The organism is Candidatus Nitrosoglobus terrae (assembly GCF_002356115.1).
In the GTDB taxonomy this organism is placed as follows: Bacteria; Pseudomonadota; Gammaproteobacteria; order Nitrosococcales; family Nitrosococcaceae; genus Nitrosoglobus; species Nitrosoglobus terrae.
In genome coordinates, this window is record NZ_AP014836.1 from 1,662,843 (window position 1) to 1,720,513 (window position 57,671).

Annotated in this window: 54 protein-coding genes and 1 tRNA gene (2 of these 55 cut by a window edge); 16 read left to right on the top strand and 39 right to left on the bottom strand. The window is 42.3% G+C overall.

The genetic code is table 11. From position 1 onward, the window contains the following. From TAO_RS07865 to TAO_RS07880, 4 genes are all read right to left on the bottom strand, one after another. A protein-coding gene (locus TAO_RS07865; RefSeq protein WP_096527387.1) for a hypothetical protein crosses the window boundary here: on the bottom strand, window positions 1-107 show its start. Its footprint begins 484 nt before the window's first position; 107 of the gene's 591 nt are visible here — the first part of the coding sequence; the start codon lies at window positions 105-107; its stop codon lies off the left edge, out of view. 208 nt (window positions 108-315) lie between these two features. Further along, window positions 316-1,575, bottom strand: coding sequence for a bacterial ammonia monooxygenase, subunit AmoB (gene amoB / locus TAO_RS07870; RefSeq protein WP_096527388.1), 1,260 nt, complete (start codon window positions 1,573-1,575; stop codon window positions 316-318). A gap of 48 nt (window positions 1,576-1,623) precedes the next feature. Continuing rightward, a complete protein-coding gene (locus TAO_RS07875; RefSeq protein WP_096527389.1) occupies window positions 1,624-2,367 on the bottom strand; it encodes a methane monooxygenase/ammonia monooxygenase subunit A in 744 nt (247 codons plus the stop codon). Window positions 2,368-2,537: 170 nt separating this feature from the next. Beyond that, window positions 2,538-3,320, bottom strand: a complete 783-nt coding sequence (locus TAO_RS07880) for a methane monooxygenase/ammonia monooxygenase subunit C (RefSeq protein WP_096527390.1) — start codon at window positions 3,318-3,320, stop codon at window positions 2,538-2,540. Between the two features lie 386 nt (window positions 3,321-3,706). Here TAO_RS07880 and serB point away from each other — a divergent pair, with 386 nt between their 5' ends. Beyond that, window positions 3,707-4,558, top strand: coding sequence for a phosphoserine phosphatase SerB (gene serB / locus TAO_RS07885; protein WP_096527391.1), 852 nt, complete (start codon window positions 3,707-3,709; stop codon window positions 4,556-4,558). Between the two features lie 632 nt (window positions 4,559-5,190). On the opposite strand, the gene rimI is transcribed toward serB, so the two are convergent. The 7 genes from rimI to TAO_RS07920 all read right to left on the bottom strand — a co-directional run bounded on the left by rimI (window position 5,191) and on the right by TAO_RS07920 (window position 12,426). Further along, window positions 5,191-5,619, bottom strand: coding sequence for a ribosomal protein S18-alanine N-acetyltransferase (gene rimI / locus TAO_RS07890; protein ID WP_096527392.1), 429 nt, complete (start codon window positions 5,617-5,619; stop codon window positions 5,191-5,193). Window positions 5,620-5,709: 90 nt separating this feature from the next. After that, a complete protein-coding gene (locus tag TAO_RS07895; protein ID WP_096527393.1) occupies window positions 5,710-6,411 on the bottom strand; it encodes a uracil-DNA glycosylase in 702 nt (233 codons plus the stop codon). Window positions 6,412-6,415: 4 nt separating this feature from the next. Further along, window positions 6,416-7,951, bottom strand: coding sequence for a 2-isopropylmalate synthase (locus TAO_RS07900; RefSeq protein ID WP_096527394.1), 1,536 nt, complete (start codon window positions 7,949-7,951; stop codon window positions 6,416-6,418). Window positions 7,952-8,216: 265 nt separating this feature from the next. Continuing rightward, on the bottom strand, window positions 8,217-9,020 hold the full coding sequence (gene pssA / locus TAO_RS07905; RefSeq protein WP_096527395.1) for a CDP-diacylglycerol--serine O-phosphatidyltransferase: 804 nt from the start codon (window positions 9,018-9,020) through the stop codon (window positions 8,217-8,219). Window positions 9,021-9,025: 5 nt separating this feature from the next. After that, window positions 9,026-10,042 carry a ketol-acid reductoisomerase gene (gene ilvC, locus TAO_RS07910; protein WP_096527396.1) on the bottom strand — a complete coding sequence of 339 codons (1,017 nt, stop codon included), beginning with the start codon at window positions 10,040-10,042 and terminating at the stop codon, window positions 9,026-9,028. Between the two features lie 138 nt (window positions 10,043-10,180). Further along, window positions 10,181-10,675, bottom strand: coding sequence for an acetolactate synthase small subunit (gene ilvN / locus TAO_RS07915; RefSeq protein ID WP_096527397.1), 495 nt, complete (start codon window positions 10,673-10,675; stop codon window positions 10,181-10,183). 8 nt (window positions 10,676-10,683) lie between these two features. Continuing rightward, window positions 10,684-12,426 (bottom strand): acetolactate synthase 3 large subunit, encoded by a 1,743-nt coding sequence (locus TAO_RS07920; RefSeq protein WP_096527398.1) that lies wholly within the window; start codon window positions 12,424-12,426, stop codon window positions 10,684-10,686. 202 nt (window positions 12,427-12,628) lie between these two features. On the opposite strand from TAO_RS07920, the gene pyrC reads away from it, so the two are divergent. Then, window positions 12,629-13,666: a dihydroorotase gene (pyrC, locus tag TAO_RS07925; protein ID WP_096527399.1), complete on the top strand. Its 1,038-nt coding sequence runs from the start codon at window positions 12,629-12,631 to the stop codon at window positions 13,664-13,666. A 310-nt stretch (window positions 13,667-13,976) separates the two neighbouring features. Here the strand turns inward: pyrC and purC are convergent, their stop codons facing one another. The 3 genes from purC to dapA form a co-directional block, all read right to left on the bottom strand. Then, complete coding sequence (gene purC, locus TAO_RS07930) at window positions 13,977-14,693, bottom strand: phosphoribosylaminoimidazolesuccinocarboxamide synthase (protein WP_096527400.1); 717 nt, start codon at window positions 14,691-14,693, stop codon at window positions 13,977-13,979. Window positions 14,694-14,702: 9 nt separating this feature from the next. Continuing rightward, entirely contained in the window at window positions 14,703-15,698 is a 996-nt protein-coding gene (gene bamC / locus TAO_RS07935; RefSeq protein ID WP_096527805.1) for an outer membrane protein assembly factor BamC, read from the bottom strand. Between the two features lie 67 nt (window positions 15,699-15,765). After that, window positions 15,766-16,641, bottom strand: a complete 876-nt coding sequence (gene dapA, locus TAO_RS07940) for a 4-hydroxy-tetrahydrodipicolinate synthase (protein WP_096527401.1) — start codon at window positions 16,639-16,641, stop codon at window positions 15,766-15,768. Window positions 16,642-16,822: 181 nt separating this feature from the next. Between dapA and TAO_RS07945 the strand changes: the two genes are divergently transcribed. From TAO_RS07945 to TAO_RS07965, 5 genes are all read left to right on the top strand, one after another. After that, window positions 16,823-17,359, top strand: coding sequence for a glycine cleavage system protein R (locus TAO_RS07945; RefSeq protein ID WP_096527402.1), 537 nt, complete (start codon window positions 16,823-16,825; stop codon window positions 17,357-17,359). A gap of 20 nt (window positions 17,360-17,379) precedes the next feature. After that, window positions 17,380-17,853, top strand: a complete 474-nt coding sequence (locus TAO_RS07950; protein WP_096527403.1) for a peroxiredoxin — start codon at window positions 17,380-17,382, stop codon at window positions 17,851-17,853. A gap of 17 nt (window positions 17,854-17,870) precedes the next feature. Beyond that, window positions 17,871-20,750 (top strand): ribonucleoside-diphosphate reductase subunit alpha, encoded by a 2,880-nt coding sequence (locus TAO_RS07955; protein WP_096527404.1) that lies wholly within the window; start codon window positions 17,871-17,873, stop codon window positions 20,748-20,750. An 89-nt stretch (window positions 20,751-20,839) separates the two neighbouring features. Next, window positions 20,840-22,069, top strand: coding sequence for a ribonucleotide-diphosphate reductase subunit beta (locus TAO_RS07960; RefSeq protein ID WP_096527405.1), 1,230 nt, complete (start codon window positions 20,840-20,842; stop codon window positions 22,067-22,069). Window positions 22,070-22,218: 149 nt separating this feature from the next. After that, window positions 22,219-23,169, top strand: coding sequence for an OmpA family protein (locus TAO_RS07965; RefSeq protein ID WP_096527406.1), 951 nt, complete (start codon window positions 22,219-22,221; stop codon window positions 23,167-23,169). 243 nt (window positions 23,170-23,412) lie between these two features. On the opposite strand, the gene TAO_RS07970 is transcribed toward TAO_RS07965, so the two are convergent. From TAO_RS07970 to grxD, 7 genes are all read right to left on the bottom strand, one after another. Further along, window positions 23,413-24,243, bottom strand: coding sequence for a metal ABC transporter permease (locus TAO_RS07970; RefSeq protein ID WP_096527407.1), 831 nt, complete (start codon window positions 24,241-24,243; stop codon window positions 23,413-23,415). A gap of 2 nt (window positions 24,244-24,245) precedes the next feature. Further along, window positions 24,246-24,968: a metal ABC transporter ATP-binding protein gene (locus tag TAO_RS07975; protein ID WP_408607624.1), complete on the bottom strand. Its 723-nt coding sequence runs from the start codon at window positions 24,966-24,968 to the stop codon at window positions 24,246-24,248. Next, window positions 24,965-25,834, bottom strand: coding sequence for a metal ABC transporter solute-binding protein, Zn/Mn family (locus tag TAO_RS07980; protein WP_231910631.1), 870 nt, complete (start codon window positions 25,832-25,834; stop codon window positions 24,965-24,967). The genes TAO_RS07975 and TAO_RS07980 overlap by 4 nt, the downstream gene beginning before the upstream one ends. Window positions 25,835-25,840: 6 nt before the next feature. Next, a complete protein-coding gene (locus tag TAO_RS07985; RefSeq protein ID WP_096527410.1) occupies window positions 25,841-26,332 on the bottom strand; it encodes a Fur family transcriptional regulator in 492 nt (163 codons plus the stop codon). A gap of 132 nt (window positions 26,333-26,464) precedes the next feature. Continuing rightward, window positions 26,465-28,726, bottom strand: a complete 2,262-nt coding sequence (clpA, locus tag TAO_RS07990) for an ATP-dependent Clp protease ATP-binding subunit ClpA (RefSeq protein ID WP_096527411.1) — start codon at window positions 28,724-28,726, stop codon at window positions 26,465-26,467. Window positions 28,727-28,859: 133 nt separating this feature from the next. Then, the gene (gene clpS, locus TAO_RS07995) at window positions 28,860-29,183 is read right to left on the bottom strand and encodes an ATP-dependent Clp protease adapter ClpS (RefSeq protein WP_096527412.1); all 324 of its coding nucleotides are present in this window, start codon (window positions 29,181-29,183) and stop codon (window positions 28,860-28,862) included. Window positions 29,184-29,363: 180 nt separating this feature from the next. Further along, entirely contained in the window at window positions 29,364-29,684 is a 321-nt protein-coding gene (gene grxD, locus TAO_RS08000; RefSeq protein ID WP_096527413.1) for a Grx4 family monothiol glutaredoxin, read from the bottom strand. Between the two features lie 344 nt (window positions 29,685-30,028). Between grxD and TAO_RS08005 the strand changes: the two genes are divergently transcribed. The 3 genes from TAO_RS08005 to argF all read left to right on the top strand — a co-directional run bounded on the left by TAO_RS08005 (window position 30,029) and on the right by argF (window position 32,964). Further along, a complete protein-coding gene (locus tag TAO_RS08005) occupies window positions 30,029-30,610 on the top strand; it encodes a superoxide dismutase (protein ID WP_096527414.1) in 582 nt (193 codons plus the stop codon). 207 nt (window positions 30,611-30,817) lie between these two features. Then, a complete protein-coding gene (locus TAO_RS08010; RefSeq protein ID WP_172419087.1) occupies window positions 30,818-32,011 on the top strand; it encodes an aspartate aminotransferase family protein in 1,194 nt (397 codons plus the stop codon). 14 nt (window positions 32,012-32,025) lie between these two features. Further along, complete coding sequence (argF, locus tag TAO_RS08015; RefSeq protein ID WP_096527415.1) at window positions 32,026-32,964, top strand: ornithine carbamoyltransferase; 939 nt, start codon at window positions 32,026-32,028, stop codon at window positions 32,962-32,964. On the opposite strand, the gene murU is transcribed toward argF, so the two are convergent. Together murU and TAO_RS08025 are read right to left on the bottom strand one after the other, a co-directional pair. Continuing rightward, window positions 32,961-33,620 (bottom strand): N-acetylmuramate alpha-1-phosphate uridylyltransferase MurU, encoded by a 660-nt coding sequence (gene murU, locus TAO_RS08020; RefSeq protein ID WP_096527416.1) that lies wholly within the window; start codon window positions 33,618-33,620, stop codon window positions 32,961-32,963. The two genes, argF and murU, sit on opposite strands and share 4 nt — an antisense overlap. Further along, window positions 33,617-34,600, bottom strand: a complete 984-nt coding sequence (locus tag TAO_RS08025) for an aminoglycoside phosphotransferase family protein (protein WP_331712986.1) — start codon at window positions 34,598-34,600, stop codon at window positions 33,617-33,619. Before TAO_RS08025 ends, murU begins: the two co-directional genes overlap by 4 nt. Window positions 34,601-34,671: 71 nt before the next feature. Here TAO_RS08025 and TAO_RS08030 point away from each other — a divergent pair. Further along, a tRNA-Val gene (locus TAO_RS08030) sits at window positions 34,672-34,746 on the top strand. A 68-nt stretch (window positions 34,747-34,814) separates the two neighbouring features. Here the strand turns inward: TAO_RS08030 and TAO_RS08035 are convergent. The 6 genes from TAO_RS08035 to zwf form a co-directional block, all read right to left on the bottom strand. Further along, window positions 34,815-35,561, bottom strand: a complete 747-nt coding sequence (locus tag TAO_RS08035; protein WP_096527417.1) for a cistern family PEP-CTERM protein — start codon at window positions 35,559-35,561, stop codon at window positions 34,815-34,817. A 305-nt stretch (window positions 35,562-35,866) separates the two neighbouring features. Continuing rightward, a complete protein-coding gene (gene rfbD, locus TAO_RS08040) occupies window positions 35,867-36,745 on the bottom strand; it encodes a dTDP-4-dehydrorhamnose reductase (RefSeq protein ID WP_096527418.1) in 879 nt (292 codons plus the stop codon). Continuing rightward, a complete protein-coding gene (rfbC, locus tag TAO_RS08045) occupies window positions 36,742-37,287 on the bottom strand; it encodes a dTDP-4-dehydrorhamnose 3,5-epimerase (protein ID WP_096527419.1) in 546 nt (181 codons plus the stop codon). The genes rfbD and rfbC overlap by 4 nt, the downstream gene beginning before the upstream one ends. Continuing rightward, a complete protein-coding gene (gene rfbA, locus TAO_RS08050) occupies window positions 37,288-38,172 on the bottom strand; it encodes a glucose-1-phosphate thymidylyltransferase RfbA (protein WP_096527420.1) in 885 nt (294 codons plus the stop codon). A gap of 4 nt (window positions 38,173-38,176) precedes the next feature. Beyond that, window positions 38,177-39,241, bottom strand: coding sequence for a dTDP-glucose 4,6-dehydratase (gene rfbB / locus TAO_RS08055; protein WP_096527421.1), 1,065 nt, complete (start codon window positions 39,239-39,241; stop codon window positions 38,177-38,179). 12 nt (window positions 39,242-39,253) lie between these two features. Beyond that, window positions 39,254-40,726, bottom strand: a complete 1,473-nt coding sequence (zwf, locus tag TAO_RS08060; protein WP_096527422.1) for a glucose-6-phosphate dehydrogenase — start codon at window positions 40,724-40,726, stop codon at window positions 39,254-39,256. 372 nt (window positions 40,727-41,098) lie between these two features. Here zwf and glgA point away from each other — a divergent pair, with 372 nt between their 5' ends. Both glgA and ppc read left to right on the top strand, forming a co-directional pair. Next, window positions 41,099-42,559, top strand: coding sequence for a glycogen synthase GlgA (glgA, locus tag TAO_RS08065; protein ID WP_096527423.1), 1,461 nt, complete (start codon window positions 41,099-41,101; stop codon window positions 42,557-42,559). Window positions 42,560-42,652: 93 nt separating this feature from the next. Continuing rightward, entirely contained in the window at window positions 42,653-45,487 is a 2,835-nt protein-coding gene (gene ppc / locus TAO_RS08070; protein WP_096527424.1) for a phosphoenolpyruvate carboxylase, read from the top strand. Between the two features lie 300 nt (window positions 45,488-45,787). On the opposite strand, the gene TAO_RS09775 is transcribed toward ppc, so the two are convergent. Together TAO_RS09775 and TAO_RS09780 are read right to left on the bottom strand one after the other, a co-directional pair. Continuing rightward, on the bottom strand, window positions 45,788-46,174 hold the full coding sequence (locus TAO_RS09775; protein WP_197702533.1) for a hypothetical protein: 387 nt from the start codon (window positions 46,172-46,174) through the stop codon (window positions 45,788-45,790). 386 nt (window positions 46,175-46,560) lie between these two features. Further along, the gene (locus TAO_RS09780) at window positions 46,561-46,731 is read right to left on the bottom strand and encodes a hypothetical protein (RefSeq protein WP_197702534.1); all 171 of its coding nucleotides are present in this window, start codon (window positions 46,729-46,731) and stop codon (window positions 46,561-46,563) included. Between the two features lie 192 nt (window positions 46,732-46,923). Here TAO_RS09780 and TAO_RS08080 point away from each other — a divergent pair, with 192 nt between their 5' ends. Further along, window positions 46,924-47,808 carry a translation initiation factor eIF-2B gene (locus TAO_RS08080; RefSeq protein ID WP_096527425.1) on the top strand — a complete coding sequence of 295 codons (885 nt, stop codon included), beginning with the start codon at window positions 46,924-46,926 and terminating at the stop codon, window positions 47,806-47,808. Window positions 47,809-48,027: 219 nt separating this feature from the next. Here TAO_RS08080 and TAO_RS09990 read toward each other — a convergent pair whose 3' ends face one another. Continuing rightward, window positions 48,028-48,264 carry a cytidine/deoxycytidylate deaminase family protein gene (locus TAO_RS09990; protein ID WP_231910632.1) on the bottom strand — a complete coding sequence of 79 codons (237 nt, stop codon included), beginning with the start codon at window positions 48,262-48,264 and terminating at the stop codon, window positions 48,028-48,030. Between the two features lie 21 nt (window positions 48,265-48,285). Beyond that, window positions 48,286-49,959 (bottom strand): gamma-glutamyltransferase, encoded by a 1,674-nt coding sequence (gene ggt / locus TAO_RS08090; RefSeq protein ID WP_096527426.1) that lies wholly within the window; start codon window positions 49,957-49,959, stop codon window positions 48,286-48,288. A 141-nt stretch (window positions 49,960-50,100) separates the two neighbouring features. Between ggt and TAO_RS08095 the strand changes: the two genes are divergently transcribed. Beyond that, window positions 50,101-50,964 carry an aldo/keto reductase gene (locus tag TAO_RS08095; protein WP_172419088.1) on the top strand — a complete coding sequence of 288 codons (864 nt, stop codon included), beginning with the start codon at window positions 50,101-50,103 and terminating at the stop codon, window positions 50,962-50,964. A gap of 34 nt (window positions 50,965-50,998) precedes the next feature. Here TAO_RS08095 and TAO_RS08100 read toward each other — a convergent pair whose 3' ends face one another. The 5 genes from TAO_RS08100 to TAO_RS08120 are packed head-to-tail and all read right to left on the bottom strand — an operon-like array spanning window position 50,999 to window position 55,066. Beyond that, window positions 50,999-51,247, bottom strand: a complete 249-nt coding sequence (locus tag TAO_RS08100) for a YfhL family 4Fe-4S dicluster ferredoxin (protein WP_096527428.1) — start codon at window positions 51,245-51,247, stop codon at window positions 50,999-51,001. A gap of 26 nt (window positions 51,248-51,273) precedes the next feature. Beyond that, window positions 51,274-51,762 carry a pantetheine-phosphate adenylyltransferase gene (gene coaD / locus TAO_RS08105; RefSeq protein WP_096527429.1) on the bottom strand — a complete coding sequence of 163 codons (489 nt, stop codon included), beginning with the start codon at window positions 51,760-51,762 and terminating at the stop codon, window positions 51,274-51,276. Between the two features lie 23 nt (window positions 51,763-51,785). Beyond that, window positions 51,786-52,367, bottom strand: coding sequence for a 16S rRNA (guanine(966)-N(2))-methyltransferase RsmD (rsmD, locus tag TAO_RS08110; RefSeq protein WP_096527430.1), 582 nt, complete (start codon window positions 52,365-52,367; stop codon window positions 51,786-51,788). Window positions 52,368-52,389: 22 nt separating this feature from the next. Then, a complete protein-coding gene (locus TAO_RS08115; protein WP_096527431.1) occupies window positions 52,390-53,694 on the bottom strand; it encodes a M16 family metallopeptidase in 1,305 nt (434 codons plus the stop codon). Next, complete coding sequence (locus TAO_RS08120) at window positions 53,684-55,066, bottom strand: M16 family metallopeptidase (RefSeq protein ID WP_096527432.1); 1,383 nt, start codon at window positions 55,064-55,066, stop codon at window positions 53,684-53,686. Before TAO_RS08120 ends, TAO_RS08115 begins: the two co-directional genes overlap by 11 nt. Before the next feature lie 150 nt (window positions 55,067-55,216). Here TAO_RS08120 and ftsY point away from each other — a divergent pair, with 150 nt between their 5' ends. Further along, window positions 55,217-56,278: a signal recognition particle-docking protein FtsY gene (gene ftsY / locus TAO_RS08125; RefSeq protein WP_096527433.1), complete on the top strand. Its 1,062-nt coding sequence runs from the start codon at window positions 55,217-55,219 to the stop codon at window positions 56,276-56,278. A 28-nt stretch (window positions 56,279-56,306) separates the two neighbouring features. Here ftsY and ilvD read toward each other — a convergent pair whose 3' ends face one another. Beyond that, a protein-coding gene (ilvD, locus tag TAO_RS08130; RefSeq protein ID WP_096527434.1) for a dihydroxy-acid dehydratase crosses the window boundary here: on the bottom strand, window positions 56,307-57,671 show its 3' portion. It continues 495 nt past the right edge of the window; only the last 1,365 of its 1,860 coding nucleotides appear in the window; its start codon lies off the right edge, out of view; its stop codon occupies window positions 56,307-56,309.

The following is a 57,671-nucleotide window of genomic DNA, read 5'->3' on the forward strand; positions in this document are numbered from 1 at the left end:
GTAATCACACATTTATTCAAATCGACCGACGGGCCCCCACCATGAGCCATAGCCGGCGTCTTCACCAGTAGCAATGCCACAAAGCAGCTAAAAAGCATTCTCTTCATAAATAACATCCTTTCTAGTCTTAATGGGATTGGCATAAGAATGCACTTAGTTAAGCTATAGCGCTGTAGAAAGGAACCAACCCCTTGACCAAGAGGCTGGCCAAAGGGTTGGTGTTTATTGATACAAACAGCCTATAGTTAATATACGTTGCGCTATGTATTACATATAAAACACGCCCGTATATAGAAAATATACCATTTTAATCAATTAAGCAAACGTTGGTATTAAAGGACCACCAACCTCTATTATAGCCTCATTCCCATCAGGATCAACTAAAAACAGCAACCCACCAAAGCGGCTATCAGGATCATAGATAACATCAGCTAATCGCTGGACTTCCCAAGCCGCATCAGTACCTGTAATGTCGATTACCGCAGTTTCGCCTGGCCCTATATCCTGTTGGCTAACTTCTAAACCATCTGGTGCTAGCAATTCCTCTGGATACCCGTATTTATCTTTCGTTACTTTAGAGTTTAAGAAACGAACACCTCCAGTCTCAAATGAGCCTACAGAAAGAACCTTATCGCTATTATTCGTAATCTCAACTTTAAACTTAATGGTTCGGCCAGGTACCCGATAGCCAGCGCTGATCACACGGCCTGTTACCTTCCCTTTATAAGGCATCTCTATCGACGCAATATCACCTAGCAAACCAGCCTGTAGAGGGATAGTTATCGGAAATTCTGACTCAGAACTCTTATATCCATACATAATGATAACTAAGACACCAACTAAAACTGCCAAGCCAGCCTTCTTATCCGCCTCAGTAATTAGGCCTTCAGTATCACCTTCCTCTATTCTCATATAACGAGATAGGAATAGCGGACGACGTACCCACCAAACCATCCAGCTTAGGCCAATGATAAGCCAGAATAAATGCCAGCCAACAACAGTACCTAGATTCACATTTTCTAAATCTACAGTCTGCCCCGTTAAGGTTGTAACCTTATCTGTGAAATCTCGCTCATTACCTGTAATAGTTACCCATTTTCCAGGCCCAATTAGCGGACCACCACCCTCAACATTCATCATGGCATGAATATGCCATTCTCCCACGCGTCGCGCTTTTAAGTCTACGTGAAAAGTGTAATCGCCACCCGTTTCAATACCAACGGAGCGGGGCACAAATACATCATTAATATAGGCAGCCGTTCTAACAAATACAGGTCCTGGCTGACCAATATTCAAAAAACTTACGCGAGGAAGCGATACCGCCTCAGGCCACTCGGAAAAAACATGGAACTTACCACTTAGACTATAAGTATCATTAATGGCTACTGAATCAGCAGACCACTTAAGATCATACCAATGGATTGTCCGCATCCGTAAAAACGCCGCCTGGGATTTCTCACCATGAGCTGCGGCTGTTGGCACGTAAAAGATACTTGATGCTATTGTTGCCGTAAACCCAATAGCAAGCCATTTTTTGACCTTATTCTTTATTACCTGTACATCTGCATCTTTCATGCTCTTCATCTCCCTTCTGTTTAGAATTTTTATAATCAAAAGGTTTTTTTATATTGCGTCAGTATTATAGCTTCTAGTGAACCAACGACCTACAAAATACCAAGTGAAATATGTAACAATGCAGACGAAGCCAGAGAAGAATGCGGATACTGGGACAACATCCTTACCAAAGGATCTTAGAGTACCCTTTTCTACCATCCGAATATACTCAGGATTACCGGTTCGGACATAATGAAAGCCCATAACATCGGCAAGCGACATTACATTACCATTATATTCCACAGGAACATGCATCTGAGCAATTAATGGCCAGTTTGCTGGATATAAAAGCAGGCCGTAGAACATGCCTCCTACTATTGCAGTTACCGCATAGCTCTTGAAAACCTGCATTGTGGCATCTAGTATCAAGGCTAAAGGTAGCAATACAGTGGGGAACACGAAGGCCACTGGGAAATACGTAAATAAATGGAAATTAAAATAGCGATTAGCCCATGTACCGAATAGCAGCCCAAGGGTTACTAAAGTAGCCCCAAATGGGAGCCGGAATTTTTCCCACAGGAATGCTTGCATGGCTGCTGGATAACAAATTGATACAATAGGCATTACAGTAACCCAGTAGCGGCGATCTTTCCAGTCAATCCAAAAATCCCAGTCACCTGCTAGCAGCATAAAGTGAACATGATAGGATGCTAAGAAAATGAAGAAGAAAGCTCCTAGTGCTAGGAAATCTAGCGTCCTAGAGATTTTAGCAGCTTCTTCTGGTGTACGAACTGCAGACGCAAATGCGTTCATCTCTGCCCTCCTGGTTATAGACTTCTAAAATTCAAGTCTATTTATGGTTATTTATTATATAATATAGAGTACAAAAAATGGCAGCCACAATAACCCTATTTAGGTTAATCTGATTAATGTAGCTGCCTTCACACACAACACAATCAATTCAATTAATATATTACTATTTATTACCGAGCATAATCAGCGCTTTGTTGGAATTCTCTTCCGATCAGCTCCCGAATGCGAGGCTGAACTTGCATGAATACGCCGAACATTGCAAGAATAAACCAAGCAAAGAACACAAACCCCCAGTGCAATGGAGCTACAAACAACTCCTCCATGAACCAGAAGGTATGTCCCCACTCATTCAAGCCGACATTAGGGAAGATCATGAAGGGTCCCATTGTCAACATTAAATACGATACAGACCAGCTTTTAGCAAAATAAGGAATCCGAGTCTTAGCGTAAGCAAATGATCCCAACCCCACCATTACATAGATTGGGTAGCTCATATAGAACTCAATAATATGGCTCGGGGTAAAATCAGTATCACGAATAACGGTCTGATGCCATGCGCCATCTTGCTCAGTGAAGAAGCTAGCACCCCAAAATAAACCAATACCATAAATTACCCACCACATATATAGGGTACAGTAGCGGCGTAATTCCTCACGAGGGGCAACTCTATCTATATCCCGATCACGAGTTTTCCACAGGTAGGTAAGCAGGGCAGCAAGTGACCCAAACTCTATAACTAATTCAGCATACAGCAAATTCATCCAATATGTTTCAAACTCTGGTGCAAAGGAATCCAAGCCATACTTCCAGCCATAAACCCCTTCATACCAACGTACGCCAATATAGAAAACAAAAAACCCTGCTGCTGCTAACCACATCCCGCTCCATGCGAAAAGAGGTTCATCTACAACCTGCGCGTGCCCTCTCGCTATAGCTCTACTTGTTGCGGCCATTTTAGTAGCCTCCTATTTGAATGAAACTAGACAACATGAGCAAACTTATCCGGCTAAACTACTATAATTATAGTGTAAGCTCTTAGTGCTCACTCCTCTCTAAAACATACACTCTCGTTTAAATATTTTTTTTGAAAGTGTATCAAGATCCTTATATTTAATTAGTGCAAATCCCTTACTCCTTCAGTGTAGCACTCCTATAAAGCGTGTCAAGTTATTAACCTAAATTCAGTAGCTACCTCGCTCTTGTAAGCGCCGTACACCTAAAAAATCTATTTTTTTATTAGATTGCTCTGCATACCTAATCGTTTTTCTCTTAAATTTACGATAAGTATTAGTGTTGTTATGCTATAGGGATGGATTAGAATTTCACAGGATTTTTACCTATGCCTATACTTGTTCTTCAAGGGCCCGGACTAACACTAGATATAGCCCATCAAATTGCCCAGCAAACAAACAGTCATTTTGATTCAAAAGAACCTCAATTTTATGGGTATCGGCTCCATAATGAACAGCCTCTTAGCTCAAAGACTCTGGCTATATTAAGCAGTACCTATAAAGATATTGATATCAATTTTCTTCCTCAAGATTATGATCCTGATCAGGTACAGCTATTTGTAACAGATATGGACTCTACTCTGATTAATATTGAGTGTATTGATGAGATTGCAGCTTATATTAACCAAAAAGCAAGAGTCAGCGCCATCACCGCTGCTGCTATGCGAGGGGAAACTAGCTTTGAATCCTCCCTTATTCAAAGAGTAAAACTATTGGCCAATACACCCGTTAGTATTCTTACTGAGGTTTATGATAAACGGCTTCTCATCAACCCAGGCGGAAAAGATTTGTTGGCTGCTCTTAAACAACGAGGAATTAAAATCGCTTTAGTCTCTGGAGGATTTACTTATTTTACGGAACGTCTACAGCTAAAATACAGTATAGATTATACGCTTGCAAATCAGTTGGAAATAAAAGATGGCCACCTTACCGGCAATATCATTAGCAAGATTGTGGATGCTACCGCTAAAGCAAAATTTCTACTTAGATTGTGCCAGAATCTGAACATTAAACCTAGTCAAGTAATCGCTATTGGGGATGGAGCTAATGATTTAGAGATGTTAGCAGCTGCTGGTCTTAGCATAGCCTATCGCGCTAAACCTAGGGTACGTTCACAAGCTCAGATAACACTTGACTATAGCGGCTTAGAAGGAGTACTCGCCTTTTTACCTGCTAGCTAGCGTTAACCTCTACTTATTAAGTATAGAAAGGGATCTTTAAATCAAAGATAACCTTGAAAGGGTTATTAGTATAATTACTCTTCTCTTCTTCAAGTTTATTCGGCTGGTTAACATATTTTTTACAATTTAAATAAACCCTAAGCTTTATTTTTTATTATTATCAGCTGATGCCATGGGTAGAAGTAGCGCTTAGCCTATTTACTTTTCTGTGCCCCATTTCCCCCCATGGCTTCATCCACTCTTAAATTTAATAAATCAATTTAAGAATTAGCCCTTAGTCTTTCATAACCCATTGAACAAAATAATAAATCCCTGCAATAAGCGCTACAGTGACAACGATCCCAACAGGAGTAAACATTTTATCGGTTAATTCAAGTATTGCACCCATCTTATATATCTCCTTTCAATTAAATATTATTTTACACTCAAATACTTCAGCCTAAACGGCAATTAAAGTTAAGCAGTATAAAGATAATTATGCCCTATAGCAAGATTAAAATCCTTAATGAAAACTCTACAATCTTGCTACAATCAATTTTGGAAAGACTTAGTGCTAGAATTAACGCGCATCCCTATGTTATAGCTATTATTATTTACTGATTTTTAAGATCACTCGATAGCCTTACCTAAGACTAACCAGTAAGATATAAAGCAAGCAATAGTGCATCTTCCCGTCCTTTACGTGCTGGATAGTAACCTCTGCGGATACCCACCTCATTAAACCCAAATTTATGATAAAGGCATAGCGCTCGGTAATTAGAAGGGCGCACCTCAAGAAAAATTACATCTGCGCCTAGCTTGCTGGAAATTTTTAAGAGATGATGTAGAATGTAGCGGCCACATCCTTGATGCTGATAATCTGGATGGACACAAATATTAAGTATATGCGCCTCGCTAGCCTTTACGGCGACAACTCCATAACCGTAAATTTTATCCCTTCGTCCATAAACCCACGCCTCATAGCCAGCATACAAGCAATCAACAAAAGTACCATAAGTCCAAGGTGAAATACTGGTTGCCTGCTCAATAGCCGAGACTCTCTCTAAATCAGTTTCTCTCATAGGTCGAGGTGAAAATCCTCGTAGTCTATTTAACAAGTTCTGAAACAATTTCCACACTTTCCTCTATAATAAATACGACAGACAGTCACATCAAACTTCATGATACGTCTTCACAGCCAGCTGTAAATCCTGCCAAGCTTTCTGTTTTTCCCGAGGCGATCGCAATAGATAGGCGGGATGGTATGTTACGATTAAAGGAATAGCAGTATCAGAATATTGATGTACCTTTCCCCGTAGATCTTTTAGAGTCTCTGAAGTCTTAAGAAGATTTTGCGCAGCTACTCGCCCTAATGCCAAGATAATACGAGGTCGCAGCAAAAGTATCTGATCTATAAAATGAATTTTACAGCTAGCTACTTCTTCCGGTAATGGATCTCTGTTGTTGGGTGGCCGGCATTTAAGGATATTAGCGATATAGACTTGAGATCGCTGGATTTCTAATGCTTTTAGCATAGCATCAAGTAGTTTCCCAGCGCGACCCACAAAAGGCTCCCCTTGGCGATCTTCATCAGCTCCTGGTGCCTCTCCTACGATCAACCACTTTGCTTCTTGATCGCCGGTACCGAATACAGTTTGAGTCCGAGTCTGGTGCAGAGAACAGGCTGTACAATGGGCTACCCGGGCGATTAACTTTTCCCATTTTTCTGCAGAAAAATGATGAGTCAATACCTCAGTGGAAATAGCTGTTGCTATTTCCACTGTCGAAGTCTTTGTAACTATTGCTGCAATTTCGCGTCGCTGCCAAACTTGGATCTCCATCACCCCTAAATAACGTAAATAACGCGGATCCATAAATTTAAACTTGCGGGTAAGCGCGCTCTATAGGGTTTAGAATCTTATTGCAGGCATTGACATAGGCTTTTGCAGAGGCAATTACAATATCTGTATCTGCTCCTTGCCCATTTGCAATACGCCCTTCTTTCTTTAATCGAACTGTTACCTCTCCTTGGGAATCTGTACCGCTGGTGATATTATTAACCGAGTAAAGCAGCAACTCAGTATCTTCCTGAAGAATAAAGTCAATAGCTTTATAAGCAGCATCCACCGGCCCACTACCCGTAGCAGCTGCTTGTCGCTCTATACCATCAACGCTTAGCACTACTGAAGCTGTTGAAATCTCTCCTGTTTCCGAGGTGGTTTTAAGCCATAAAAGCTTAAAACGCTCATTTTCAATCATTAAATTGGCATCAGTGATTAAAGCCTGAAGATCCTCATCATAGATTTCATGCTTTTTATCCGCTAGCTCCTTAAATCGTTGAAAAGTAACATTTAACTCCTCTTCTGTCTCAAACTCAATCCCAAGCCCCTGCAGATGAGTTCGAAAAGCATTACGTCCAGAATGTTTGCCCAAAATCATACGATTAGCATGCCAACCTACATCTTCAGCGCGCATAATTTCATAGGTCTGACGCTCTTTTAGGACTCCATCTTGATGAATACCAGACTCATGAGCAAAGGCATTAACTCCTACAATTGCTTTGTTTGGCTGGACAGGGAAACCCGTAATTCCGGAGACCAAACGGGAAGTTGGAACAATCTGTGTAGTATCAATATTTGTATCACAAAGAAATAAATCTTGGCGAGTACGAACAGCCATCACTATCTCTTCAAGAGCAGCATTACCTGCGCGCTCTCCAAGGCCATTGATAGTACATTCGATTTGGCGAGCACCATTTATAACTGCCGCAAGAGAATTAGCTACTGCTAAGCCAAGATCGTTATGACAATGAACTGAGAATATGGCCTTATCTGAATTGGGTACTCGTTCAAGTAGCGTGCGAATAAGCTGGCCAAACTGGTCTGGAAGATTGTAACCAACAGTATCAGGAATATTAACAGTACTGGCACCCGCAGCAATGACCGCTTCAAGTACTTGGCATAGAAACTCAACCTCAGAGCGCCCAGCATCTTCAGGAGAAAATTCTATATCATCAGTATATTTTCTTGCCCGCTGTACAGCCTTAACCGCATACTCTAAGACTTGATCGGGTGTCATGCGAAGCTTGGCTCTCATATGGATAGGTGAGGTAGCAATAAAGGTATGAATACGTGCAGAACTAGCTTTTGCTAAAGCCTCCCCAGCACGATCAATATCTGCTTTTAGCGCCCGGGCTAGTCCACACACTGTGCTTTCACGCACTGTTTTAGCTACCGCTTGTACTGCATCAAAATCACCTTGGCTGGCTACAGGAAAGCCCGCCTCAATAACATCCACCCCCATCCGCTCTAACGCTTTGGCAATACGCACCTTTTCGTCTCGAGTCATAGAAGCCCCTGGACTTTGCTCACCATCCCGCAAAGTAGTATCAAAAATAATTAATTTATCTTTCATAGCTGACTACTCCATCATCCATATAGTTAAAGAAATCTATAGAGCCAAAATATCATTGAATCCTGAGGATTCTCTGGCGGTAGGTATTTAATACTAATTTGGTTGCTTTCTGCCCCTCAACAGGGCAGCAGCAGGATTAGAATAGTCCAACGTAGACGGGTAGGCCTAAAACAAAGTAGATCAAAAAAAACTAGCTGATTTATTGCTACGAGCATAGCACTAACATATCGAATTGCCAGTAAATACCGATGCTAATCATCTATTTTTATTCTTTACTATCCTCTTGATCGGCTGAACCCAGAGAAGTATGGCGCTGTGCCTGATGCTGGCGAAGCCGCACTAAAGTAATCAATGGCCCAGATAAAGCGTATAGTAAAAACCCTATGAACAATATCTTAGGAGGATCAGATGATATTAGAATAAATACTAATACCATCCCAAAAATAGCCATAAATGGAACTTTATCTTGGTTATTTAAATTTCTAAAACTATGATAGCGAATATTACTTACCATAAGAATAGCCATCAGTATCGTTAAAATGAAGGCAGGAAACACAAGATCTGTACCATCAATGCCGGTATCTGTAGCAAACCATACTAATCCAGCTAAACAAGCAGCAGCAGAAGGGCTTGCTAGCCCTTGAAAATAGCGCTTATCAATAACGCCTACCTGAGTATTAAAACGAGCTAACCGTAAGGCAGCACACGCTGTATAGAAAAAAGCAGCCGACCATCCTATCTTCCCTAAATCATGTAAAGTCCATTCATAAACTATTAACGCTGGGCCAAGCCCAAAAGAAACCATATCAGATAAACTGTCATACTCTGCCCCAAAAGCGCTCTGAGTATTAGTTAACCGAGCAATTCGCCCATCTATGCCATCCATTAACATCGCTATAAAAATAGCAATTGCCGCTGTTTCAAACCGATCGTTTATAGCAGCAACAATGGCATAAAAACCAGCAAATAAGCCTGCTGTAGTAAGTAGGTTGGGAAGAAGATAAATTCCTCTACGATGCCGGTTATTGCTAGACCTTGTGGCTGTAAAAGCGTTTTGCTCCGAGTTCACTAGAATTAATTTTTACTCTGATCCACAATGCGGGATTCCCTAATCCATGGCATCATAGAACGCAGCCTTTCACCCACTTGCTCAATGAGATGCGCCCGTCCTAGCCGCCGTTTTGCCTTAAGCGTAGGAGCGCCAGCTTTATTCTCTAAGATAAACTCACGAGCAAATTCGCCGTTCTGTATTTGGTCAAGAATATGTCTCATCTGAGCTTTCGTCTGATTATTGATAATCTGTGGGCCACGGGTAAGATCCCCATACTCAGCAGTATTGGAGATAGAATAACGCATATTTGCAATCCCACCTTCATACATAAGGTCAACAATAAGCTTAAGCTCATGCAGGCACTCGAAATAAGCCATCTCAGGAGCATAACCAGCTTCTACTAAGGTTTCAAAACCAGCCTGAACTAAGGCTGTCGTTCCTCCACAAAGAACAGCTTGCTCACCAAAAAGATCGGTTTCGGTCTCTTCTTTAAAAGAAGTCTCAATAATTCCTGCCCTGCCACCTCCATTTGCTGAAGCATAGGATAGAGCTACGTTTTTCGCCTTACCAGAAGTATCTTGATGAACCGCTATCAAAGAAGGAACACCACCGCCCTGAGTATAGGTAGAGCGTACTAAATGCCCTGGCCCCTTAGGGGCAATCATAATTGCATCAAGATCAGCACGTAGCTCAATTTGCCCAAAATGAATATTAAAACCATGAGCAAAGGCTAAAATAGCCCCTTGTTTTAAATAGGGTTCAATATTTTTTCGGTATAATTCTGGTTGGTGTTCATCCGGGGCTAAGATCATTACTAAATCAGCCCTTTCAACTGCTTTTTCAACAGTAAGCACTGTTATTCTTGCATTTTCAGCCTTAGCTATAGATCCTGATCCAGAACGCAAGCCGACTACTACATCTACACCAGAGTCTTTAAGATTATTTGCATGGGCATGGCCTTGTGATCCATAGCCAATAATAGCAACCCGCATACTCTTAATTAAGGATAGATCGCAATCTTTATCATAATAGATATTCATTACTTCCTCATAACAATGCTATTTTTAGTTACGCTAGTAGATTGACACTTAAATAAATTAGCCCTCAGCGCGGACTTGCTCAATTCCTTACAAACTAAATGTAGAAAACGTCCTAAAACTGCTAATCTTTCAGTTTATTTATAATTTTAGCGAGCTTCTCCCCCGAGAAATCCCCATTGTTCCTGAGCGAACAATTTCAAGAATCTTAAATTCCTTAAAAGCTTGAATAAAAGCATCCTGTTTACTTCCATTTCCTGTAAGCTCTATTGTATAAGTATTGTCAGTTGCATCAATAATGTGACCACGAAAAATATCGCTAAGACGCTTAGCCTCATCTCTTTCAGTCGCTAAAGTAACCTGTACTTTAAGTAGCATTAGCTCACGCTCAATATGAGCCCCCTCAGTGAGATCGCGAACCATAACTACGTCAACTAGCTTATTCAGCTGCTTTAGGATTTGTTCAATAATTGCTCCTGATCCTGAAGTTACTAAAGTCATACGCGATAGAGAAGAATCTTCTGTTGGAGCTACAGCAAGGGACTCAATATTGTAACCTCGAGCAGAAAATAAACCCGCAACCCGCGATAAAGCCCCTGATTCATTCTCCATTAGTAAGGAAATAATATGGCGCATAGTTAAGCTTACTCCCTCCTGAATGACTGTGGCGGGATGCACTCTGGAGCCAAATGCATCTCATGGTGACCTTTACCTTGAGCAATCATAGGGTATACATTCTCTGCCGGATCAGTAATGAAATCTAAAAAAACCAATCGATCCTTAAGAGCAAGCCCTTCTTTTAAGGCAGGTTCTACATCTTCTGGTTTTTCTATCTGCATTCCTATATGACCATAAGCCTCAGCTAATTTCACAAAATTAGGCAAAGCATCCATATATGAATGAGAATAACGGCGATCATAGAAAAACTCTTGCCACTGACGCACCATGCCCATGTAACGGTTATTAAGGCTTACGATTTTTATGGGTAAAGAATACTGCATACATGTGGACAGCTCTTGAATACACATCTGGATACTTGCCTCTCCGGTTACACAAGCAACCAAGGCATTAGGGTGTGCCAGCTGTACTCCCATAGCTGCTGGTAAACCAAACCCCATAGTTCCTAAACCTCCAGAATTGATCCAGCGTCTTGGTTTATCAAATTTATAGAATTGAGCTACCCACATCTGATGCTGGCCTACATCAGAGGTAATATAAGCTTCTTCTTTCGTGAGATCATAGAGCTTTTCGATAATATACTGAGGCTTAATTAGCTCATTATTTTGTTGATAACGTAAGCAGTAACAACCTCTCCATTCTTCAATCTGAGCCCACCACTTAGCTATCATGGCCTGATTCGGTTTCTTACTTGTTCTCTTTAAAAGCTTAATCATTTCACCAAGCACTAACTTAACATCTCCCACAATCGGAACATGCGCCCGCACATTTTTAGAGATGCTAGAGGGATCAATATCTATATGGATAATCTTAGCATAGGGACAAAACTGATCTAAGTTACCCGTTATTCGATCGTCAAAACGAGCACCAATAGCAATTAATACGTCGCATTCATGCATCCCCATGTTAGCTTCATAGGTTCCATGCATTCCGAGCATACCTACAAATTGTGGATCAGTGCCAGGATAGGCGCCTAATCCCATCAAGGTATTTGTAACTGGATAACCTAGCAGCTTAGCAAATTCTGTTAATGTTTCTGCTGCATTGCTGAGAATAACCCCTCCTCCTGTGTAAATCATAGGACGATGAGCAGATAAGATAAGATCAATTGCCTTTTCAAGCTGATCTGGAATCCCCGTAGCTGCTAAATTACTGTAAGAACGGAGGGTGATTTTTTTAGGATAATGATATGGAATCTTAATATTAGGATCAGTCACATCTTTTGGAATATCTACGACTACCGGCCCAGGACGACCGGTAGTGGCAATAAAAAAAGCTTTTTTGATAGTCAAAGCTAAATCATTTAGATCTTTAACTAGAAAGTTATGTTTAACACAAGGACGAGTAATGCCTACAGAATCCACCTCTTGAAAAGCATCACTACCTATAACAGCTCGCGGTACCTGGCCAGTAATTACAACCAAAGGGATAGAGTCCATATAAGCTGTAGCAATACCAGTAACTGCATTAGTGGCTCCTGGGCCAGAGGTGACTAATACTACACCCGCTTTACCACTAGCGCGCGCGTAACCATCAGCAGCATGAGCGGCTCCTTGCTCATGGCGAGCTAAAATATGCCTGATACCCTCTTGTTGATAAAGTGCATCATAAATATGTAACACGGCACCGCCTGGATAGCCAAAAATATATTTTACACCCTCATCCTTCAAACATTGAACAAGGATTTCAGCACCACTTAGGAGATCCACAGCAGAAACCTCTCCAAATTCACTAAATTAATTTACCTACAAACAGGTCCCGTTAATAACATCTCAAAAAACTAGCAGCTTACTTTTCGTTTTAGCTTAAAATAGATTCTAACTTATCCTAAAAAGCTAAATATATCCATTCTACAATGGACGAACGTCCTCTTCACGCAAACATAACTCTAGATATATAGTGCATTCAAAAATGATCACAACATTACAATTAACTCGCCCAGACGATTGGCATTTACATTTACGGGATGGAAAAGTACTCACTGACTTAATCTCAGTTACTGCTCGATGCTTTACTCGAGCTATCATCATGCCTAACCTTTGGCCACCGATTACCACCACTCAGCAAGCACTGGCATACCGATCACGTATCCTTGCAGCTCAGCCTAAAAACTTAGTTTTTAAGCCTTTAATGACTCTCTATCTTACTGATAATACCACACCTGAAGAGATTATCCGTGCTCAAGATAGCGGCCATATCTATGCTGTTAAATTATATCCAGCAAAGGTAACCACTAATGCCGATTCTGGTGTAACTCACTTATCTAGAATCTATTCTGTGCTAGAAGTTCTACAGAAGCAAAGATTTCCTCTACTTATACATGGTGAAGTCACTAACCCAGAAATTGATATTTTCGATCGTGAAAAAATGTTTATTGAATATCACTTGGAGCCTTTGCTTCGCAACTTCCCCGCATTAAAAGTCGTTTTAGAGCATATTACTACCCGAGAGGCAGTAGATTTTATTCATACGGCCTCGGAAAATATTGGTGCTACCATTACCCCTCATCACCTATTGCTTAATCGTAATGCGCTCTTAGAAGGAGGGGTCCGACCTCATTATTACTGCTTACCTGTACTTAAGCGAGAGATACATCGCCAAGCATTGATAGCTGCAGCCACTAGCGGTAATCCTAGATTTTTTCTAGGTACAGATAGCGCCCCTCATGCAAAGAGCACTAAAGAAGCAGCTTGCGGCTGCGCTGGAATCTACAATAGCCCTGTAGCATTGGAAATCTATGCTGAAATATTTGAAGCCTCCAATGCCTTAGAAAAATTAGAAGCTTTTGCTAGCTTTCACGGCCCTGATTTCTATGGCTTACCTCGAAACCAAGATACAATAACGCTCATTAAAGATTCTTGGCAAGTACCAAAGAGTCTACCCTTTGGCGATGAAATTTTAATACCTTTACGTGCCGGTACCACCATCATTTGGCGTGTAACTAAATAAGATATTGACATACTCCCACCGCTCACCTAAGTGATGGAGTCTTTGCAGCCTGTACAAACTTACCGCTTGTACCTTTCAACATCGCACTCGCACCGACAACTATCCCAATGTAGGAACTCTTTATACACTACTGTGTCCCACTATATCGGCTAACATAAAAATAGCATCAACCAATTTGATTTCCCTGACTTGATAGAGTCAGTTGTCACCAATATCAGCAAGCTCACCGCTTACTACTATGCTATCCATCTCCATCTAAACTTCGTTATACATGGAGAATTCCGCAATTTAGTTAATTAAAGCGTTTATTTTATAACGATGCACCTAAACGTTGCGCTACTTCCTCATAGGCTTCAATAAGCCCACCCAATCCCTGACGAAATCGATCTTTATCTAATTTTTTACGGGTTTCTACATCCCATAGACGACAGCCATCAAGGGTAAACTCATCACCTAGCACTAACTGCCCCTGAAAATCGCCAAACTCTAGTTTATAGTCTACAAGTAACAAATTTGCCTCTAAAAATAACTGCTTTAATACATCGTTGATTCTGAAAGTATACTCTTTCATTTGTTCAACCTGATCTATGGGAGCCCAGTGAAAAGTACGAATATGATATTCGTTGATCATTGGGTCATGAAGAGCATCATTTTTAAGAAAAAACTCAAATACGGGTGGGTTGAGATCCATGCCTTCCTGTACCCCTAGCCGTCGACACAGGCTACCGGTTGCAATATTACGTACCACACATTCAATAGGAAACATTTTAAGGCGCTTAACTAACGACTCCTGAGCGCTTAATAGTCGCTCCAAATGAGTTGGAATACCGATTGCCGCCAGTTTTTCCATAATGAAAGCATTGAATTTATTATTGATTTCTCCCTTACGGGTAAATTGTTCAATTTTTCTGCCATCAAAGGCGGAGGTATCATCACGAAAATATAAAATCAATCGAGTAGGATCATTTGTCATATAAACTGTTTTAGCTTTACCTGAATAAAGCTCGGTCTGTTTTTCTATTAACATAATTTTCCTTTATGGCTCGGTTAATTGTTCCCCTAATAGGGATACTAATTGTTTGGCTACCTCCGATCGGTCACGGCGCCCTTTTGCATTAAGAACCACTATACGTGTTGCTGAACCGTCTGAAATCAACTTGATCTGATAACGGTTTTGATTTTTATCACTCTTATCCGCTTTATGATCCCAAAAAGCCAATTTCGATAGCCAGCTTGAATCCTTTTCTTCTTGATGAGTAAACGGATCATCATAACGAATATAGTAAACACCCCGGGAGCGATTTTTATCCTCTATAGCAAAACCCTTGCGCTCAAGCACTAGCCCTATTCGACGCCAAACACGTGAGAAATCCTGCTCTACCTGTAAGGCTGTACCTTCATCAACTATGCTAACACCATTAATGTCATCAGTCTGCTGATTGCTCTGTTGTTTATTCTCAGCTAAATTTTGCGCATGTAATGCCCCTAAGTATTCAGCCAATCTGCGAAATACCATATCTTCTTGCCTTGGATTAGTATTTGCAATATGCTGCTTTAAAGATACAATAGTAGATTGTGGTGTTTTTCCCTCTTCAATACGAACCCGATAACTATCCTGCTCCGAAGAACCAATAGCATCCATAAAACCGATACGGATATCTTCTGCCTTGATCTGAAGGCCATTTTCAAGCCAAAAATTACGCACTTGCTCCCACACTTTCTTCCTAATTCCAGGAACCACTAATCGTCGCTGCTCTCCTTCACCTTCTATATGAGGTTTTAAATCCGGCTTAACCCCATAAATATCCATAAGAGGATTATGAACTTGTTCTTGGTACTCTAGGTAAGTCGCTGTACTGCTATTATCATTTTTTATATCATCATGAATAGCAGCAGTGCTTAAATCAGGAGGGACTTCTAGCGGCGGCAACGCTTTAGCTTGACGATATTTTTTAGTATTATCAGGTACAAGTTTATCAAGAGAAGAAAGTGCGGTACAGCCACTCAACAATATGATTATGGCTACGCTCATAAAAGCTATCCAGCTACGCACCACTAAACACACAGCCAAGTAGATATAACTTAAATTTATAAGCTTGCTATAAAATCTGTGCCTGATGTAATGCTTGCCGTAATGGTTCACGGTAGCACTCTGATAAAATAGTTAACGGCAACCGAATGCCTTCAGCAATATGATTCATCTCATATAAAGCCCATTTTACCGGAATTGGGTTAGCTTCAAGAAACAGGGCAGTATATAAAGACTTTAGCTTAATATTTATGGCTTCTGCAGTTTCTCGATCATACCGTAGGGCCGCAGAACACATTTCATGCACCATCTTAGGCGCTACATTGGCAGTCACCGAAATAGTACCTCGGCCTCCCATTAGTATACATTCCATGGCAGTACTATCATCGCCGCTATAAAGATCGATTTTTTCACCACATAGTTCTAGAATTTTATGCCCTCGATCCATATCTCCTGTGGCCTCCTTAATACCGATAATATTGGAGATATCAGCCAAACGCGCTACTGTTTCTGGCAGAAGATCGCAAGCAGTTCGGGTAGGCACATTGTAAAGAATCTGAGGAATAGGAACGGCTTCAGCAATAGCTCTAAAATGGAGGTATAACCCTTCTTGGGTTGGCCTATTGTAATAGGGGGTAACCAGCAAGCAAGCATCAGCCCCAGCCTTTAGAGCTGCGCGGGTAAGATCTATCGCCTCGCTAGTACAATTTGCACCTGTTCCAGCAATTACCGGTACTCGACCATCAACTTGATCCACTATCTCACGAATAACCCGTATATGCTCCTCTACATCCAAAGTAGCAGACTCTCCAGTAGTCCCTACCGCTACAATAGCATCAGTTTTGTTATTTATATGAAAATCTACTAACCGATATAAACTTTCCCAATCTAAAGTACCATCAGAGCACATTGGAGTAACCAAAGCAACCATACTGCCATTAAACATAGGGATATTTCTAATATAGTAGTAGTAGTTAAAAAGTTAACTAAATATACAACGCACAACTGTTAGACAATGCTTTATTATATTTAATCAATGTATAAATTAAATTGATGACGACTACAGCACAATCAGCTAAGCTAGTTGCCCTATTTTCCTGAACAATATAAGCAGAGACATATACACGATGCATCAATGTTTGGTTATCTCAGCAATAGGGGAGGATCATCCTGATCTCTTGAGAGATCTAAGTAGGGCTATCCTTGATAGTGGCTGTAGTATTGAAGATAGTCGCATGACTCTCCTTGGGGCTGAGTTTGCTATATTGTTACTAATCTCCGGCCATTGGAGTACTATAGCTAAGCTAGAAGCTATGTTACCCGCTTTAAGGCAACGTCTAGCACTAAACATACTCAGCAAACGTACTCAATTATACCCACCTACTGATAGTAAATTTATACCTTATGCTATAGAAACTATATCGCTGGATCAGCCAAATATTATCTATGAACTGGTTTGTTTTTTTTCCAGCCATAATATTTCTCTTAAAGAAATGAACGTCCATCACTATCTAGCCCCTTATACGGGAGTACCTTTATTTTCAGTAAACATCATTATACACTTACCGATTAATTTATCTATTGTCACTCTGAGAGAGCAATTTATGGAGCTGTGCGATAGCTTGAACCTAGATGCTGTCTTAGAACCTGTTCGAGGCCGCTAACAGTTGGAGATAAATTTCCTATGCCTAAAGTAACAGTAGGGAGAGTAGTCCCTGATTTTGAGCTTCCTTCTACTTCAAAAAAAAGTTTTAAACTATCTCAGCTACAAAATCAAAACGTAGTCCTTTATTTTTATCCAAAAGATGACACCCCAGGTTGCACTTGTGAGGGACAAGATTTCCGAGATCTGTTTAATGAGTTTAAATCCTTTAATACGGCTGTCTTTGGTATCTCTCGAGATACTTTGGAATCTCATGAAAAGTTCAAAGCTCAACAAAATTTTCCTTTTGAACTTTTATCGGATCAAGATGAAACTGCGTGTCAATTGTTTGACGTTATTAAGCCTAAGCAAATGTATGGTAAAGAAATAAAAGGTATAGAGCGTAGTACTTTCCTAATCGATAAAGCAGGGGTTTTACGCAAAGAGTGGCGCCAAGTTAAAGTAGAGGGTCATGTAGCTGAAGTGTTAGAAGCGGTTAAAACTCTCTCTCCATAAATATACAGGAGCTTGAAATGAAATCAGAACTAAGTAACTCTACCCAAACTGATCAAAAGCAAGCCTCTAGCGCTGAGCTTACGAATCCTAATACTAAAGCCGCAGCGCCAAACCAATATCAAGTCATTCGCCGTAATGGTAAAGTCACAAGCTTTGATGCCAACAAAATCACAGTCGCTATCACCAAGGCTTTCTTAGCAGTAGAAGGAAGTAGCGCAGCTAGTAGTAAACGCATCCATCAAACCGTAGAAGGACTCGCAGCCCAAGTAGTTGATGCTTGTACTCGCCGCCTAGAAACAGGTAGTACCGTCCATATTGAAGATATTCAAGATCAAGTAGAACTCGCCCTCATGCGAGATGGGCAATATAAGATAGCCCGAGCTTATGTACTTTATCGAGAAGAACGAGCACGGGAGAGAATCCAAGCTACTACAAAAAAGAAAACCGCTGAACCGCTTATTCGGATCACACGGGATGACGGTAGCCTTGTACCGCTTGATAAAAAGCGACTCACTCAAATTATAGAAGAGGCCTGTAAGGGACTACCTGAAACTAAACCTCAAGCTATCCTCAATGAAGTTTTGCGCAACCTCTTTGATGGGCTTACTACGAAGGATATAGAAAGAGCACTCGTAATGAGCGCCCGTACCTTCATTGAAAAGGATCCTAGTTACAGCTATGTCACCGCTCGTTTATTACTAGATAGCCTGCGCCGGGAAGTGCTTTCTTTTATTTATAGCGCTGAAATCTATACTACCCAAGAAGAGATGGCTAATCGCTATCCAGAATACTTTACACGCTATATTAAGCAAAGTGCTGAACTCCAACTCATTGATCCTCGCTTAGCGCAATATGATTTGGTACTTCTAGGCCAAGCGCTAAAACCAGAACGGGATTTTCGGTTTACTTACCTAGGTTTGCAAACCCTTTATGATCGCTACTTTATTCATACTGATAGCACTCGCCTTGAGCTGCCTCAAGCCTTTTTCATGCGAGTGGCAATGGGATTAGCGATTAATGAGGTTGAAAGAGAAGAATGGGCGATTAAGTTCTATGAGTTACTCTCCTCTTTTGATTTTATGAGTAGTACCCCAACCCTATTTAACTCGGGAACTTTACGCCCACAGCTCTCATCCTGCTACCTCACCACTGTGCCTGACGATTTAGATGGAATCTACAGCGCTATTAAAGACAACGCTCTACTCTCTAAATACGCAGGTGGCCTTGGTAATGACTGGTCGCAAGTTCGGGGGATGGGAGCTCACATTCAAGGTACCAATGGTAAATCTCAAGGCGTTGTTCCTTTTTTGAAAGTAGCTAACGATACCGCCGTGGCCGTAAATCAAGGAGGTAAACGCAAAGGAGCCGTTTGTGCTTACTTAGAAATTTGGCATACTGACATTGAAGAGTTCCTAGAGCTACGCAAGAACACTGGAGATGATCGTCGCCGCACCCATGATATGAATACAGCCAACTGGGTACCGGATCTATTTATGAAACGGGTTATAGAAGATAATGAATGGACTTTATTCTCCCCTGATGAAACTCCTGATCTTCATGATTTAGTAGGTCTTGCTTTTGAAGCAGCCTATCTTCGCTACGAAGAAAAAGCAATTCACGGTAAAGTCAGAAATTTTAAAAAGCTGCGGGCTAAAGATCTTTGGCGAAAAATGCTTTCCATGCTGTTTGAGACCGGACATCCATGGATTACATTCAAAGATCCTTGTAATTTACGATCACCTCAGCAGCATAAGGGGGTAGTACATTCCTCTAACCTTTGCACTGAGATAACACTGAATACTTCAGCTGAAGAAATTGCTGTTTGTAATCTAGGATCTATAAATCTTCCTCAGCACGTAGACGAAAATGGCCTAAATCTTCCTAAACTAGAAAAAACTATTAATATCGCTATGCGCATGCTAGATAATGTAATTGACTATAATTATTATAGTGTGCCGGCAGCGCGACGCTCTAATCTGCGCCATCGGCCTGTGGGTCTAGGGTTAATGGGTTTTCAAGATGCCCTTTACAAGCTTCGCCTCCCCTATGCCTCGAAAACAGCCATAGAGTTTGCTGATCGTTCTATGGAGGCAATTAGCTACTATGCTATACAAGCCTCCACACATCTTGCCATAGAGCGAGGCAGCTATCCCACTTTTGAAGGCTCTCTCTGGAGCAAAGGGATTCTACCTTTTGATTCTATTGATTTGCTGGTTGAAGGTCGTGGAGATTACCTACAGCAGGATCGATCTCAAACTTTAGATTGGAATAGTTTACGAGAACAAGTTAAAACAATAGGTATGCGTAATTCCAATTGTATGGCTATTGCCCCAACAGCTACTATTTCTAATATCTGTGGTATTAGCCAATCCATTGAGCCTACTTATCAGAATTTATTTGTAAAATCTAATCTCTCTGGAGAATTTACAGTCATTAATCCTTACTTAGTACAGGATCTTAAAGTACTAGGTTTATGGGATGAAGTCATGGTCAATGACCTAAAATACTTTGATGGTAGCGTACAAGCAATTGACCGTATACCCCAAGATCTTAAACCCTTATATGCTACTGCTTTTGAAATCGATCCGCGCTGGTTAGTGGAAGCAGCCTCTAGGCGTCAAAAATGGATTGATCAAGCCCAAAGCCTTAATCTCTATATGGCCGAGCCAAGTGGTAAGAAACTTGATAACCTCTATCAGCTTGCTTGGGTACGGGGGCTTAAAACGACTTATTATTTACGTTCCATGGGTGCTACCCATGTAGAAAAAAGCACAATGACATTAAATCAAACAAATAAACTTAATGCTGTGCAATCGGGTTATAATATATCTGAGGCAACATCAGAGAATCCTGCAGCCTGCTCTATCCTAGACCCGGACTGCGAAGCTTGTCAGTAGACGATAGAAAGCGTTCCTGTGTTATAGTATGCTTTTGTATTATTTATAGGCTGTATACTGTGCCTTAAAGCACACAGGAAGAATTATCGATGCTAAATTGGGATGATCCTATTTCAGAAACTGAGAATAGGAAAGGGAGCACTTGGGTATTTTCTCCTACAAAATCCTTAGTGTATAAAAGCCAAGAAAAGGCCAGCAAAAATCTAATTAATCAGAATAAAACAGAAGTAAACGCTGAAACTGGTAGGGAAAGTATTACTGATACTCACGTCACTGGCCTTGAAAACATCGCGCTAGGTGCTGCTCGTATTCAAGTAGATGATAAGCGCATCATCAACTGCCGAGCTGATCTTAACCAGTTAGTACCGTTTAAATACCAGTGGGCTTGGGATAAATACCTGAATGCCTGCGCTAACCACTGGATGCCGCAAGAAATCAACATGAATGCGGACGTGGCCTTGTGGAAAAACACTCATGGTTTAAGCGAAGATGAGCGTACGATTATTAAGCGTAACCTAGGATTTTTCGTAACTGCTGATTCTTTAGTTGCTAACAATTTAGTACTGGCAGTCTACCGGCATATTACAAACCCCGAATGTCGACAATACCTCCTGCGCCAAGCCTTTGAAGAAGCACTACATACTCATGCTTACCAGTATTGTGTCGAATCTCTGGGATTAGATGAAGGAGAAATCTTTAACATGTACCGAGAGGTACCTGCAGTAGCCCGAAAGGCTGAATGGGCTTTACCGTTTACTCAATACCTAGCCGATCCCCACTTCCACACTGGTACGACAGGGAACGACCAAAAATTACTGCGAGAATTAATTGCTTTCTATGTAATCTTCGAAGGTATTTTTTTCTATGTAGGATTCGTACAAATACTTTCAATGGGACGGCGAGGGAGGATGACGGGCATAGCCGAGCAATTCCAGTACATTATGCGCGATGAGTCCATGCATATGAATTTTGGAATTGATGTGATTAATCAAATTAAAATTGAAAATCCTCATTTATGGACAACTAACTTTCAGCAAGATGTATTAGATATGATTAAAGAAGCTGTAGAGTTAGAAACTCAATACGCTAGAGACACCATGCCTCGTGGTGTACTAGGTCTCAACGCGGCCACCTTTGCTGAATATCTTCAATTTATTGCTAATCGTCGTTGCACCCAAATTGGGTTAACAGAACAATATCCTGGGGCTAATAATCCTTTTCCTTGGATGTCTGAAATTTTAGATCTTAAAAAAGAAAAAAACTTCTTTGAAACACGAGTAATCGAATATCAAACGGGCGGCGCATTGAGCTGGGAGTAAATAAGCAATATCTGCGCCTGTGCTATCTTCTTCGTTGAAATTGGAGCAACTGATTGGAGATTATCATTATTACTTAGATATAATATTAGCTAGGCTAGGAGCGAAATTTCACATCTCTTAGGCATGGTGCTTAGAAAAACGAAGAGTCCATGAATCATAAGAACACTATAGTTTATACAATAGTAATTGTATTAATACTGTTTACTACTACCCATAGCTTAGATAGCTTAGCTCAATCAGAGGTAGAAAATCGCCCTCTATATGCGCCTCACCGAAACTGGCCACCGTGTGCTGTCATGGAAGCAAATGGTGAAAATGCGCTTAATGGCCAAGTAATAACGTGGACTATCTGTCGTTCAACTCCTTTTAAGGCAACTACATTAGATAGCGATCACGATTCAACACCTGCTGCAGCAACCATGCTGGATAGTGATCACGATGGTATTCTAGATGATGCCGATCAATGCCCTAGTACCCCTGCTAGTACAACGGTTGATGAAATAGGCTGCCCTCTAGATGATGATCCCCCAGATAATACTGATCTATGTACTAATACCAATGAAGCGGGCTGCTCCCTAGATAGTGATCACGATGGTATTCTAGATGATGCCGATCAGTGCCCTGATACCCCTATTAACACAAAGGTTGATGAAACAGGCTGCCCTCTAGATAGCGATCAGGATGGTATCCTAGATAGTAGTGATCGATGCCCAGATACACCCTCAGGCACTACAGTGGATAAAAATGGCTGCCCCGCTCCTATTGTACTTAAAGGAGTCAATTTTGAACCTGATTCAACTCATCTTACTGTAGGCGCACAAGAGATACTTACTAAGATTGCAGATTCTCTACGCAGTCACCCAAATTTAGATATCACCATTAAAGGTCATACAGATAACCTAGGTAGCGCAGATTACAATAAAAGCCTCTCCCAATCACGAGCTAAATCAGTGATGGGTTACTTGGCCTCCAATGGTATTATGCAATCTAGAATGAGAGCCATCGGGTATGGCGAAGAACACCCAATTACTTCTAACGTTACTGAGAAAGGTCGGGCGCGGAATCGCCGTGTTGAACTTCAAGCTTCCGAGAATCAGTAATGAAAAAACATATATCGGATGACCTCTATAATTTAATACCTAGCTTTTGGGTTCATGAGATTCTAAGAAAACTTGAAATAACATTCAGGGACAGTCAAGACCTGACGGCAGGCTGACATTCTCACTTGGACAGCGTGCTGGACTTCGCTTTTTTTATGGAAGCGATTGCAGAAATAAAAATAGGAGCTCAGAAAACGCAAGTAGCAGCGCAGCTTTTAAGAACTAATGCACGAATCTTCCTTTTCAACGTCTAATCCGCCAATGCTGACGTAACCCTATGCTTAAAGTAGAAAACAGATAAGCTCCTCCTGCTACTAATACGATAGTAGGCCCAACAGGAAAATCAGGTTCATAAGAAATAACAATGCCGGCGCTAGTAAATAAGGTGCCCAAAATGGCAGCTAACAACATCATCCTCGCCAATGAGCGCATATATTGCCCAGCAATAGCAGCGGGTAACATTAATAACGCAATCACTAAAATTAAACCCACTATTTGAATTAAAAGCACCACGGTAAGGGCTACCATGCAAAGTAATAATAAATAGAAAAATGTTACGGGAACCCCTCGAAGACGCGCAAACTCTTCATCAAAACTAATCGCTAGAAATTGTTTATAAAACAAGGTTACCGTAAAAATAATGACGGCATCTACAGCTATCATTAGATAAAGTTGCTCTTGTGACACCATCAGGATATTGCCAAATAAGTAACTCATCAGATCAATGTTATAGCCAGGGGTCTGAGAGATAAAAATAATCCCCACAGCCATTCCCATAGACCAGAGCGCGCTAATTAAAGTATCCTCTCGTTCCTGCCACCTTTGATTCACCCAGCCAATAAGTAATGCTGCTAGTAACGCTGCAATCAAAGCACCTGCAAGCGGGTTTTTACCTAAATAATAGGCAGCCCCCATACCGCCTAAAACCGCATGAGCAATACCTCCGGCTAGAAAACCAATCCGCTTTACCACTACAAAACTTCCCATCACACCACATCCTAAGCTAGCTAGAATTCCTGCCGCTAATGCATGGTGTAAAAATGTTGCAGTGACTAATGCTTCCCACAAGGTCATGGTTAATGAATATGATCAATCATATGCATATTGGCACCATAGAGCTGTTCAATCATCTCTCCGCTAATGGCTGCCGTTTCATGACACACCAAAGTCTGATTAAGACAAGCGACTCGGCTAACATAATGTGAAATAAAACCTATATCGTGAGAAACCACTATAATAGTCATCTCTTTGTTCAGCTGCTCAAGCAAACGAAAAAAATTCTCCTCTAGCCGTAAATCTACATGGGCAGTAGGTTCATCCAAGATCAGAATTTCTGGCCCTACGGCTAAAGCCCGAGCAATCAATGCTCGTTGACGCTGCCCTCCAGAGAGATCAGCTAAAGAACGATTACTCAACCTCAAAATTTCCATCTGTTCCATGGCATGTCGTGCAAATATACGATCTTTGTGAGTATAGCCGCCTATAATCTTAGTTTTACCCAAACGTCCTTGGAGTACAGCGTCTTCTACCGTAATGGGGAAATTATCAACAAAGGCAGTATGCTGTGGCACATAACCTATTGCTGATCGGCCTTGTTCAGGGGGTAACCCTAGTACTAATACTCGGCCAGATAAGGGCTTTAGTAGCCCTAAGATAATCTTAAGCAACGTACTTTTTCCGCCTCCATTAGGGCCTACTAAACCAAGAAACTCGCCACGAGACACTTCAAGATTAATGTGATCTAGTACTAAGGGGCCGATATAAGAAAAACAAACATTTTTAATAGAAACCAGCTTCATTTTAATGCTCTTGCCAACACGGTGGCGACATAACGCAGATTATTATCGTAATCTTCAGCAAGGGGATCTAAACTAATAACATCAGCGCCAATAGCGCGAGCCACTAACTCTGCATTAGCTTGGCTAAACTGTTTCTGCACAAAGATAGTTCGAATACCTTCTTGACGACCTAACATAATAAGTGCCGATAAGGATTTAGCCCCAGGATCTTTACCTGCATATTCAATGGCAATCTCTTCAAGCCCATAAGTATGGGCGAAATAACGCCATGCAGGATGAAAAACCATAAAACGATGATGACTTAGTCCTGATAGGGTTCTACGGATAAACTGATCAAGTTTATCAAGATCTTGAATAAAATCTTGGTAGTTTTTCTCAAATTGATGGCTATAATCCGGATCGCTTTCAACGAGTACGTCTCTAATATGCACCGCCATAATCTTTACCAGCGGCGGGCTAGTCCAAATATGAGGATCTACTGCCCCATGGTGATTATCCCTATCCATACTAGCTATAGGCGTAAACAACAAAGGTATATCTTGTCGGCAGTCTATTACTTTTATATTTGGGTTTGCCTTAACAATTGATTTGAGCCAAATATCCTCAAAAGGCATACCAATGCGAAAATAAAATTTTGCTTGAGCTAACCTTATCATCTGTTTTGGTGTAGGCTCATAAATTTCCTCACTCCGCCCCGGCTCTACCATTACTGATACTTGGACTCGGCTACCGCCGATACGCTCTACAAAATATTTTTGAGGTAATAGGCTAACAAAGACAGAAAAAGAATCTGTGGCGTGAGCATTGCTACCACTCCAGCCTAAAAATATTACTAGGTAAAATATGCTGCTATAACCGATCTTCACTCCTATCTAAACCCCGCTACATTGGGGGCATAACCCTCGGATCTCTACCGTTTGGCAATCTGTCTGAAAGCTTAAATTGTTCGCTTCCCTAACAAGGATATCGGTAATCTCTGGGGCATCTAATTCAGCTACAGTACCACAGTGCCGGCATAGTAAAAATTGACCAATATGAGGCCGCTCTGGGTTACCACAGCCTATATAAGCATTAAGCGTTTCCACTCGATGAATTAAGCCAGCTTGTAGTAAAAAATCTAGGGCGCGATAAACTGTAGGAGGGGCCGCTCTCTGGTACTCTTGGTGTAAGTGCTCAAGAATATCATAGGCTTTAATAGATCTGTGGCGATTCCAAACTAATTCTAAAACCCGTCGCCGTAGCTTAGTTAAACGCAATCCCCTACTAGCGCAAGTTTTTTCCGCTACTGCTAATGCATTGTGGATACAACGTAGATGATCATGTTTGGGCTCCTTAAAGGGAGCTAAGATATCACTCTGGGACATAAAAAACCCCGGCTATGTCTAGAGTGTAACTTTATAACATAATTACTAGGGCTAGAAAAGCTGGCTAGAGTAAAAAGCCTAAGACAATCGATGAATTAGCGCCAAAAGTATGGCAGTAAGATAATGCGTTTTTTAGCTTTGATCATTTTGATAGGCAAGCTGAAGCTCATCTTCTATTACATCCACTGTAACATAACCTCCATTGACTAACTTACCAAATAATAACTCATCTGCTAAGGGTTTTTTAATTTTTTCTTGAATAAAACGAGTCATAGGGCGGGCACCCATCTTCTTATCATAACCTCGATTAGCCAACCAGATTCGAGCAATATCACTTACCTTAAGGACAACATTCTTATCCTGTAGTAGTAACTCTAGCTCTATTATAAACTTATCGACTACTCTACCAATAGAGAACTCGCTCAAAGCCTTAAATTGGACAATCGCATCCAGCCGATTACGGAGCTCAGGGCTAAATATTCGCTTAATGACTTCTACTGCGTCGTTAGAATGATCCTGCTCGGTGAATCCTATGGATGCTCGGCTAATCTCTTGAGCGCCCACATTAGAAGTCATTACTAAAATCACATTACGAAAATCCGCTTTACGCCCGTTATTATCAGTCAGAGTACCATGATCCATGATCTGTAGTAGCAAATTAAATACATCGGGATGAGCCTTTTCGATCTCATCAAGCAGTAAAACCGCATGGGGATTCTTGCAAATAGCCTCGGTAAGCAACCCCCCTTGCTCATACCCAACATAACCTGGCGGGGCTCCAATAAGACGAGAGGCCGTATGGCGCTCCATATACTCGGACATATCAAAACGAATAAGCTCAATACCCAAAATATGAGCCAGTTGACGAGTAATTTCTGTCTTACCGACCCCCGTAGGGCCAGTAAAAAGAAAGGAGCCTACAGGTCTATTGATATCTCCCAAACCAGATCGAGACATCTTAATGGCCGAACCTAATACTTCAATAGCCTCATCTTGGCCAAAAATAACCCGCTTAAGATTTGCTTCCAGATTAGCTAAACTCTCCTTATCAGAGGTTGAAATATGCTTTGGCGGGATACGTGCCATTTTAGCAACTACAAACTGTACATCCTGTACTCCAATGATTTTTTTGCGCCTAGCCAGTGCTAATAGCTGTTGGCTAGCACCACACTCATCAAGCACGTCAATGGCTTTATCTGGAAGATAGCGATCATTGATGTAACGGGCTGATAATTCAGCAGCAACACGAAGTGCCGCCTGAGAGAACTTAACCTTATGGTGCTCCTCCAAGCGAGATTTCAATCCTCGTAGAATTTGTACTGTTTCCTCTACTGAAGGCTCTAAAATATCAATCTTCTGGAAGCGACGTGCTAAAGCCCGATCTTTCTCAAAAACACTACGGTATTCTTGATAAGTAGTAGAACCAATACATTTTAGCTCACCTGAAGATAGCATGGGCTTAATTAGGTTAGAGGCATCCATTGCTCCACCAGAGGCTGAACCAGCACCAATAACGGTGTGAATTTCATCAATAAAAAGAATGGCACCCTTCTCTTTTTTAAGTTGCGCCAAGATACCCTTTAAGCGCTTTTCGAAATCACCACGGTATTTAGTCCCAGCTACTAAAGCGCCCATATCTAAACTGTAAATCGTACAACCCAGCAAAACCTCAGGAATATCTCCTTCAATAATTTTCCGTGCTAACCCTTCAGCCAAAGCCGTTTTACCTACGCCAGCCTCACCGACAAATAAAGGATTGTTCTTACGCCTCCGACATAGGATTTGGATAGTACGTTCTAACTCTGTATAGCGCCCTATGAGGGGATCGATCTTTCCTTGCACTGCTAACCGATTAAGGTTGACGGCATAGGTTTCTAATGGATTTTGCCCAGAAACCTCTACTCCCGTTGTTTCCGCCTCCTCCGAAGCCCCAGCTGACTCTCCACTGCTACCTTGAGGATTAACTTTGCTAATGCCATGGGAGAGGTAATTCACAATATCTAATCGAGTTGTATGCTGACGCTTGAGAAAATAAACTGCTTGAGACTGCTGCTCTCCATAGATCGCAACTAATACGTTAGCGCCAGTAACCTCTTTTTGCCCAGAGGATTGAACTTGAAGCACTGCCCGCTGTAATACTCGCTGGAATCCTAAGGTTGGTTGAGTATCTCGGCCTTCCTTAATTGGTAGCAAAGGGGTGGTTTCATTGAGAAAATCTGTTATTTCTTTCTTTAATTGATGCAAACTTACCCCACAAGCTCGTAATACAGCGACTGCTGCTGGATTATCTAGCATAGCTAGCAAAAGGTGCTCTACAGTGAGAAATTCGTGCATTTTCTCCCGCGCGCCCTTAAAAGCTTGATTTAGGCTTGCTTCCAGATCCCTACTCAACATGAGCAATTACCTCACTATCAGGCAGGCTAGACATAAATTTAAAACCTATAGAATCATTAATATCCTTCTAGAATACCACTCCTACCCGCATCCCCTTAATCTAGATCAGCTTGCAGCTTGATAAAATTTTTCATTATGCCTTCTCCAAGATGCACTTTAGCGGATGCTGGTTATTCACGGAATACTCATTTACCTGAGCCATCTTTGTCTCCGCGATCTCGTAGGTAAATACACCACAAATCCCTTGGCCTTCTATATGCACTTGCCACATAATACGTGTTGCTTGTTCTAGATTCATAGCAAAAAAAGTCTGTAATATTTTAACTACAAACTCCATCGGCGTGTAATCGTCATTTAGCATGACCACCTTATACATTGATGGAGGCTTGATCTTTGGCTTTGCCACACCAATTGCAAAGATATCCTTATTCCCCTCATCTGGATATAACTTACCCATAAGCCAGCCCAATTCCTCCTAAGGGCATATTCGATAAAGAGAAACCTAGTGAATATAAATAACTATAAAATAAATCTAGCCACTGTAGTAATACTAGCATAGCACTTATAAGCTATATGCTTACGATCTGTCTACGAGTATCCAATTAACTCAACATTACAGCTAAAATAAAACCGCCTCTCAAGGGTTAGCTGTAGCCGTTTGCATCATTTTTTGTAACTCCCCCTTTTCAAACAGCTCTATAGCAATATCACAACCCCCAACTAATTCGCCATTAATATATAACTGAGGGAAGGTTGGCCAATTAGAATATTGAGGTAAATTAGCCCGGATCTCTGGATTGGCAAGTACATCCACATGAGTAAACTCTGCGCCACAAGCTTGTAATATTTGCACAGCCCTAGCAGAGAAACCACACTGAGGAAATTGAGGTGTTCCTTTCATAAATAAGACCACTGGGCTTGATTCTATCGTTTCTTTGATCTGTTCCATTATACTCATGGTTATATCTCCAAAATATTATGTCATTATAGATTTAGTAAATTTTAACTGGCTTATTCCGATTTTATGGATCTAATGGCTAGCGAGAGATCTTTTGATTAATGCTAAGTAAATATTAACCTATAATAAGCTTTGTTAGATATTACGAGTTATTGAGTTACTAATACAATCAAAGTAACACTTTAATTATCACATAAGAGTAAATTTAGACAGTAGCTAAATGCACTAAGTGCAGAATTATAAATAACGCTTGAAATCCTTATCCGTGCTTCTTTAGACTACACTTAAATATTTACTACATACGTTGATCCTCAAAATAACCCATACAAGAAAGGAGATTGGATATGACTCATAGTTTACCGAAACTCCCCTACGCTATGAACGCCTTAGAGCCACATATTTCCAAAGAAACACTTGAATATCATTATGGTAAACACCACCAAACCTATATAGATAATCTTAATAAACTTATCCTTGGAACTGAATTTGAGCGGGCACCTTTAGAGGAAATTATCACTAAAGCCTCTGGCCCTATTTTTAATAATAGCGCCCAAGTATGGAATCATACCTTCTATTGGAATTCTTTAGCCCCACAAGGAGGAGGTGAACCTGAGGGTGCCTTGATGAATGCTATCACGCAAAAATTTGGCTCTTTTACTGAATTTAAAGAAAAATTTAGCCAGACAGCCATCACTCTTTTTGGTTCTGGTTGGGCTTGGTTAGTCAAAAATCCTAATGGTTCTCTAGAAATTACAGCCACAAGTAATGCCGGTAACCCTTTAACAGAAGGGAGAATTCCCTTACTCACCTGCGATGTCTGGGAGCATGCCTACTATATTGATTATCGTAATGCTAGAGCAAAATATCTAGAATCTTTCTGGAAGCTCGTAAATTGGGATTTTGCCGCTAAAAATCTAGCTGACTAACTTCGTTAATTTAAGATTAATATAGCAAACACATTTTTTTATCTCTAGAAATAAGATAAGCTCATATAATAAATACAAAAATGAACTTCTTTCATTTACCATGAATAGAAATTTCTCTCTAACTTAGCTTATGGCAGCTCTATCGAGCTGCCCTCCTTATTTTTATTAGGTTGATATATCGTTATTTATGTTTATGATAGAACCACAATGAATGAGCCACTAATGTCTGCTTACGCTCGCCTACCTGTAGCTTTTAGCCGAGGAGAAGGAGCTCGGTTATGGGATAGCGCTGGCAATGAGTATCTAGATGCACTGGCAGGTGTTGCGGTTTGTGGTCTTGGCCATGCACACCCTGCTATTGCCCAAGCAATCAATGATCAAGTAGGGCATTTGCTTCATACCTCTAATCTTTACCGTATCCCCTTACAGGAAGCGTTAGCCACTAAGTTAAATGCTTTGGCTGGAATGGAGCGTGCTTTTTTTGCTAACTCAGGCGCTGAAGCCAATGAAGCAGCGCTTAAGATTGCCCGCCGCTATGGACATGGCCGGGGGATTAGCAATCCAAAAATTGTTGTTATGACAGGCAGCTTCCACGGACGTACGCTAGCCACCCTAAGCGCTACTGGAAATGCCAGAGTCCAAGCAGGTTTTGAGCCCTTAGTTCAGAATTTTATCCGAATTCCTTATGACGATTCATCCGCCTTAGAAGCATTACCAGAGCAGACCCGCAAAGAGATCGTAGCTGTTCTCCTTGAACCTATCCAAGGTGAAGGCGGAATTATCGTTCCAACTAATAACTATCTAGATCAAATTCGTGCAATTTGCAACAGCCAAAGCTGGCTTATGATGCTAGATGAGGTTCAAACAGGCTTATGCCGTACTGGCCGCTGGTTTGCATTCCAACATAGTCAATCACAACCAGATGTGATAACACTTGCTAAAAGTCTCGGTAATGGGATCCCTATTGGTGTCTGTCTAGCCCGAGGTGAAGCGGCTCGAGTAATACAACCTGGCAGCCATGGTTCTACTTGCGGCGGTAATCCATTGGCCTGTCGCGCTGCTTTAGCAGTATTGGAGACCCTTGAGCAGCAGAACTTAGCACAAAGAGCCAGCCAATTAGGCCAAAGAATGTTGGAATCTTTCCAAAAATCCCTACGAGATCTACCTGAGGTTCAGGCGATTCGTGGCCAAGGTTTAATGATAGGAATAGTACTAGATCGACCCTGCACCACACTAATGAAATCCGCCTTAGAAGAGCGATTGCTTCTTAACGTAACTGCAGGTAATGTGATACGCCTACTTCCCCCGCTAATCATAAGCGATAAAGAGGCAGATACCATCGTAGAGAGGATAAATAAGCTTATCAGGGCATTTCTTAAGGATTCTCAAAATTCGAAGTAACCCGAGAAATTGCTATGGCAATACAACATTTTTTGACGTTATTTGATTTATCAGCTGATGAGCTTAAGCAGCTTATTCAACGCGCAATTAATCTTAAAGCTCTACAGCGGTCAGGGAAAATTTATGAGCCACTGAAAAATAAAACGCTGGGAATGCTATTTGAAAAATCCTCCACGCGCACCCGAGTGTCTTTTGAGGTGGCTATGACCCAGTTTGGGGGCAATGCTATCTTTCTCTCCCATCGAGATACCCAGTTTGGACGTGGAGAGCCTATAGCTGATACGGCTCGTGTTCTTTCTCGAATGGTGGATTGCCTAATGATTCGCACCTTCTCCCAATCAGCGCTAGAAAATTTTGCCACCTACTCCAAGGTCCCTGTCATTAATGCACTGACAGATCGTTATCACCCTTGTCAACTACTGGCTGATATCCAAACCTATTTTGAACATCGAGGGAGTATTCAGGGACGAACTGTCGCTTGGGTAGGGGACGGTAATAATATGTGCCATTCTTATATTAGTGCAGCCTGCCAATTTGACTTTAAATTACACATTGCTACTCCTGCAGGGTATGGGCCTGATCCTAGCGTTTTACAAGCAGCTAGCAAAAAGGTTCAGATTGTAACAGACCCACGAGAAGCAGTAGTAAATGCCGATTTAGTAGTAACGGATGTATGGACTAGCATGGGGCAAGAGGCGGAGAAACAACAGAGACTCCGAGTTTTCGCCAGCTACCAAGTCAATAAAGGCCTCATGGCCTTAGCTAAAAAAGAGGCTATTTTCATGCATTGCCTGCCCGCTCACCGAGGTGAAGAAGTAGCTGCTGAGGTGATTGATGGCCCCCAAAGTGTCGTCTGGGATGAGGCTGAAAATCGTCTCCACACCCAAAAAGCCTTATTAGAACGGCTAATAGCCAGTGATCAAAGTAATCCATCAAAAAACAATGACGCTTAACTTAACCGTTTTCTTAAATTAAATAAACGTGCTGGGGTACCAATATCGTACCATTGGCCTTGGTAGTGCTCGCCTGTGACTAAATTTTGATCAGCAGCGCCCCGCAGTAAGGGCGCTAAAGGAAACCGGCTAGGACAGCAACAAGTAAATAAATCAGGATGATAAACCCCGATACCACTAAACGTCAGTTTATCGCCTCCCTCCACCCTGACTTGCTTTCCTAACAATGTAAAATCCCCTTGAGGGTAATAATCAGGATTATTGACTAAGATCAGATAGGCTAACCCCTCAGGAATTAACCGCACTCTAGCAAAAGGATAATCCGTCCAAATATCACTATTAACTACTAAAAATGGCTCTTTCCCTAATAAGGGCAGTGCCTGAAAAATGCCACCTCCAGTCTCTAACCCATTACTACTTTCAGGGGAATAGCAAATTTGAACCCCATAGCGCTTACCATCTCCCAATCGTTCTTCAATCTGGCTGCCTAGATGAGCATGATTAATTACCAAATCAGTAAATCCAGCTTTTGCCAAAGACTCAATCAGATATTCAATAAGGCACTTAAATCCTACCTGAAGCAACGGCTTAGGGGTAAAATCAGTTAATGGCCGCATTCGCTCACCACGCCCAGCAGCTAAAATCATAGCCTTCATTCTATTACCTTTGGTTTAGGCAATTCTCGTAATAATTCAGCCAGATCAGCTAGCTCACTATATTGATTAGCCACAATACTCAAATAACTTAAAATTCTTGGGATATCTTTAAGATAACCTGATTTACCATCCCGGTAATTTAAGCGCGTAAAAATTCCAATGGCCTTCAGGTGCCGTTGTACCCCCATCCAATCAAACCAGCGCATAAATTCTAATGGCCTTACCGCTACAAGGATTTTTAATCGCATAGCGGCCTGCTGATAATCATAAAGCCAATCTACTACCTTCTCTTGCGGCCAAGCAATATAGCAATCACGCAATAAAGAAACTAAATCATAAGTTACTGGGCCTTTAACCGCGTCTTGAAAATCTAAAATTCCGGGATTATCTTTCTCCGTCACCATGAGATTACGGGAGTGATAATCTCGGTGGACGGGCACCTGAGGCTGATCAAGGGCGGAATCTGCTAATATCTTAAATAGGTTATCTAGCGCCGTCTCTATCTGAACATTTAAATGCTGTCCTAGATACCAATCACCAAATAATTTCATCTCTTTTATTAACAAATCCCGGGTATAAAGGGGCAGATTTAGGACTCCAGCACCTTCACTCTGAAGTATCAGCAAGGCGGCTAAAGCATCTCCATAAAGCCTCTGAGCACTATTAGAATTTAAGCGATTTAAATATTGGTGCTCCCCTAAATCACTCAGTAGCAAAAAACCTTGTGCTAAATCTTGGGCTAAAACTTTAGGTACATTCAATCCTAATTTACTAAGCTCATTTGCAAGATAGATAAAAGCACTAGGGTTTTCGCGCTCTGGTGGAGCATCCATAACAATCAAACTTATATCCTTCCGGCGCAAGCGGAAATAGCGTCGGAAGCTAGCATCCCCCGAAGCTATCGTCATCTGGTAATTCATCAGCCCCAGATCTCTACTTAACCATTGTCCTAGAGCTTCAGCACGTAAATCAGATACCACAATAGCTACCTGCCTTTTTCAATTGACCTAAGTGAGATCTAGCCGTAGAATTTGTTTTAGCATCATTATCAGGGCGATTAGCTCAGGGGGAGAGCACTGCCTTCACACGGCAGGGGTCGCTGGTTCAATCCCAGCATCGCCCACCACCTATCTCCAAAACTAGACACCGGCTTGAAGCCGGTGTCTAATTTCTTACAAAACTTTCAAACTTTCTTTAAAGCCGACGACGGTAGCTAATAAGCCCCAGACTCAGCAGACCGGTACTAAAGAGCAGCAGCATGTTTGGCTCAGGTACTGGGGTTACTGGAACTACCGGTGGCGTTGAAGACCCTGGTAATGATGGAGTTCCCCCAAACTCAAAGGAACCTTCATTCGTTTGAAATTTAACCGGAAAAGTTGAAAGCGTTACCGAATCACCAAAATCACCCTGAAGGTTTAGTGTAAAAGAATCTGACTCACCCGCCTGCAGGCCCGTTTGAATCTTCCCTCCCGAACATCCATCTGCATAAATACACACATCAATATCCTTAAAGCCTCCAGGAACAGTCTGGTTTGGACCATTTCCAGCACTGACGTTGTTAAAGACCGTGCCCCCGGAAATACTTTCTTTAGTGACGCTAGGATCGGTCGCAAACCCAAACGACATAATAGCTGCCTGAGTAAGCGAGCTTGTAGTCTTAGTAGTGTTATCAATACTACCTTCTAATTCTAAATCCTCTTCACCATTACTTGGACCACTAAAAGACTCCACTTTCCAATTACTGGTTATTGATAAGATGTCACTAGATTTAGTCTCGCCTGCCCAATCTATATTAAATTGTCCGCCCACATTTTGGGGAGAAATTTGAACTTCTGAACCATTACTTATTATTGACGGTTGCGTTGCGGCTTGCGCAGTCATTACACTGAGGCTGGCCGCTATAGCCATCATCACTACCCTGAAGCTATTTTTATTGTTCATACTCACCTTCCCTCATTAACCGCTTTACTAACTAAACAGCAAATGATACTGAGAAGCTAAATCTTCTCAGTAATTAAAGTATACAAAAAATATTCCTCATAGCTAACTATTTGATTAATAAATAGCTCCTTTAGCGCTATAAGGCGCTAACCCTTTGTTTTTTGTAAATAATACTGACGAATTAGTGTAAAAATAAATTACAGTAACTTTATTTCTACTCGCTAAGATTAAAGAAAGCCTTCAAAATTTCTTGGCTATACATAATTTAACAGAGCCAGTAACCCGATTATCTTGTGCTGCACAGTTTAAGAATCCACTGCAAGCGCTAGTGCTGTCTTCCAATCTGGCAACTGAATTCCAAAAATGCCTCGGATATGGTTATTATCCAAACAAGAAAAAGCAGGACGCTGAGCCAAAGTAGGATAATTTGAAGTTGAGATGGGTTCTAGTTTTACTGCTGGGTTTAGGTGATCTAAAATGGCCTGAGCAAAATTATACCAAGAAGCTTTTCCCTGACAGCTTAGGTGGTAAATCCCAGCCCGTTCCCTAATATAATCCACTATTTGACCCCGTCCCTGAGCAATAATCTGGGCTGTTCCCTCTGCTACTAAGCGACTCCAAGTAGGCGCACCAAATTGATCATCCACAGCCTGAATCACTTCCCTTTCTTGCGCTAAACGCTGCATAGTCAGCAAAAAATTATGGCCTCTTAATCCATATATCCAACTCGTGCGCAGAATTAGATAAGCGCCCCCTACAGCCGCTATAGCCTGTTCACCTACCAGCTTAGTTTGACCATATACATTAATAGGCCGTGGAATATCTATTTCACGATAAGGAGAATCCTTCTGGCCATCAAAAACATAATCCGTGGAATAATGAATCAACGCCGCCCCTCGCTGGCAAGCTTCTTCAGCTAGAATTTTAGGAGCATGCCCATTAATTACCATTGCCTGCTCAGGCTCCTCTTCCGCCCTATCTACGGCGGTATAAGCGGCTGCATTTACAATCACATTAGGTTGAATTTTAGCCAGCGTAGATGGAATATTGTCTATGTGGGTAAGATTCAGATCATCTTGATCTAATGCAATGACTTCACCTAAAGGCGCTAATGCTCGTTGTAACTCCCAACCTACTTGGCCATGGGCACCAATCACCAGTATCCGTTTACAGGCATTGTTCATGAAAATAATTCTGCTGCTTTAAAAACTCTGCCTACCTGATCTTTAGCAGAAATAAGGGGCGATCCTTTTAAAGGCCATGCAATGGCAAGATCGGGATCATTCCAATAAATACAACGCTCTTGCTCTGGGGCGTAATAATCCGTGGTTTTATATAAAAGCTCGGCATAATCGCTCAATACTAAAAACCCGTGAGCAAATCCAGCCGGTATCCACAACTGCTGCTTATTCTCTGCGGAAAGATAGCAGCCAACCCACTGACCTAAACTTGAAGAGCTTCGCCGTAAATCAACAGCAACATCAAAAACTTCACCCACGATTACCCGTACCAACTTACCCTGAGGTTGCTGAATCTGATAATGCAAACCCCGAAGAACATGCTTTTTCGAGCAAGAATGATTATCTTGCACGAACTGCGCTTGAAGACCCGTTATGGTGTTAAAAACTGCCTGATTATAACTCTCGAGAAAAAACCCTCGCTCATCATTAAAAACTGTAGGATCTATGACTAGAACATCGGGAATCTGGGTGAGTATAATTTTCATTTAAAATGGATAGACCTTCTCATTGAGTAAACTCAGCAGATAATCTCCATAACCGCTTTTTTGCAGCGGTCTGGCTAAACGCTCCAGATCCTCAGCACTAATATAGCTCATGCGATAAGCAATTTCTTCCGGGCAGGCAATCTTTAGCCCTTGACGTTTTTCAATGGTATAAATAAATAAGGCAGCCTCCAGCAGAGAATCATGGGTACCCGTATCTAACCAAGCCATACCCCGACTCATGATCTCCACAAATAATTTTCCTTCTCTTAAATAATGCCGATTAATATCCGTAATTTCCAACTCCTTTCGAGCAGAAGGTACTAAAGATTCAGCTATTTCCACCACCTGCTCATCATAAAAATATAGACCTGTCACGGCATAACGGGATCTAGCTACAGCGGGTTTTTCTTCAATACTTAACACCTTACCCCCAATTCCAAATTCAATCACACCATAGCGTTCTGGATCTCGAACTGGATAGGAAAAAATGGTAGCGCCAGAGCCGCGTTTAGCTGCGCCCTTTAACAGCACGGATAAATCATCACCATGAAAAATATTATCTCCAAGCACTAAAGCGCAAGCGCTTCCTTTAATAAAGTTTTTGGCAAGAATAAAAGCCTGCGCAATCCCCTCTGGCCGAGGCTGAATTTGATAAGAAAAATTTAAGCCCCACTGGCAACCATCTCCTAGCAGCTGCTCAATGCGGGGTAAATCTTGGGGGGTAGAGATTACTAAAATCTGCCGAATACCTGCTAACATCAACACAGAAAGCGGGTAATAAATCATCGGTTTATCATAGATGGGTAGGAGTTGTTTACAAATAGGCTGTGTGACTGGGTACAAGCGGGTTCCCAACCCCCCGGCAAGCACAATCCCCTTACGCATACCTTTATATCCTAATACCCAAACGCTCTCGGCAATTATGGCCCTTCATTGCTCGCTGGCACCAAGGCAAATTATCTAAATACCATTGAACCGTTTTTCTTAGCCCAGTATGGAAACTCTCTTGAGGTTTCCATCCTAACTCCTGACTTATTTTACTTGCATCAATAGCATAGCGCTGATCATGGCCAAGACGATCTACAACTGAAGTAATTAAAGTACAGTGGGGTATATAAGTAGAATAAGGGCATAGCTCATCAAGCAGCTGGCATATAAGTTGTACTACCTCTAGATTAGTCTTTTCATTATGCCCGCCAATATTATAAGTTTCTCCAAGCCGACCTTTAGTAAGAACTATTTGTAATGCCCGCACATGATCTTCCACATAAAGCCAATCCCGTACATTATCCCCCTGACCATACACAGGAAGCGGTTTACCTTCCACACCATTTAGTACTATGAGTGGGATAAGCTTTTCCGGAAACTGATAAGGGCCATAATTATTAGAGCAATGGGTAATTAAAATCGGTAACCCATAAGTCTGATGCCAAGCGCGTACTAAATGATCAGAAGCTGCTTTACTCGCCGCATAAGGGGAATTGGGTTGATAAGAGGAGTCCTCTCGAAATAAACCTTTCTCTTCTAAAGAGCCAAACACCTCATCAGTAGAGATATGATGAAAACGAAATCGAGCTTGGGCACTTTTATCAAGCTTTTTCCAATAACCCAAGACCGCTTCTAACAGCGTGTAAGTCCCTACAATATTAGTGTTAATGAAGACTTTAGGGCCCTCAATAGATCGATCTACATGAGTTTCAGCAGCTAAGTGCATTACTGCATCTGGGCGATGATAAGTCAGCAATCGCGCCATCGCCTTAGCATCACCAATATCAGCTTGGATAAATTGATAGCGGGGGTTAGTAGCTATGGATTCTAGGGACTCTAAATTACCCGCATAAGTGAGTTTATCTACATTAATTAGGCGGTAGTTTGTATAGCTAATAAAATATCGTACAACCGCAGAACCAATAAAGCCTGCGCCCCCAGTTACCAAAATAGTCCGTAATCCCATAGATTTTATTTTTTAGAGAGTATTACGCCAATGCTGATCATCGCAATCAAATAAACGCCCTGTTTCAGAAGGCCCCCAACTACCCGCATTATAACTAGGAATAAATTCCCGCTCAGTAGCCCAGGCTCTTAAAATAGGATCTATGACCTGCCAAGCCCAACGTACCTCATCATCACGTAAAAATAGGGAATTATCTCCTTTAATAACGTCTAAAAGCAGTATTTCATAAGCATCCAATTTTGCCTCCTCTTGCCCACAAGACGCAGCGTCTAAACCAGTGGTATGAGTACGCATTTCTAACCCTACCTCCTTAGTTTGCAGCTCGATACGTAGGCATTCATTGGGCTGAACCCCCAATAAAAGCCAGTTAGGCTCAAGGCGATGGATGGGTGTTCGCCGAAATAACTGCTGAGGCACTTCTTTAAACCGAATAGAAATATGGGAAGCTGTCGTTGCCATACGTTTGCCGGTACGCAAATAAAAGGGTATATGACGCCAACGCCAGTTATCGATATAAAGCTTAAGTGCAGCATAAGTCTCAGTAGTGCTATTACTCGCTACACCCTCTTCATTCAGATAGCCCACTACTTTATTACTACCAATGCTCCCAGATACATATTGAGCCCGAAAAGCATAGGATCGGACAGTACTTACAGAAATAGGTCGGATTGATTTTAAAACTTTTACTTTCTCATCCCGCAGTGATTCTGGATCCATGTTAGGCGGAGGCTCCATGGCGACTAAAGTCAGCATTTGTAGCAGATGACTTTGAATCATATCCCGCAAAGCGCCTGTTCCTTCATAAAACCCAGCCCGTCCTTCAATCCCCGCTGTTTCAGCATGGGTAATTTGAATATGATCAATATAGTTTCGATTCCAAAGCGGCTCAAATAGCACATTAGCAAAACGAAATACCAGCACATTCTGTATCATCTCTTTGCCTAAATAGTGATCGATACGAAAAATTTGGCGCTCTCTAAAATATCGATGCAACTGAACCTCCAGCATCTCAGCACTTACTAAGTCATAACCAAAAGGTTTTTCCACCACAAGCCGCCGCCAGCCATCTCGTTCCAGATTTAAACCAATAGCGCCCAAATTATTGGCAACTACGCCAAAATCTGCTGGACGGATAGACATATAAAATACGATATTAGAGGGAAAGATCTGGGATTCTTTTTCCAAGTAAGCCTTAAGGTGCTGGTGAGTCTCTACTACCGTAAAATCCCCTTGGAAATAGTGTAATCGTTGTAGTAATCGAGCTAGGATTTCTCTATTCAAATCGCCTCTAGCTTTAAGCTGAATATCCTGAGCGACCTGTTGGCGCCAATATTCAGTATTCCACTCTTGAAGTGCAACGCCTACAATAGCCATTTTATCAGGTAATCTCTGCGCCGATTCTAGGTGATAGAATGCAGGCAGCAGCTTGTTACGACTTAAGTTACCCGTAGCGCCAAAAACCACAAAGGTACATGATTCAACCATATCTACTTCACCCTTAATAACTTGATATTTTTCCCACCCTAAAGGGCAGGGATTCCTTCTGCAAGCGCATAATACCCCATATGGAGAATGACACTAATTGATAACAAAACGTTTCTTGTCCATATTGATTTAACCCCTACCCATTCATCTACACTATTCAGCAATACTCCAGCTAAAATCTGAGATTTCTCATAGCATAAAAAGTTAAATTTCAATATAATTGATAGATTTTGCTAAGGGTGATCTTAAACTACAGTGGATTATCCCTTTCTAGTACAGCGTATTTAAAATAATAAGAATATTCTATATAAATTAATAATATACACCTTATCACTATTGAATATAATGTTCCAAACCTCTTAGGCCACTAACGTGTACAAAATTCTTTTTGCCACCAGTGAGGCATACCCCCTTATCAAAACTGGCGGCCTAGGCGATGTCGCCGGAATCCTACCCGCAGAGCTTGCTCATCTGGGATTAGAAGTAACTATTATCCTACCGGCTTACCCAGCCTGTAAAACCCATCTTAAATATCTTACCGAGATAGCCTCCCTACAAATCCCATCAGTATCAGGATTAATTCGTATCTTAAAGGGTCGACTGCCTGAAGGTTCAAACTCAATTTGGCTTGTGGATAGCCCTATCCATTTTGATCGCCCAGGTAACCCCTATTTAGGGGAAAATGGTCAAGATTGGCCCGATAATGCAGCTCGATTTGCCGTTTTTTGTCAAGCTATCACTCAATTAGTAAACCACCCAGAACTCAACTGGCAGCCTGATATTATCCATTGTAATGACTGGCAAACGGGTCTAGTTCCCCCGCTACTTGCCCCTCTAAGCAATCGACCTGCCACCCTATTTACTATCCATAATCTTGCCTATCAAGGTCTATTTTCTCGCCAGCAGTTCGAAACCTTAGATCTACCACCCTATCTGTGGTCATCCTCTGCTCTGGAGTTCTACGATCAATTTTCCTTCATTAAGGGAGGACTAGTATTTGCTGATTGGCTCACCACAGTCAGCCCCACCTATGCCCAAGGAATTCTTACTCCTGAGTTTGGTTGCGGCCTAGAGGGCGTACTTCGCAAGCGAGCTGATCATCTCACCGGGATTCTTAATGGTGCCGACTACCAGCGCTGGGATCCAGTCCATGATTCTTTTATTAAGAAACCCTATAGCAAAGCAACTTGGCACCACAAAGCGCTTAACAAATTGGCACTACAGCACCAATATGGTCTGCTTGAGGATAAAACTATTCCTATACTAGGTTTTGTCGGGCGATTAGTAGAGCAAAAAGGTATTGATCTTATTATCGACATTCTCCCTAAGCTATTCTCTAATAAAATTCAGGTAGTTTTTCTAGGTGAAGGCCATAAAAGCTATCAAAACACCTTACAGAAAATTGCTCGAGATTACCCACGACAAATGGGGTTATCCATTAGTTATAATGAGCAATTGGCCCATAGTATTCAGGCTGGTGCCGATATTTTCTTAATGCCCTCTCGATTCGAACCTTGTGGTCTCACCCAACTCTATGCTTTACGCTACGGCACAATACCCATTGTACACCGTACCGGCGGCCTCTCTGACACTATCGTAGAGGCCACTGAGGAAAACATCCAGCAAGAACTAGCCACAGGTTTTTTCTTTGAAGAGCCATCACCCTCAGCCCTATTTACCGCAATCCAAAAGGCGCTAACTGTTTACGCGCAACCTGATCAATGGCGTGAACTTGCTCTTACCGCTATGGGCCAAAATTTTAGCTGGCGCACAAGCGCTAAAGCCTATTATAACCTTTATCATCAAATGCTTTCCAATCGCCCTACTCAATAGCGTAAAATGCATTATCCTTAGCCCCTGCCCTCACCCCTATTAATAAGATTAAATTATCTAAACTAGGCTATACAACTTGGCTATTGGTTAACTATGAATCATAAAAATAAACAGGCCACCTCAATAGACAATACTCCCTGGCGCGATAAAGAATTACGTGCTCGAGTCAAGCTTTTTGGTAATCTATTGGGAAAAGTTATTTATACCCAATCAGGAAAAAGAGTCTTTGCTGCAGTAGAAATCTTACGCAAAGGTTATATCAACCTACGCAAAAAAGATAATGCAGGTAAACGAATTCAGTTACGGCGCCTTATCAACACACTTGATGTTGAAACACTCACTGAGGTTGCTCGGGCATTTAGCATTTATTTTAGCTTAGCCAATATCGCTGAGGAAGCTTACCAATACCGGCAACGGCAACGTCGTGTTAATGCAGGTGGCCCACTCTGGCGAGGCTCATTTGAAGAAACCCTGCAGGAGATACGAGATAGCGGTATCCATCCTGATCAATTCCAGACGCTACTAAATAGGCTAGCCTATATTCCTGTAATCACGGCTCATCCTACAGAAGCCAAGCGGCGTACTGTCATGGATCATTTGCGTAAAATCTTTGTCACCAGCAAACCCCTAGATGAGGCTCGCCTTAGCCAGCGTGAAATGGAAGCCATTCATCGCCAACTAGAACGGCAAATACAGGTCTTGTGGAAAACTGATGAAGTTCGCGCTCACCGTCCCCAAGTACGAGATGAAATTATTAATGGGCTATTCTACTTTAAGGTTAGCCTATTTCAGGCAATTCCGGAAACTTATCGCCAACTAGAGGAGGCTATCTATAAAATTTATGGCCAAGATACCTCTATCCAAGTACCTAGTTTCCTACACTTTGGCTCCTGGATCGGAGGCGATCGGGATGGCCATCCTAACGTAAAGCCAGAAACCACAGTTATGGCAGCGCGCCTACAGATGCGAATTGCATTACGGCACTATCTTGGGCGTATTTCTGAATTAATGCGTATCCTCACCCATTCGATTCCGCTCGTTACCCCTTCAAAAGGGCTGATAAACAGCATCAATCAAGATCTCCTCGATTGCTCAGAAACATTCTTAAGCGATCCAGCTCGCTTTAGCCATGAACCCTACCGACGCAAACTTTACCTAATGCGCTACCGTCTACAAAACAACCTTCAAGCGGTAGAAGCAAAGCTAAAACCAGAAAGCGGACTAGGCCCCCCCAAAGGAGCAGGCTATGTATCAGAAGATCAATTTCTTCAAGATCTTTATCTAATCCGCGATAGTCTTATCAGCCATGGAGATAGCAGTATTGCGACTCATGAACTACAAGATTTAATTCGATTAGTAGAAAGTCTTGGATTTTATCTACTCAAACTAGATACCCGCCAAGAGTCAAGCCGCCATACTAAAGCGGTTGCTGAATTAGTAAATCATATTAGGTTACATCCGACTTACCTTGATCTTTCAGAAGCAAACCGCCAGCAGCTACTTTCCAAGCAGCTTGCCAATGAACAAGATATTGTTATCGATCGGCAGCAGCTCACGCCAGCTACCCTAGAAGTACTCGATGTGTTTTATGCCATCAATCAAATGTGCCAAGAAGTAAGCCCGCGAGTTTTTGGTCACTATGTTATTTCCATGGCTCACGCGGCCAGTCACGTACTAGAAGTTATGTTTTTGGGCCAAATTGCAAAGCTCGCCCAGTACCGACAAGACAGCTGGTCTTGCAGCTTAAAAATTTCTCCTTTGTTTGAAACCATTGAAGACTTAAATCATATTGAGCCTGTTATGACAACTCTATTTGACGACCCTAGCTACTTAGCGTTGCTCCGAGCCTCGGGTAATCAGCAAGAAGTCATGATTGGCTATTCAGATTCCTGTAAGGATGGGGGTATCCTTGCTTCTTCTTGGAAATTATATGAAGCTCAGAAAAAAGTCACCACCCTAGCAGACAAACGGGGTATAGATTGCCGTATATTTCATGGTCGAGGAGGTACCATCGGTCGTGGTGGTGGGCCTACCTTTGATGCCCTCCTATCTCAGCCTCGAGGTACTATCCGTGGCCAGATCAAATTCACAGAACAAGGTGAAGTACTCTCCTCTCGCTACAGCAATGTTGAAACAGCAATTTATGAGTTAAACATGGGGGTAAGCGGTTTAATTAAAACTAGTGCCTTTACTATTCAGCCTGTCCAAAAGGAAAAACATGATTATCTAGGTATTATGGATTTCTTAGCTGAGGCTGGAGAACGAACTTATCGAGAACTGACAGAGCAAACCCCAGGTTTTCAAGACTACTTCTATGAAGCTACCCCCGTGAACGAGATTGGACTTTTAAATATGGGCTCTCGTCCGTCGCACCGGAATAAGGATGATCGTTCTAAAGCCTCAGTACGCGCCATTGCTTGGGTCTTCTCTTGGGCTCAATCTCGCCATACTTTCCCAGCTTGGTATGGTATCGGTACTGCCCTAGAGCAATGGCGAGCCGATGCGCCAGATCGATTGGCAAAACTTCAGATGATGTATCAAGAGTGGGCTTATTTCCGAGCGATGCTTAGCAATATTCAAATGTCATTAGCTAAAGCAGATCTGCGTATTGCCCAGCAATATGCCAATCTCTGCCTAGATTCTGAGGCCGGAGAAAGGATTTTTGCTATGATCAGCACTGAATATCAACGCACAGTTACCCAGGTACTCCATGTCGTCGATGCCCATACTTTACTGGAAGAAAATCCTACCCTAGCTTTATCCCTAGGGCGGCGAAACCCTTACCTTGATCCCCTTAATCATATTCAGCTCACTTTGCTTAAGCGCACCCGAGATCCAGCCCTCAGCTCTACAGAACGGCAAGCTTGGCTCGATCCTTTGCTACGCTCCATCAACGCAATCGCTGCCGGAATGCGTAATACAGGCTGACCAATGAAAATTGGTCAGACTTCTTAGGGTATTTTAGTCGTTTCAGATTCTATCTTGGTTTTTTGGTGGAGCGTTCCAGAAAGCAGCCTCAATCAAGAAAAGAGCTTAAAAACCACTTGAATTTCTTATTTTCTGCAACAAAAAGGACAGCTTATCGCTGCCTTTAGTCTGGGGATAGGGGGCTATTACAATAATAGCCCCCTATCCTTTTACTATTTACTCCTACTTTTTACTTCATTGTTCATTACGCTCCCATTTCAAGCGCCTATAGAATGGGTAAGGCTTAAGAACAAGAAGGCATTACCTTCCAAACACTACACTATCTCCCATTTTCTGAACACACATATGCCCTGCTCGTATTCCACCAGCTGGAGCTACTTGATACTCGTGATTTATATTAATTAATCCAGGGTGACTTAAATTAGTAACGATAAATGGGGGTGTATAACCACCATTTGCTAGCCCTGTACTCAGGAGAGCTGTTCCAGCTTCATTATAGATAAGAGCTTCATGATCACTAGAAATATTAATATTATATTCTTCAGTTACACCTTTATTAGCAAATGTTTGTAGCGTATTTCCCCGTACTGACCACCTGCCATTAGCCTGATAGATAACAGTGTAGGAAGAATAGCCGGGGGTAAAATCACAGACTGCGGCCTCTTGTGAAGACGAAGTAAAATTCATCACAGTTCCCTGTGTATAGGACCCAGTCTGTACATAGAATTTAATAACTGGCTAGCAATCTAAATTTGTTGTTGGAAAAGCAGTCACAAAGTTTGAAAGTACTATACTTTGATCAAGTTTTTGCACGGCACTTCCAACGTTAAACTTCTGCAAATTAGGATCAAAGGTTGGCACGATAATCCGGAATGAACCTTGTTCTGGACCTATAGCTGAAATCGGTGTCATTAAACTCAGTGGAGTAACAACCATATTAGTGGTATTCGGCGGTGGAGAACCTGAAGCTGGTGTTAACCCAATAGGTTGAATAGCTGCGAGCTGCCCAGAGGGTTGACCAATTACCGGTGGGTTTACTTGTTGTTGTGCGCCTGCATAGTATTGAAGGATAATTAAAAAGTCAGTATAGCTCCATACTCACCATATGGTAGTAATGGTGAAGTAAACAAGCTATTACTGAAAACCTCTCTACCACCAGAATAAATAGACGGCTGCTGGAAAAAGAAAAAATTCTGCTCATAAGGACTATCATTTCTGACGCTGATACTAATTGGGGTTGCCATAATTAACTCCTGCTAAACTAATACAGATTCAAACAATAATTATTAGCAATAGAGAATTTTCTTTAATAAAATTTAGCGCTCTTATCTCCTATATAGTAAATAATATCAATTTTAGTTAAAGATAAATAAGTCTTAAATTATAATATTTCGTAATTTAATATAGATTAAATTATTCTTTAAATCCATATAAATATGTGGGCTGATGAAATCAGGATCATTATTGAAGATCGGAAACATGGAGCAAGTGAGCTTGCCCAATATTGTCTAACGTTGCTTGCCAAGCAAGCTCAAACCAGCCCAGCTACAAGCTGTAGCGAACTTATTACCCACTTAAATTTATTGGCCAATCAGTTTAAAGAGGTTCGGCCTAGCATGGCTCCGATCCAAAATCTAGTAGCACGCTGGCAATTCCGCCTATTCAGCCTCCCACAAAATGAGATTGAAGACTTACGTTTAGAGATAGTAACCCTTACTCAGCAATTACAGCAGCAATCCCGACAAGCAGTCACCGCTATTGCTCATCAAGTAGTTGATCTAGTAGGCCCCAACGCCACCATCATGACTCATAGTTTAAGCGCTACAATAACAGCTACTTTTAAGGTATTAAAAAATTACAATGTTAACGCTATCGTGACTGAATCTCGACCCCTACAAGAAGGCTACCAACTCGCCAAGCAACTGTCCGAGTGGGGGATTAAAACCACTTTAATTACCGATGCGCAAATAGGGTTATTTGTAGGTAAGGCTAATGCGGCTGTAGTAGGAGCAGATACTATCCTAGGCGACGGTGCCATAATCAATAAAGTCGGCACCCAGTTACTGGCTTTAGCAGCGCGCTATCAAAATATTCCTTTTTACGTAGCCAGTGAAACCTTTAAGCGGCTACCTGCCCTAGCAGCTCAGGCGCATTTAGAGGAAAAGGCTCCAGAAGAGCTGGCCCTAGTAACCCTATCAAAGGTCACGATACGTAATATTTACTTTGACATTACCCCTTCAGATTTAATCAGTGCCTATATCACCGAACAAGGAGTTTATTATCAGTCCGATAAACTTCCTTTTTTTACGGTTGAGGCATAATAGGATATTAACTAGATCACCTCATTGAGGTACCTACAAAAAACTGGTGGTATAGTTTATAAACTTTATCTACCAGCTCTGGGGCTGGGCCATCAACCTCCACCCCCATTAATACTTGCTGAATAGATAAATCGCGGACTCGAGAACGAGAAATATTCCATTCTGCTAGCCAAGCAGCCAGCTGATCCCCCGAGGTTGCGTATACAATGCGCCCTAATCCTACCCAACCATTAATCGTTCTTTAGCGGATAGATGCATAGTAGCCCAGCGCGCTACACTCATCTCTGGGTGATGGGTATAATCGCCACTACTGCGGATTTGATTATAATCCTCAGCTAACACTTCACCGCTAGCACTCACTAGAAGTAAGCCAAAAGGAGGATTGCCAGCCTCCAATGCTTGGCGAGCCAATTCGACACAACGATGCAAATATTTTAGATCAGCATCTGTTAGCATATAGCACCCTTAATAGAATTATCACTGTACTAGCGCCTGCCCTATTCCCCGCGGATCACTAGCTGCTTCGATCTTTCCCTGAACTCGATCCCAAAATACGGCTTGCATATTTCCCCAAGGTTGCTCTTGGGGTTTTAGCCGATGGCCTAGAGCTTGTAAACGAGCTATCAGCTGGCTATCAAACGCCTGCGGCTCGTATTGCACCTCATCGGGCAAATACTGATGATGGAAACGAGGCCAAGATACCAGATCCCCTAAACTCTTTCCTTGCCCATGATTTAAAATCCCAAGCAACACCATAGTAATAATACGGCTACCCCCAGGAGTCCCTAGCACCAACACCCCATGATCATCCTCGACAAAAGTAGGAGTCATGCTAGATAGGGGTCTTTTCCCAGGCATAATAGCGTTAGCTTGATTACCCACTAAACCATAGACATTAGGTATACCCGGAGAAATCGTAAAATCATCCATTTCATCATTGAGCAAAACACCCGTACCTGCAGGCACAAACCCCGATCCAAATGGGTAATTAATACTTAAAGTGGCTGCTACCCAATTACCTTCCTGATCAATGATAGAAAAATGAGTAGTATCCTGCCCCGACTCTTGGCTCTCAATACCCGGAAGTAGGGTACTAGGAGTTGCTTGATCCAAGCGAATACTAGCGCGTAAACCAGCACCATAGTAGGGATGGATAAGCCTTACCAGCGGGATAGCTATAAAATCTGGGTCCCCTAAATATTCAGCCCGATCTCGATAAGCTCGGCGCATCGCTTCAATCATTAAATGAACACGCGTTACATCGGGTAAAGCAGCAAGATCATCTTGCACTAAAATATTTAGCATGGTCAGTAAGGTAATACCCCCAGCAGAAGGGAGGCTAGCAGAGATAATCTTCATCCCATGGTATTGACCTCGTACTGGCGGCCTCTCGACAATCTGATATTGCGCTAAATCCTCTAAAGTCCAGATTCCTCCCGCAGCACGTACACCATCAACGAGGGCTTTTGCCACTGACCCCTGATAAAACCCAGCTACCCCTTGGCTAGCAAGGGCAGTTAAAGTGGCCGCTAAATCCGGCTGCTTAATCCTATCTCCTAGCGCTGGAATTCTTTCATCAATCAAAAATATCTGAGCAGTAGTAGACCAACGCTTGAGCGTCGAAAGTCGAAAAGCAACCAAATGGCGATAATGCTCATCTACCTTAAAGCCTTCTTGCGCATAATGAATGGCGGACGCTAGAGTCTCTGCCAAGGATAAACGGCCATAGTGCTGTGCTAAATAAACAAGCCCAGCAGGCAACCCAGGAATTGCCGCAGCTAATGGCCCATCGATTGAAGCCCGAGCCCGTAGTTTACCAGCGCTATCAACATACATCATGGGAGTCGCTGCAAGAGGAGCCCGCTCTCGGCCATCAATCATGATCTCAGAATTATCCTTAGCCTGATGAAGTAACCAAAATCCTCCCCCGCCTATTCCTGAGCTATAAGGTTCCACTACGGCTAAAACTGCGCTTACCGCTACTGCAGCATCAAAGGCATTCCCCCCTGATTTTAATATCAAGTGCCCTGCTCTTGTAGCAAGGGGATGGGCACTGGCAATCGCCGCTGCAGGAGGTCCTTTTTGAGCTACGGCTAAGCCTGTAATAGAAACCAGAAAGGTAACAGCAATTATACGAAAGGAAATTCTCATCACTATTGGTAATAGGGGTCAGGGCTTGGAATTAAATAATAGGTAATTACTAACAGTTTACTATACTTTATTGGATGCCTTTTGATGTTATCTACGATATCCCAAATTAAAATTAAACTTAATCTTTACGCTGGAGATTCCATGAACAGACAACTTGGTAAAACAGATTATTCCCTTTACCCTGTTGGTTTAGGGGCCATGTCTCTTTCCATTCAAGGACGGCCAACAACAACGGAAGCTATCCAAGTTATCCAAGCGTTTGTAGAAAACGGAGGTAACTTTATTGATACGGCTAATGTTTACTGTCTTGATGATTCAGACCTAGGCCATAATGAGCGCCTTATCCATTCTGCCCTAGCTCTTATAGGAAAAAATGATTATGTGCTTATTGCCACTAAAGGAGGGTTGCGACGACCTCGCGGTGAATGGATTGTTGATGCCCATCCTACATGGCTTCGTACCTCCTGTGAGCAAAGCTTGCGGGATCTCCAACGTGAATCTATTGATCTGTATTATCTTCATGCTTCTGACCTTAAGATACCCTTTGAGGAATCCCTAGGAGCACTGATGCAGCTTCAACAGGAAGGTAAAATTCGATATATAGGGATCTCTAATGTTAATTTACAGCAACTAACATTAGCGTTACGTCTGACCTCCATTGCGGCGGTACAAAATCGCTGCAATCCTTTCTTTAAAAAGGATTTCCATAACGGATTAATCCGCCAATGCCAAACCCAAGGAGTGAGTTACGTTCCCTACAGCCCTTTTGGAGGAAGACACAATTACGCACACTTATCTAGTTATCCATTATTTCAAAAACTTAGCAAAAAATATAATGCCTCACCCTATCAAATTTCTTTGGCGTGGTTACTACAAAAAGATAACAATATCATTCCTATCCCCGGAACTGGCAAAGTGAAAAATGTACTTGATAATACTCTCTCAGCGAAACTCCGATTAAATCAGGAAGATATAGACGCTATTGATCAAATCCCAGAGGATTAAATTAGACTTAAATCACAAGGTTAATTGGCGTAAATTACCCTACCATTAACGCTTGGTACTTCGCTTTAAGCTCTTCCTGGGTTTCCTTATGATCAGGATCAAGAATAATACATTCAACCGGACATACTTCAACACATTGAGGGGTATTAAAATGCCCTACACATTCTGTGCAGAATTTAGGCTCAATAACATAAATCTCCTCTCCTTGAGAAATTGCCTTATTCGGGCATTCGGGCTCGCATACGTCGCAGTTAATACACTCATCCGTAATTAACAAGGCCATGGCTTACTCCAAACTTAAATAACGAATTATAAATTCCTTAGCTTTTTAGCCAGTGCAATTGCTACGCAAGGGTGCACAAAGGGTGAAACATTACCCCCTAATGTAGCTACCTCCCGTACTAAGCTGGATGAAATATAAGCATATTGCTCAGCCGGTGTTAAAAATAATGTTTCCACCTCCGATACCAAATAGCGATTCATATTGGCTAGCTGAAATTCATACTCAAAATCAGATACGGCGCGCAATCCTCGTAGAAGAACCCGCGCTTTACAGGCGCGGGCAAAATCTGCTAATAAGATATCAAAACCTAGAACTTCCACATTAGGGTAATCGACTAAAGATTCCTTAGCCATAGAGACCCTTTCCTCCAAGGAAAAGCAGGGCGTTTTAGTAGTATTGGCAGCAACAGCAACGATAATCCGCTCAAACAACTTAGCTGCACGCTCAACCAAATCTCCATGACCTCGGGTAATAGGATCAAAAGTACCAGGATAGACAGCAATAATATTAGGCACAATATCTTCCTTAGAAATGCTATTTAATTTACCGTACTCTTAGCTTCTAACAGGCTGAATTCTTTTCGTGCCAAATAGTACCCTACCTCTCCTGCTTGCTTACTATGCAATAAATTCCAAGTACAGGGTAAAGCAGGTAAGCCACTACACCCTCGTGATTCCAAGTAAATATAGCTACCAATAGCTAAACAATCGTTACGCTCCAAACTCGCGCAGGATAATCCTAGTAAATTTGATTCAAACGGAGGATCTAAAAAAACAATATCAAATCTCTGGGAAGAACAACTCTGTAAATAAGCTAAGCTATCTGCAGTAACGACTTCTACCTCTACCTGCTTGGCCGCGAAAACTTCCACATGGCTACGAATTTCTCGGCATGCCTGTAAATTCTTCTCCACCATCACCACCCGAGCTGCGCCTCGCGAACTAGCTTCTAACCCCAAGGCACCGCTGCCAGCAAATAAATCCAAGCAGCGAGCACCCATAATAACGGGTTGAAGCCAATTAAATAGCGTTTCTCGAATCCTATCTGGCGTAGGTCGCAATCCAGCATGTGCTGAGAATCGCAGTTTTCGCCCCCGCCATACCCCCCCTATAATCCGAATCTGACCTTGGGGGAAACTAAACTTATCCTTTGACAGTGCCCCCCACCATAACAGTAATCATCTTATCCAAATGAACTCTTCTCCGAAATGCTGCTCGAATCTGAGCGGTTGTTACTGCCTTTACCTGAGATGAGAATTTTTCCAGATAATCCAAAGGCAAATTATAAAAACCTATCATCGCAAGGTGCTGAACCTTCTTGCTATTACTGTCAATTTGCAAAGGAAAGCCACCGATAATACTCTCCTTGGCCAATTGAAGCTCCTTTTCACTCGGCCCAGTGGCAATAAAATCCTTTAAGGTCTCACGTAATACTTTCAGCGCCTCCTCGGCTTGTTCATTACGAGTCTGTAACGCTAGAACATAAGGTCCATAATGGCGCATAGGAACAAAATAGCTATAAGCACTATAGGTAAGCCCGCGCTTTTCCCGTAGCTCAACACTAATCCGCGATACCAGACCGTTACCCCCCAAGATATGATTACCCACATATAAAGGGAAGTAATCAGGATCAGCCCGCCTTATACCTAGAGTTCCAAGAATAATCGTAGTCTGGGTAGAAGGATAGGTAATGGCTTGTTTCTCCGAATTTTTAATTTCCGGTACAGGAGACAAAGCAGAGGCCGATTCTCCCGCAGGTAAGCCTCCTATCACTTTTTCAGCCAATTCCTCCGCTTGTCCTCTATCCAAAGCACCTACAATAGCTACCACCGCATTGCTAGCCACATAGTAACGTTGGTGAAAGGCAAGCGCATCATCACGCGTAAGGCGAGCCAACCCTTCTAAGGTTCCCAAGGGCAAATGGGCATAGGGATAATCCCCATAAAGGAGATGATAAAAAGCGCGGCTGGCAAGACTACTAGGTGATTGCTGCTGCTGCTGTAAAGCGCTCTCCATTTGTTTGCGTACGCGCTCAAAAGCTTCTTCTGGCATAGTGGGTTTAGCTAAAATCAAGGCTGTAGTTTCCAAAGCAGGCAGCAAAACCTCTGGCTTTGTAAGGCTGCGCAGGCTCACCACGGCCATATCCCGCGCAGAATCAGTACCAAATTGAGCCCCTAGACTATCAAAGCGATCCGCAATAGCATCAGCGCTTAAATTGCCAGCACCCTCAGGCAGTAATGCGCTACTAAGCTGAGCTAGGCCAAGTTTATTTTCGTCTCGGGCGGCCCCTGCATCAAAGACTACCCGTACATCCACCATAGGAAGCTCTTCAGCAGGAATAAAATAAACTCGAGCGCCATTAGCTGTGAGCCAATGCTCAATATGAGGAGCCGCCCAAATCGGGGTAGTAACAACCCATAGAAGGATAACTAATATTTTAGGAGACATGGCGGCCTCCTTTATTCCTTAACGGCGTTTGATGGAGTTCTTCCCCTGGCTTTATCGGCAAAGGCACTAGCTCTCCTCTTGTTAACTGGCTCTCTAATAAGAACTCTTTAGCTACTGCTTGAATTTGTTCTGGAGTCACAGCTTGCACCCGATCTACATAAGAATCTGCCAATTGCCAATCCAGTCCTACCGTTGTTAATAAACCTAGCTGCATTGCTTGAAAAAACATGGAATCTTGCTCAAAAATTTTACTGGCTACTACCTGATTTTTGATTCGTTCCAGCTCTTCTTGACTCACCGGCTCCTGTTGTAAGCGTTTAATTTGCCCCCAGATAGCCTGCTCCAAGTCAGCTATGGTATGACCTTGCATCGGAGTTCCTGCAATTATGAATTGATCTTTAATACGCGCATAAAGATCGTAATTCACATCCACATGAGCAGCTACTTGATTGCCTCGGATCAGTTCCTTGGAAAAACGAGCGCTTGAACCGCCATCCAAAATCCCCGCTAACACTTCTAAAGCGTAGACCTTCCAATCCGTTGTAGCCGTTTTTACTACAGGTACTTTCCAGCCTAACAATAAATAAGGCAATTTAGCAGGCGCTTGGACAGTAATTTCTCGGCGACCTGTTTGTAGAATCTCTTCTTGAGGTTTGAGCGATTTAATGGTTTCTGGTTTTAGAGAGCCAAAATACTCTTTAGCAAGAGTATAAACCTCTTCCGGGTTAACATCTCCTACAACGACTACGGTAGCATTGTTGGGCGCATACCATTTTTGATACCAAGCCTCTAGATCAGTAACATCATAGGCTTTAATATCGCTCATCCAGCCAATCGTAGGATGATGATACGGGCTGCTAAGAAATGCAACTGCGTTAAAGTGCTCATAGGCTAAAGCGTTAGGATTATCCTCAGTACGCATCCGCCGCTCTTCCATAACGACCTGCCTTTCCTTATCAAGCTCTTTAGTTTTAAGTACTAAATTACGCATCCGATCCGCCTCAAGCTGAAAGCTTACCTTAAGCTGATCATTAGTCATTTGTTCAAAATAAGCTGTATAATCCCGGCCAGTAAAGGCATTCTCCTCACCGCCATGGGCAGAAATAATTTGCGAAAACTCATTAGGTTTCAAGTTTTTAGTACCTTGAAACATCATATGTTCCAACATGTGGGAAATACCGGTAATCCCATCGTGCTCATAGCTAGAGCCTACTTTATACCATATTTGGGAAACCATCACGGGAGCCCGATGATCCTCCTTAACCAGTAATTTCAAGCCATTAGCTAAGGTAAATTCATGCACTTTAGCTAAAGTTATCAGGGGTAACGTTAAAACTGCAAAAAATGTTAGCAAGCGTATCGACAACTTCATTTTTCTTTACTCTTAGTACAGGTTAGTGATAATAAACTACTTCGGCGTGGGAACATAACCATATAATAATTCTCTGGCAAAATCTGCTTTTATATTGCAGTAAATGTTATCCATATCACGGAATTGAAATCCTAAAAAATTACGAAAACTATGGTAAATTTCTTTAAACGCTGGCAAAAAAACCCAACACAAAGCCCAGATATAACAAGCCCTACCCCAATAGACACAAAAGTCGTACCAGAAAATTCTAAAGAAGAAATAACAACGCCTCAGAAACAGTTCTTTAGCAGGCTATACGATCGCCTTAGTCGCACTCGTAATCATTTATCAAGCGGTATCTATAGCCTCATACTGGGTAAAAAGACCATTGACGATCAGTTGTTGGAAGAAATCGAAACACAGCTGCTTATTGCTGATGTGGGAGTAGAAACCGCTCAGTCTATTATTCAGGATCTTACCGCCAGAGTCTCACGTAAAGAGCTTAAAGACCCCGAACGCTTAATGGGGGCGCTGCAGGAAAACATGCAAGCACTACTAAAACCATGCCACCAACCCTTAGTGCTCCCAGAAAACCTTAAACCTTTTACTATTTTAATGGTGGGTATTAACGGTGCGGGCAAAACCACTACTATTGGTAAACTCGCAAAAAGATTTCAAGCCCAAAATCGCTCAGTGATGCTAGCCGCAGGAGACACCTTTAGGGCGGCGGCTGTAGAGCAGCTCCAAGTCTGGGGTGAACGCAATCAGATTCCCGTCATTGCTCAACATAAAGGGGCTGATTCGGCTTCCGTTATTTTTGATGCGATGCAATCTGCTCAAGCTCGGGGCATTGATGTATTGATTGCAGATACAGCGGGTCGCCTTCATACGCAAGCCAATTTAATGGAGGAGCTTAAAAAAATTAAACGCGTTATGACCAAAGCCGATCCCACAGCGCCTCATGAAATATTATTAACTGTTGATGCTGGAATTGGGCAAAATGCTCTGGCTCAAACACAGCAATTCCACCAAGCTATAGGTCTTACGGGTATCGCTTTGACTAAATTAGACGGCACTGCTAAGGGAGGAATTATCTTTGCAATTGCCAGAAAGATGGCGCTTCCTATCCGATTCATCGGTGTAGGAGAGGGGGTTGATGACCTACGTCCATTTGATGCCGAAGAGTTCGTAGAGGCTTTATTAACCCTAGCTCCTCCAAAAGAGAGCGTTTGATATTTTCTCTTATTTGGGAATCTTTTAGTTAGGCTTTTAACTTTTCAAGCTGAGCTATATCCCGTACTGCACCTCTTGCTGCTGAGGTTGTAAGGGCTGCATACGCTTGAAGTGCTTGGGAAACAGGGCGGATCCGAGCACTTGGCTGCCAAGCCTGCTGCCCCTTTGCCTGCATAATCATTCGGCGCTTCATCAGTACATCTTCACTCACTGATAAATGGATTCGCCGATGGGGAATATCAATCTCAATCCGATCGCCCTCTTCCACTAAGCCAATAGCCCCCCCTTCAGCTGCCTCAGGAGAGACATGGCCAATAGAAAGCCCTGAAGTACCTCCAGAAAATCGACCATCTGTGATCAAAGCGCAGACTTTTCCTAAACCCTTAGATTTCAAGTAACTAGTAGGATAAAGCATCTCTTGCATACCTGGGCCTCCTTTAGGGCCTTCATAGCGAATCAGGATAATCTCACCCGGATGAATCTTATCCCCTAAAATCGCCTCCACCGCCTCTTCCTGACTTTCAAATACCCGAGCAGCGCCAGAAAAAACAAGGATAGAGAGGTCAACCCCAGCCGTCTTCACAATGCAGCCCTCCTCAGCAAGATTGCCATAAAGAACAGCTAACCCTCCGTCTTTACTATACGCATGAGCAACATCACGGATACACCCATGAGATCGATCCAAATCAAGCATTTCCCAACGATTTCCCTGGCTAAAAGCAACCTGTGTTGGAATACCGCCTGGGGCAGCAAGGTAACGATTTTGCGCAACCTCATAACCAGAGCGCACTACATCCCATTGATCAAGAGCTGCTCCTAAGCTTTGGCTATGAACAGTTGCCACCTCTCGATGGATCAGGCCCACCTGATCCAATTCTCCAAGAATACCCATGACTCCTCCCGCACGATGCACATCTTCCATATGGTACTCTGGTGTTGATGGCGCTACTTTGCACAAATTTGGTATCTTTCGGGATAGGCGATCAATATCCGCCATAGTGAAATTGACCTCCCCCTCCTGAGCAGCAGCCAGTAGATGCAGTACCGTATTGGTAGATCCTCCCATGGCAATATCCAAGCTCATCGCATTTTCAAAGGCTTTAAACGTGGCAATAGCGCGAGGTAACACTGTTTCATCTTCTTGCTCATAGTAACGCTTTGATAAAGCCACAATTAAGCGACCCGCTTCCAAAAATAACGCTTTCCGATCGGCGTGGGTCGCTAGTAAAGAACCATTGCCGGGTAAAGATAACCCTAGCGCCTCAGTCAGACAATTCATAGAATTAGCGGTAAACATTCCGGAACAAGAGCCGCAAGTAGGACAGGCTGAGCGCTCATAAGCCATTACATCCGCATCGCTTTCGTTAGGATCGGCAGCGGCAACCATAGCATC

Coding starts and splice junctions, on each gene's coding strand:
- TAO_RS08095 (WP_172419088.1), top strand. CDS start 50,101: ATGAACAGACAACTTGGTAAAACAGATTATTCCCTTTACCCTGTTGGT.
- ggt (WP_096527426.1), bottom strand. CDS start 49,959: ATGAGAATTTCCTTTCGTATAATTGCTGTTACCTTTCTGGTTTCTATT.
- TAO_RS08120 (WP_096527432.1), bottom strand. CDS start 55,066: ATGAAGTTGTCGATACGCTTGCTAACATTTTTTGCAGTTTTAACGTTA.
- TAO_RS08100 (WP_096527428.1), bottom strand. CDS start 51,247: ATGGCCTTGTTAATTACGGATGAGTGTATTAACTGCGACGTATGCGAG.
- pyrC (WP_096527399.1), top strand. CDS start 12,629: ATGATCACAACATTACAATTAACTCGCCCAGACGATTGGCATTTACAT.
- TAO_RS07965 (WP_096527406.1), top strand. CDS start 22,219: ATGAATCATAAGAACACTATAGTTTATACAATAGTAATTGTATTAATA.
- TAO_RS08115 (WP_096527431.1), bottom strand. CDS start 53,694: ATGTCTCCTAAAATATTAGTTATCCTTCTATGGGTTGTTACTACCCCG.
- TAO_RS07975 (WP_408607624.1), bottom strand. CDS start 24,968: ATGAAGCTGGTTTCTATTAAAAATGTTTGTTTTTCTTATATCGGCCCC.
- clpS (WP_096527412.1), bottom strand. CDS start 29,183: ATGGGTAAGTTATATCCAGATGAGGGGAATAAGGATATCTTTGCAATT.
- dapA (WP_096527401.1), bottom strand. CDS start 16,641: ATGTTTAATGGCAGTATGGTTGCTTTGGTTACTCCAATGTGCTCTGAT.
- grxD (WP_096527413.1), bottom strand. CDS start 29,684: ATGAGTATAATGGAACAGATCAAAGAAACGATAGAATCAAGCCCAGTG.
- TAO_RS08010 (WP_172419087.1), top strand. CDS start 30,818: ATGAATGAGCCACTAATGTCTGCTTACGCTCGCCTACCTGTAGCTTTT.
- TAO_RS07895 (WP_096527393.1), bottom strand. CDS start 6,411: ATGGATCCGCGTTATTTACGTTATTTAGGGGTGATGGAGATCCAAGTT.
- TAO_RS07875 (WP_096527389.1), bottom strand. CDS start 2,367: ATGAACGCATTTGCGTCTGCAGTTCGTACACCAGAAGAAGCTGCTAAA.
- TAO_RS07970 (WP_096527407.1), bottom strand. CDS start 24,243: ATGACCTTGTGGGAAGCATTAGTCACTGCAACATTTTTACACCATGCA.
- argF (WP_096527415.1), top strand. CDS start 32,026: ATGGCAATACAACATTTTTTGACGTTATTTGATTTATCAGCTGATGAG.
- rfbC (WP_096527419.1), bottom strand. CDS start 37,287: ATGAAAATTATACTCACCCAGATTCCCGATGTTCTAGTCATAGATCCT.
- rfbD (WP_096527418.1), bottom strand. CDS start 36,745: ATGAACAATGCCTGTAAACGGATACTGGTGATTGGTGCCCATGGCCAA.
- TAO_RS07950 (WP_096527403.1), top strand. CDS start 17,380: ATGCCTAAAGTAACAGTAGGGAGAGTAGTCCCTGATTTTGAGCTTCCT.
- rimI (WP_096527392.1), bottom strand. CDS start 5,619: ATGAGAGAAACTGATTTAGAGAGAGTCTCGGCTATTGAGCAGGCAACC.
- TAO_RS07880 (WP_096527390.1), bottom strand. CDS start 3,320: ATGGCCGCAACAAGTAGAGCTATAGCGAGAGGGCACGCGCAGGTTGTA.
- serB (WP_096527391.1), top strand. CDS start 3,707: ATGCCTATACTTGTTCTTCAAGGGCCCGGACTAACACTAGATATAGCC.
- purC (WP_096527400.1), bottom strand. CDS start 14,693: ATGTTAATAGAAAAACAGACCGAGCTTTATTCAGGTAAAGCTAAAACA.
- TAO_RS09990 (WP_231910632.1), bottom strand. CDS start 48,264: ATGCTAACAGATGCTGATCTAAAATATTTGCATCGTTGTGTCGAATTG.
- ftsY (WP_096527433.1), top strand. CDS start 55,217: ATGGTAAATTTCTTTAAACGCTGGCAAAAAAACCCAACACAAAGCCCA.
- TAO_RS07945 (WP_096527402.1), top strand. CDS start 16,823: ATGCATCAATGTTTGGTTATCTCAGCAATAGGGGAGGATCATCCTGAT.
- TAO_RS07960 (WP_096527405.1), top strand. CDS start 20,840: ATGCTAAATTGGGATGATCCTATTTCAGAAACTGAGAATAGGAAAGGG.
- rfbA (WP_096527420.1), bottom strand. CDS start 38,172: ATGCGTAAGGGGATTGTGCTTGCCGGGGGGTTGGGAACCCGCTTGTAC.
- TAO_RS09775 (WP_197702533.1), bottom strand. CDS start 46,174: ATGAATTTTACTTCGTCTTCACAAGAGGCCGCAGTCTGTGATTTTACC.
- TAO_RS09780 (WP_197702534.1), bottom strand. CDS start 46,731: ATGGCAACCCCAATTAGTATCAGCGTCAGAAATGATAGTCCTTATGAG.
- ilvN (WP_096527397.1), bottom strand. CDS start 10,675: ATGCGCCATATTATTTCCTTACTAATGGAGAATGAATCAGGGGCTTTA.
- ppc (WP_096527424.1), top strand. CDS start 42,653: ATGAATCATAAAAATAAACAGGCCACCTCAATAGACAATACTCCCTGG.
- TAO_RS07985 (WP_096527410.1), bottom strand. CDS start 26,332: ATGTCCCAGAGTGATATCTTAGCTCCCTTTAAGGAGCCCAAACATGAT.
- bamC (WP_096527805.1), bottom strand. CDS start 15,698: ATGAGCGTAGCCATAATCATATTGTTGAGTGGCTGTACCGCACTTTCT.
- rfbB (WP_096527421.1), bottom strand. CDS start 39,241: ATGGGATTACGGACTATTTTGGTAACTGGGGGCGCAGGCTTTATTGGT.
- TAO_RS08035 (WP_096527417.1), bottom strand. CDS start 35,561: ATGAACAATAAAAATAGCTTCAGGGTAGTGATGATGGCTATAGCGGCC.
- TAO_RS07900 (WP_096527394.1), bottom strand. CDS start 7,951: ATGAAAGATAAATTAATTATTTTTGATACTACTTTGCGGGATGGTGAG.
- ilvC (WP_096527396.1), bottom strand. CDS start 10,042: ATGAATATCTATTATGATAAAGATTGCGATCTATCCTTAATTAAGAGT.
- TAO_RS08005 (WP_096527414.1), top strand. CDS start 30,029: ATGACTCATAGTTTACCGAAACTCCCCTACGCTATGAACGCCTTAGAG.
- zwf (WP_096527422.1), bottom strand. CDS start 40,726: ATGGTTGAATCATGTACCTTTGTGGTTTTTGGCGCTACGGGTAACTTA.
- clpA (WP_096527411.1), bottom strand. CDS start 28,726: ATGTTGAGTAGGGATCTGGAAGCAAGCCTAAATCAAGCTTTTAAGGGC.
- amoB (WP_096527388.1), bottom strand. CDS start 1,575: ATGAAAGATGCAGATGTACAGGTAATAAAGAATAAGGTCAAAAAATGG.
- murU (WP_096527416.1), bottom strand. CDS start 33,620: ATGAAGGCTATGATTTTAGCTGCTGGGCGTGGTGAGCGAATGCGGCCA.
- TAO_RS07955 (WP_096527404.1), top strand. CDS start 17,871: ATGAAATCAGAACTAAGTAACTCTACCCAAACTGATCAAAAGCAAGCC.
- TAO_RS08080 (WP_096527425.1), top strand. CDS start 46,924: ATGTGGGCTGATGAAATCAGGATCATTATTGAAGATCGGAAACATGGA.